Annotated in this window: 45 protein-coding genes and 1 pseudogene (1 of these 46 running past the window's edge); 12 read left to right on the top strand and 34 right to left on the bottom strand. The window is 74.3% G+C overall.

What is annotated here, in order from left to right; translation table 11 throughout:
* Positions 1-103: 103 nt before the first annotated feature.
* The 8 genes from AB0A94_RS21885 to AB0A94_RS21850 form a co-directional block, all read right to left on the bottom strand.
* Positions 104-1,000 (bottom strand): glycosyltransferase, encoded by an 897-nt coding sequence (locus tag AB0A94_RS21885; RefSeq protein ID WP_361746658.1) that lies wholly within the window; start codon positions 998-1,000, stop codon positions 104-106.
* Positions 997-1,872: a glycosyltransferase gene (locus AB0A94_RS21880; protein WP_361746656.1), complete on the bottom strand. Its 876-nt coding sequence runs from the start codon at positions 1,870-1,872 to the stop codon at positions 997-999. Before AB0A94_RS21880 ends, AB0A94_RS21885 begins: the two co-directional genes overlap by 4 nt.
* 196 nt (positions 1,873-2,068) lie before the next feature.
* Positions 2,069-3,022 (bottom strand): glycosyltransferase family 9 protein, encoded by a 954-nt coding sequence (locus AB0A94_RS21875; RefSeq protein WP_361746672.1) that lies wholly within the window; start codon positions 3,020-3,022, stop codon positions 2,069-2,071.
* Between the two features lie 130 nt (positions 3,023-3,152).
* Positions 3,153-3,344, bottom strand: a complete 192-nt coding sequence (locus AB0A94_RS21870; RefSeq protein ID WP_361746674.1) for a hypothetical protein — start codon at positions 3,342-3,344, stop codon at positions 3,153-3,155.
* Positions 3,341-4,291: a glycosyltransferase gene (locus AB0A94_RS21865; RefSeq protein ID WP_361746654.1), complete on the bottom strand. Its 951-nt coding sequence runs from the start codon at positions 4,289-4,291 to the stop codon at positions 3,341-3,343. The genes AB0A94_RS21870 and AB0A94_RS21865 overlap by 4 nt, the downstream gene beginning before the upstream one ends.
* The gene (locus AB0A94_RS21860) at positions 4,288-5,292 is read right to left on the bottom strand and encodes a glycosyltransferase family 9 protein (RefSeq protein ID WP_361746652.1); all 1,005 of its coding nucleotides are present in this window, start codon (positions 5,290-5,292) and stop codon (positions 4,288-4,290) included. The genes AB0A94_RS21865 and AB0A94_RS21860 overlap by 4 nt, the downstream gene beginning before the upstream one ends.
* Positions 5,289-5,873, bottom strand: coding sequence for an HAD family hydrolase (locus tag AB0A94_RS21855; protein ID WP_361746650.1), 585 nt, complete (start codon positions 5,871-5,873; stop codon positions 5,289-5,291). Before AB0A94_RS21855 ends, AB0A94_RS21860 begins: the two co-directional genes overlap by 4 nt.
* Positions 5,870-6,877 carry a glycosyltransferase gene (locus AB0A94_RS21850; RefSeq protein ID WP_361746648.1) on the bottom strand — a complete coding sequence of 336 codons (1,008 nt, stop codon included), beginning with the start codon at positions 6,875-6,877 and terminating at the stop codon, positions 5,870-5,872. Before AB0A94_RS21850 ends, AB0A94_RS21855 begins: the two co-directional genes overlap by 4 nt.
* 282 nt (positions 6,878-7,159) lie before the next feature.
* On the opposite strand from AB0A94_RS21850, the gene AB0A94_RS21845 reads away from it, so the two are divergent.
* Positions 7,160-7,936 (top strand): polysaccharide deacetylase family protein, encoded by a 777-nt coding sequence (locus AB0A94_RS21845; RefSeq protein WP_361746646.1) that lies wholly within the window; start codon positions 7,160-7,162, stop codon positions 7,934-7,936.
* Between the two features lie 138 nt (positions 7,937-8,074).
* On the opposite strand, the pseudogene AB0A94_RS21840 reads toward AB0A94_RS21845, so the two are convergent.
* A pseudogene (locus AB0A94_RS21840) lies at positions 8,075-8,281 on the bottom strand (virginiamycin B lyase); the annotation flags it as partial.
* A gap of 371 nt (positions 8,282-8,652) precedes the next feature.
* Here AB0A94_RS21840 and AB0A94_RS21835 point away from each other — a divergent pair.
* The 3 genes from AB0A94_RS21835 (at position 8,653) to AB0A94_RS21825 (ending at position 11,336) form a co-directional block, all read left to right on the top strand.
* Positions 8,653-9,858 carry an FAD-dependent oxidoreductase gene (locus AB0A94_RS21835; protein WP_361746644.1) on the top strand — a complete coding sequence of 402 codons (1,206 nt, stop codon included), beginning with the start codon at positions 8,653-8,655 and terminating at the stop codon, positions 9,856-9,858.
* Entirely contained in the window at positions 9,855-10,775 is a 921-nt protein-coding gene (locus AB0A94_RS21830; protein ID WP_361746642.1) for an RNA polymerase sigma-70 factor, read from the top strand. Before AB0A94_RS21835 ends, AB0A94_RS21830 begins: the two co-directional genes overlap by 4 nt.
* Positions 10,776-10,895: 120 nt before the next feature.
* Positions 10,896-11,336 carry an SRPBCC family protein gene (locus tag AB0A94_RS21825; protein ID WP_361746640.1) on the top strand — a complete coding sequence of 147 codons (441 nt, stop codon included), beginning with the start codon at positions 10,896-10,898 and terminating at the stop codon, positions 11,334-11,336.
* A 14-nt stretch (positions 11,337-11,350) separates the two neighbouring features.
* Here the strand turns inward: AB0A94_RS21825 and AB0A94_RS21820 are convergent, their stop codons facing one another.
* The 5 genes from AB0A94_RS21820 to AB0A94_RS21800 form a co-directional block, all read right to left on the bottom strand.
* On the bottom strand, positions 11,351-12,502 hold the full coding sequence (locus AB0A94_RS21820; protein WP_361746638.1) for an XdhC/CoxI family protein: 1,152 nt from the start codon (positions 12,500-12,502) through the stop codon (positions 11,351-11,353).
* Positions 12,503-12,552: 50 nt separating this feature from the next.
* Positions 12,553-14,010, bottom strand: a complete 1,458-nt coding sequence (locus AB0A94_RS21815; RefSeq protein WP_361746636.1) for an NCS2 family permease — start codon at positions 14,008-14,010, stop codon at positions 12,553-12,555.
* A gap of 277 nt (positions 14,011-14,287) precedes the next feature.
* On the bottom strand, positions 14,288-16,672 hold the full coding sequence (locus AB0A94_RS21810) for a molybdopterin cofactor-binding domain-containing protein (RefSeq protein ID WP_361746634.1): 2,385 nt from the start codon (positions 16,670-16,672) through the stop codon (positions 14,288-14,290).
* A gap of 2 nt (positions 16,673-16,674) precedes the next feature.
* Complete coding sequence (locus AB0A94_RS21805; RefSeq protein WP_361746632.1) at positions 16,675-17,247, bottom strand: (2Fe-2S)-binding protein; 573 nt, start codon at positions 17,245-17,247, stop codon at positions 16,675-16,677.
* The gene (locus AB0A94_RS21800) at positions 17,247-18,137 is read right to left on the bottom strand and encodes a xanthine dehydrogenase family protein subunit M (RefSeq protein ID WP_361746630.1); all 891 of its coding nucleotides are present in this window, start codon (positions 18,135-18,137) and stop codon (positions 17,247-17,249) included. The genes AB0A94_RS21805 and AB0A94_RS21800 overlap by 1 nt, the downstream gene beginning before the upstream one ends.
* A 344-nt stretch (positions 18,138-18,481) precedes the next feature.
* On the opposite strand from AB0A94_RS21800, the gene AB0A94_RS21795 reads away from it, so the two are divergent.
* Both AB0A94_RS21795 and AB0A94_RS21790 read left to right on the top strand, forming a co-directional pair.
* Complete coding sequence (locus AB0A94_RS21795) at positions 18,482-20,155, top strand: PucR family transcriptional regulator ligand-binding domain-containing protein (RefSeq protein WP_361746628.1); 1,674 nt, start codon at positions 18,482-18,484, stop codon at positions 20,153-20,155.
* Between the two features lie 158 nt (positions 20,156-20,313).
* Positions 20,314-21,090 carry a hypothetical protein gene (locus tag AB0A94_RS21790; protein WP_361746626.1) on the top strand — a complete coding sequence of 259 codons (777 nt, stop codon included), beginning with the start codon at positions 20,314-20,316 and terminating at the stop codon, positions 21,088-21,090.
* A 191-nt stretch (positions 21,091-21,281) separates the two neighbouring features.
* Here AB0A94_RS21790 and AB0A94_RS21785 read toward each other — a convergent pair whose 3' ends face one another.
* Entirely contained in the window at positions 21,282-22,109 is an 828-nt protein-coding gene (locus AB0A94_RS21785; protein ID WP_361746623.1) for a GntR family transcriptional regulator, read from the bottom strand.
* A gap of 167 nt (positions 22,110-22,276) precedes the next feature.
* Between AB0A94_RS21785 and AB0A94_RS21780 the strand changes: the two genes are divergently transcribed.
* Both AB0A94_RS21780 and AB0A94_RS21775 read left to right on the top strand, forming a co-directional pair.
* Positions 22,277-23,137: a (2Fe-2S)-binding protein gene (locus AB0A94_RS21780; RefSeq protein ID WP_361746621.1), complete on the top strand. Its 861-nt coding sequence runs from the start codon at positions 22,277-22,279 to the stop codon at positions 23,135-23,137.
* Positions 23,138-23,443: 306 nt separating this feature from the next.
* The gene (locus AB0A94_RS21775; RefSeq protein ID WP_361746619.1) at positions 23,444-24,487 is read left to right on the top strand and encodes a DUF2637 domain-containing protein; all 1,044 of its coding nucleotides are present in this window, start codon (positions 23,444-23,446) and stop codon (positions 24,485-24,487) included.
* 38 nt (positions 24,488-24,525) lie between these two features.
* Here AB0A94_RS21775 and AB0A94_RS21770 read toward each other — a convergent pair whose 3' ends face one another.
* Positions 24,526-24,927: an ATP-binding protein gene (locus AB0A94_RS21770; RefSeq protein ID WP_217128520.1), complete on the bottom strand. Its 402-nt coding sequence runs from the start codon at positions 24,925-24,927 to the stop codon at positions 24,526-24,528.
* A 215-nt stretch (positions 24,928-25,142) separates the two neighbouring features.
* The gene (locus AB0A94_RS21765; protein ID WP_361746617.1) at positions 25,143-25,763 is read right to left on the bottom strand and encodes a hypothetical protein; all 621 of its coding nucleotides are present in this window, start codon (positions 25,761-25,763) and stop codon (positions 25,143-25,145) included.
* A gap of 249 nt (positions 25,764-26,012) precedes the next feature.
* On the opposite strand from AB0A94_RS21765, the gene AB0A94_RS21760 reads away from it, so the two are divergent.
* Positions 26,013-27,629, top strand: a complete 1,617-nt coding sequence (locus AB0A94_RS21760; RefSeq protein ID WP_361746670.1) for a helix-turn-helix domain-containing protein — start codon at positions 26,013-26,015, stop codon at positions 27,627-27,629.
* 6 nt (positions 27,630-27,635) lie between these two features.
* Here AB0A94_RS21760 and AB0A94_RS21755 read toward each other — a convergent pair whose 3' ends face one another.
* Both AB0A94_RS21755 and AB0A94_RS21750 read right to left on the bottom strand, forming a co-directional pair.
* Positions 27,636-29,378: a pyruvate dehydrogenase gene (locus tag AB0A94_RS21755; RefSeq protein ID WP_361746614.1), complete on the bottom strand. Its 1,743-nt coding sequence runs from the start codon at positions 29,376-29,378 to the stop codon at positions 27,636-27,638.
* 67 nt (positions 29,379-29,445) lie between these two features.
* A complete protein-coding gene (locus AB0A94_RS21750; protein ID WP_361746612.1) occupies positions 29,446-30,903 on the bottom strand; it encodes a protein phosphatase 2C domain-containing protein in 1,458 nt (485 codons plus the stop codon).
* Between the two features lie 172 nt (positions 30,904-31,075).
* Here AB0A94_RS21750 and AB0A94_RS21745 point away from each other — a divergent pair, with 172 nt between their 5' ends.
* The gene (locus AB0A94_RS21745; protein WP_361746609.1) at positions 31,076-31,558 is read left to right on the top strand and encodes a DUF456 domain-containing protein; all 483 of its coding nucleotides are present in this window, start codon (positions 31,076-31,078) and stop codon (positions 31,556-31,558) included.
* A gap of 10 nt (positions 31,559-31,568) precedes the next feature.
* On the opposite strand, the gene AB0A94_RS21740 is transcribed toward AB0A94_RS21745, so the two are convergent.
* The 5 genes from AB0A94_RS21740 to AB0A94_RS21720 all read right to left on the bottom strand — a co-directional run bounded on the left by AB0A94_RS21740 (position 31,569) and on the right by AB0A94_RS21720 (position 37,886).
* On the bottom strand, positions 31,569-32,066 hold the full coding sequence (locus tag AB0A94_RS21740; protein ID WP_361746607.1) for a methylated-DNA--[protein]-cysteine S-methyltransferase: 498 nt from the start codon (positions 32,064-32,066) through the stop codon (positions 31,569-31,571).
* Positions 32,067-32,068: 2 nt separating this feature from the next.
* Positions 32,069-33,499, bottom strand: coding sequence for an AlkA N-terminal domain-containing protein (locus AB0A94_RS21735; protein ID WP_361746605.1), 1,431 nt, complete (start codon positions 33,497-33,499; stop codon positions 32,069-32,071).
* A gap of 9 nt (positions 33,500-33,508) precedes the next feature.
* Positions 33,509-34,606: a ribosome small subunit-dependent GTPase A gene (rsgA, locus tag AB0A94_RS21730; protein ID WP_361746603.1), complete on the bottom strand. Its 1,098-nt coding sequence runs from the start codon at positions 34,604-34,606 to the stop codon at positions 33,509-33,511.
* A gap of 267 nt (positions 34,607-34,873) precedes the next feature.
* Positions 34,874-36,334: a cellulose binding domain-containing protein gene (locus AB0A94_RS21725; RefSeq protein WP_361746601.1), complete on the bottom strand. Its 1,461-nt coding sequence runs from the start codon at positions 36,332-36,334 to the stop codon at positions 34,874-34,876.
* A gap of 229 nt (positions 36,335-36,563) precedes the next feature.
* On the bottom strand, positions 36,564-37,886 hold the full coding sequence (locus AB0A94_RS21720; RefSeq protein WP_361746599.1) for a radical SAM protein: 1,323 nt from the start codon (positions 37,884-37,886) through the stop codon (positions 36,564-36,566).
* Between the two features lie 155 nt (positions 37,887-38,041).
* Here AB0A94_RS21720 and AB0A94_RS21715 point away from each other — a divergent pair, with 155 nt between their 5' ends.
* Entirely contained in the window at positions 38,042-39,298 is a 1,257-nt protein-coding gene (locus tag AB0A94_RS21715; RefSeq protein ID WP_361746596.1) for a D-arabinono-1,4-lactone oxidase, read from the top strand.
* 158 nt (positions 39,299-39,456) lie between these two features.
* Here the strand turns inward: AB0A94_RS21715 and AB0A94_RS21710 are convergent, their stop codons facing one another.
* Positions 39,457-39,966 carry a hypothetical protein gene (locus tag AB0A94_RS21710; protein ID WP_361746594.1) on the bottom strand — a complete coding sequence of 170 codons (510 nt, stop codon included), beginning with the start codon at positions 39,964-39,966 and terminating at the stop codon, positions 39,457-39,459.
* Positions 39,963-41,687: a PHP domain-containing protein gene (locus AB0A94_RS21705; protein ID WP_361746591.1), complete on the bottom strand. Its 1,725-nt coding sequence runs from the start codon at positions 41,685-41,687 to the stop codon at positions 39,963-39,965. The genes AB0A94_RS21710 and AB0A94_RS21705 overlap by 4 nt, the downstream gene beginning before the upstream one ends.
* A gap of 170 nt (positions 41,688-41,857) precedes the next feature.
* On the opposite strand from AB0A94_RS21705, the gene AB0A94_RS21700 reads away from it, so the two are divergent.
* Complete coding sequence (locus AB0A94_RS21700) at positions 41,858-42,436, top strand: TetR-like C-terminal domain-containing protein (RefSeq protein WP_361746668.1); 579 nt, start codon at positions 41,858-41,860, stop codon at positions 42,434-42,436.
* A 22-nt stretch (positions 42,437-42,458) separates the two neighbouring features.
* Here AB0A94_RS21700 and AB0A94_RS21695 read toward each other — a convergent pair whose 3' ends face one another.
* The 8 genes from AB0A94_RS21695 to AB0A94_RS21660 all read right to left on the bottom strand — a co-directional run.
* Positions 42,459-43,247, bottom strand: a complete 789-nt coding sequence (locus AB0A94_RS21695) for an isocitrate lyase/phosphoenolpyruvate mutase family protein (RefSeq protein WP_361746589.1) — start codon at positions 43,245-43,247, stop codon at positions 42,459-42,461.
* A complete protein-coding gene (locus tag AB0A94_RS21690; RefSeq protein ID WP_361746587.1) occupies positions 43,244-43,705 on the bottom strand; it encodes a hypothetical protein in 462 nt (153 codons plus the stop codon). Before AB0A94_RS21690 ends, AB0A94_RS21695 begins: the two co-directional genes overlap by 4 nt.
* Before the next feature lie 108 nt (positions 43,706-43,813).
* Positions 43,814-44,884: a rhamnogalacturonan acetylesterase gene (locus AB0A94_RS21685; RefSeq protein ID WP_361746586.1), complete on the bottom strand. Its 1,071-nt coding sequence runs from the start codon at positions 44,882-44,884 to the stop codon at positions 43,814-43,816.
* Positions 44,881-46,293, bottom strand: coding sequence for an RICIN domain-containing protein (locus tag AB0A94_RS21680; protein WP_361746584.1), 1,413 nt, complete (start codon positions 46,291-46,293; stop codon positions 44,881-44,883). Before AB0A94_RS21680 ends, AB0A94_RS21685 begins: the two co-directional genes overlap by 4 nt.
* Before the next feature lies 1 nt (position 46,294).
* On the bottom strand, positions 46,295-47,383 hold the full coding sequence (locus tag AB0A94_RS21675) for a glycoside hydrolase family 43 protein (RefSeq protein WP_361746582.1): 1,089 nt from the start codon (positions 47,381-47,383) through the stop codon (positions 46,295-46,297).
* A 131-nt stretch (positions 47,384-47,514) separates the two neighbouring features.
* Positions 47,515-48,063, bottom strand: coding sequence for an AAA family ATPase (locus AB0A94_RS21670; protein WP_361746580.1), 549 nt, complete (start codon positions 48,061-48,063; stop codon positions 47,515-47,517).
* Positions 48,064-48,183: 120 nt separating this feature from the next.
* Positions 48,184-49,017 (bottom strand): class II glutamine amidotransferase, encoded by an 834-nt coding sequence (locus AB0A94_RS21665; protein WP_361746666.1) that lies wholly within the window; start codon positions 49,015-49,017, stop codon positions 48,184-48,186.
* An 89-nt stretch (positions 49,018-49,106) separates the two neighbouring features.
* A protein-coding gene (locus AB0A94_RS21660; RefSeq protein WP_361746578.1) for a diacylglycerol kinase family protein crosses the window boundary here: on the bottom strand, positions 49,107-49,332 show its end. It continues 1,079 nt past the right edge of the window; only the last 226 of its 1,305 coding nucleotides appear in the window; the start codon falls outside the window, past its right edge; it ends in the stop codon at positions 49,107-49,109.

Here is a 49,332-nt window from a genome sequence, read left to right as displayed (position 1 = left end):
GGTCGACGACCGGGCCGAGCCCGCGATGCGCAACACCGATGTGCTGGAGGCCCTGGGCAACCTCTCCCCCGCCGAGGTCGAGGCGGACCCCCTGCGCGCGGGCTCAGCCGATGTAGCGGCGGGCCCTGGAGGCGCGCTGGGCGGGTTCCAGGAGGCGCAGGCGGGACTCGACCTCGTGGGGGAGGACCCGGCGTTCGCGCAGGACCCAGGGCAGGGCCGCGGCGGCCTCGGCGAAGGCGCGCAGGGAGGCGGTGTCGCGGGGGACGGTGCGGGCCAGGTACAGGGTGCGGCGCAGGGCGGGACGGGCCGGGCGGCGCAGCCAGGTGAACCACAGGGTGTTGCGGATGCCGTGCACCCGGCGCAGGGTGGCGTCCCGCGCGGCCGACGCCTGGTGGTGGACCGTCAGGTGATCGGCGTAGGTGAGCCACCAGCCGTCGGCCGCCAGGTCGGCGGCCAGCAGCTCCTCCTCGCCGCCGAGCCAGAGGCGCGGGTGGAAGCCGCCGGCGGTGCGGAACGCGTCAGCGCGCAGGACGGTCGCGGCGGCCAGGAAGGAGCCGAGGGCGGGACCGGGCAGCCAGGGCGGGCCGGGGAGGGGCGATTCGCGCAGTTCGCGGACGATCGGGTCGTCGGTGCCGTCCGGTTCGACGATGATCCGCGCCGTGACCGAGCCGAGCGCGGGGTGCCGGTCGAGCAGGTCGGCGGCGCCGGCGAGGGAGCCGGGCGACCACCAGGAGTCGTCGTCGCAGAAGGCGACGTACGGCGTGCGGACGTCCCGTACGGCGAGGTTGCGGCCGACGGCGCCGAGGTTGCGGCCGGGGCGCAGCAGGCGGACGTCCGGGTGGTGGCGGGCGACGGCTTCCGCGGTGCCGTCGGTGGAGCCGTTGTCGGTGACGATCACGGGGGGTCGCTCGGGGAGGGCGGCGAGTTCGCCGAGGGTGCGCAGCAGTTCGGGGCGCCGGTTGTGGGTGATGACGACGACGGTCGTGCGGGGGTCGGTCATGCGGGCGTCCTCTCCGGCTCCAGCAGGCGGGCGGCCCGTTCCACGTGCGGGGGCAGCGGCCTGCGCTCGCGCAGGGCCGCCGGGAGGCGGGTGAGGGTCTCCCGCAGGGCGCGCCGGGCCTGGTCGTCGCCGCGCGCCTCGGCCGCGAGGGCTCCGGTGCGGGCGAGGGCGTACGGGACGGGGCGGCGCAGCCAGGCGGTCAGGACCGCGTTGCGGCGCTGGAGCGCCGGGCGGCCGGGGCGGGCCGCGGGGGCCGGGTGGTGGTGGGCGACGACGTCGGGGCAGTGGGTGACGCCCCAGCCGCGCGCGGCCAGGTCGTAGGCGAGCAGGGTCTCCTCGCCGCCGAAGAACAGCAGCCGGTGGAAGCCGCCCGCGTCGAGATGGGCGTACCGGCGGACGACGGCACCGCAGGCGAGGAAGCCGAGCACCTGGGTGCCGGGCAGATCGGTGGCCGGGCCGAGGGGGGAGCCGGCGAGGACGTCGTTGAGCGGGTCGGGGTCCGCGGCCGGGCCGACGAGGGTGCGGGCGGCGAGCAGGCCGAGCCGGGGATGGGCGTCGAACAGCTCGGCCGCCCGGTCGAGGGCACCGGGCGCCCACCAGGAGTCGTCGTCGCTGAACGCCACGTACGGGGTGTCGAGGGCGCGGGCCCCGTGGTTGCGGGCGAGCGCGCCGTGGTTGACGGGCAGCGCCAGCACCCGCACCCCGGGGAAGTCCCGGGTGATCATGGCGCGGGTGCCGTCGGTGGAGGCGTTGTCGGCGACGAGGATCTCGGGCCGCTCGGGCAGGGAGCGCAGCTGCCGGAGGGTGACGGCGAGCCGCTCGCGGCGGTCGCGGGTGGCGATGACGACGCCGAGACGCGGGCGATGGGTCATGACGTGTACTCCCTTGCGCTGGCCGGCCGCGCACCGGGGGCGGTCCCCGGCCGCACCCGCCCCCGGTCCGCGGGCGGGGCGGCCCTCGCGCGGCCCCCTCCCGGAAGACGACCGCCGGCCGGCCGCCCCGCGGCCGCCGGGACGGGTCCCGGCAGCGCGCGGCCGGGCCGTCGGCGGTGGCCCGTGGGCGGGACGGTCATGGGGTGATCGCCCTTCCCTGGAGGCGGCCGCCGGGGAGCCGGCCGAGGGCGTGCAGGACCTCGTCGGGGGTGATCCGCAGGAGGGCCGGGTCGGGGTGGCGGCCGTGGGGGTCGCCCTCCGGACCGTGCCACAGGGGGATGTGGCGGGGGTGCGCGGGCGGACCCCACCGGGTGGGCGGGACCGGGCCGAAGAGGGTGACCGTCGCGGTGGCGTGGGCGACCGCCAGGTGGGCGATGCCGGTGTCGCCGCTGACGACGGCGCGGGCGCCGGCGACGAGCGCGGAGAGCCGGCCGAAGGGCAGGCCGCCGGCGAGGACGTCGGTGTCGGGCAGCCGGGCCTCCTTGGCGAGCCGCGCCACCAGGTCGTCCTCGTCCGCTCCCCCGGTGACCACCACCCGCAGCCCGCGCTCGCGCAGGACCCCCGCGACGGTCGCGTACCGCTCCACGGGCCAGCGGCGCGCGGGCGCTCCCGCGCCGGGGTGCAGGACGACGGCGCCGGGGGCGGGGGACGCGACGGCCGGCCGGGGCAGCAGCAGGTCGGTGGGGTCGGCGTCGAGGCCGTACCAGCGGAGCAGCCGGCACCAGCGGTCCCGTTCGTGTTCGTCCGCGTACCAGGGCGGGCCCTCGATCTCCGGTGTCCCGGGGTGCGCGAACGCGAGCAGTCGCAGGGGGCGCAGGTCCTGCAGCAGGCGGTGGCTGGGCGGCCCGTTGCCGTGCAGGTCCACGGCGACGTCCGGGGGCGGTCCGGTCCAGTCGAGGGCGCGGGGTACGGCCCGTCCGGGCGCGGAGGCGGGCAGCACCCGGTCGACCGCTCCCGTGGCCCCGGCGACCGGCGCGAGCCAGGCGGGCGCCGCCAGCACGAGTTCGTGCCCGGGGAACCCGCGCCGCAGCGCCCGCAGCGCGGGAACCCCGGCGAGCAGGTCACCGAGCCCGAGGGCGCGCAGCACCAGGAGCCGTGGCCGTGGACCGGCGGCCTCCCGTCGTGCGGACGGGGCCGGCGCCGCGTCGGCACCTCCGGGTGCCGGCCCGGATCCGCGCCCCGGCACCGGCCCGTGCTCCGCGGCCGTGGTCACCCGTCCTTCACCCGGCCCGGCCGTGACCGGGCCGCGCCCCGGCGGCCGGGCGGTGGCGCCGCGTCCCACGGACGGCACGGGGGCCGCGCCGGGCCGGCTCCTCGCCGGGCCGCGCCACGTACACGTTCCGGCCGGCGGCGTCGGCGCCGCCGGGCACGGCGAGCGGGCCCGCGTGCCCGGACACCACGGCGGTCCTCATCGGGTCACCTCCTTGAGCAGCCGCTCCCAGTCGTCCAGGAAGCGGGACAGCCCGTAACGGGCGAGCGCCGCCGCGCGGGCGCGCTCACCGGCGCGGCGGGCGTGCCGCGGGTCGGCGACGAAGTCCCGTACGGCGTCGGTCAGTACGTCGATCCGGTTGGACACCGCACCGGCGTCGGGCGGTACCGCCTCGGTGACCTCGGTGGTGGCGAGGGCGACGACGGGCATGCCCAGGTGCATCGCCTCCAGCAGGGACAGGCCGAGGGAGGTCCAGCGCACGGGGTGGACGTAGACCCGGCGGCGGGCCAGCGCCGCGTGCAGGTCCGCCTGGGTCAGCTCGTACGAGCGGCAGCGGTCGGCGGGCAGGCCGAGGTGGCCGGCGAGCCCGTCGGTCCTCATGCCGAAGACGTCGAGGGGCGCGGCGTCGGCGAAGGCCGGCAGCAGGTCGGTGCCGGTGGTGCGGCCGCGCCGCACCGGCTCGTTGACGACGACGGCGGCGTGCGGGAGTTCACCGGTCCACCGCGGTCCGGGGTCGACGATGCCGTGCTCGATGACGGTGGTCCCCGTGCTCCCGGCGTCCCACATCAGGCGGTTGAAGTGGGTGACGTGGACGAGGGTGACGCCGGGGATGTCCGCGGCGGGGTGGCGGGTGTCGGGCACGTCGCCGTGCGGGGCGTTGTGCTCGAGGTAGACCAGCGGCGGGCGGCGGCCCAGCCACCGGTCGACCAGGGCGAGTTCGTGCGGCCGTTGCAGGATCACGACGTCGACGTGCTCCTCGCGCAGGCGTTCCGGGGGCACCTCGACGACCGAGTCGGGCCAGTCGAAGGTGCGGGCGCGGCCCAGCCCGTCGGGGCCGCGGTCCGGAGTGACGGGGACGAGGCAGGTGTGCGGGCCCTGCACGAAGGCCGTGGTCCACGACCCGTGCACGTGCCACAGCAGGATCCTCATGTCACCTCCACGAGCTTGTCGACGGCGGCGACGACGTCGAGCGCGGTCACGGTGTCCAGGCAGGGATGCCCGGGTACGGGGCAGCGCCGGGCGCGGGTCCCGGCGCACGGCGCGTCCTGGTCGCCGAGCAGCACGTACGGCACCCCGTACGGCCGCCAGCGCTCGGCGGGGACGACCGGCGCGAACAGGGACACCACCGGGGTGCCGACGGCGGCGGCGAGATGGGCGGGACCGGTGTTGCCGGTGACCGCGCAGGCGGCCCCGGCGAGCACGCCGGCGAGTTCGGCGGCTCCGGTGCGGCCGCCGAGGTCGACGGCCCGGTCGCCCGCGACGTACGCGGTCAGGTCCCGCTCCCCCGCACCGCCGGTGACGACCACCCGGCGTCCGGCGGCGGTGAGTTCGCGCACCGCCTGCGCGCAGCGGTCGGGGCTCCAGGCGCGGGCGGGCACGCTGGCGCCCGGGTGGACGACGACGTACTCCCCGTCCCCGAAGCCGGTCAGCGCGCCGGTCGCGGGCGGCGGGAGCACCCGCAGCCGGCCGTCGTCGGCCCGGGGGAAACCGGCGGCCTCGGCGAGGTCGAGCGCGGCCTCCGCCTCGTGGGCGTGGGGGGCGCGGTGGTGGCGCACGTCGAGGAGGGAGCCGGGGTGGTCCTCGCTGTCGGCGGCGATGAAGCGGACGCCGGCCAGGCGCAGGATGAGGGCGGTGGGCAGCGGGGACTGGTGGAAGGAGGTGAGGATCAGCGCGCTGTCGGCGCCGGCGGCGCGGACCGCGTCGACGACGGCGTCGATCTCCGCCCGGCTGACCTCGGGCGGCTGGAACCCGGTCCACGGCGAGTCCCAGACGAGCACCTCGTCCACCCCGGGCAGCAGCCGCGCGGCGGGGGCCCCGTGCGGCCCGCACAGCAGGGTCACGGTGCCGGCCCGGGCGGCGACGGCCCGCACGGCGGGCCCGGCGAGCAGCACGTCGCCGAAGCTGTCGAGCCGGGTGACGAGGGCTTTCACACGGACCTCCCCCGCGGCGGGCGCCCGGCCCCGCGGGCGTCCGCGGCCGGCCGGTCCCAGGGTGGGTCGGTGAGGAGCAGGCGCACCGCAGCCGGCAGGTCCGGGGCCAGGTGGGGAGCGGCGGAGGTCTCCTCGGGGCGGGTCTGCGGCGTGGGGACGAGGATGGCGTGGGCGCCGGCGCGTCGCGCGGCCTCCACGTCGGCGCCGATGTCACCGACGACGACGCAGTCGGCCGGGTCCGTGCGGATGCGGCCGGCGGCCCGGAGGATCATGCCCGGCCGGGGTTTGCGGCAGGGGCAGCCGTCGTCGGGGCCGTGCGGGCACACGGCCCAGACGTCGAAGGGGCCGAGGAGTTCGTCGACGCGCCGGTTGACGCGGCGGGCGTCGGCCTCGGTGAGCAGTCCGCGCGCGATGCCGGACTGGTTGGTGACGACGCCGGTGCGGATGCCGCGGGCGCGGAGCGCGTCGAGCGCCTCGCGGGCGCCGTCGACGGGCCGTACCAGGTCGGGGTCGGCGTTGTAGGGGACGTCGTGGACCAGCGTGCCGTCGCGGTCGAACAGCACCGCTCTCACCGGGCTCATCGGACCACCTCCTGCCAGGCCGGGGCGTTGCGGTGGCGCCAGGCCCCGGCCAGCCGGTGCCAGGTGGCGGCGGGCGGGATGACGACGCTGGTGGCCAGCATGGTCGTCACCTCGTCGCGGGTGCGCGGCCCGGGCACGATGCGGGCGCGGGCGAACTCGGCGGTCCCGGCGGCCCAGCCGAGCGCGCAGGCGGTGGCCGCCCGGCGGTGCCCGGCGGCGGCGAGGGCGCAGGCGGCGGCACCGGCGGCGGTGATCGCGGCGTGCCGGCGGATCCGGCCGCGCGGCGCGACCGCCTTGTCCCACCAGTCGGGGCCGTGCAGGTGCCGCATCAGGGCGTCGTCGGCGTTGCCGCGCTGCTGCGTCACCGACGCCCAGCGGGAGGCGGGGCGCACCGGGTGCAGCGTGGTGCGGCGGCCCTTGCGGATGCGCCAGCCGGCGTCGAGCAGGCGCAGCGCGAGGTCGGCGTCCTCGCGGAAGGCGCGGGGGAAGCGTTCGTCGAAGCCGCCGACCTGCCGGAGGGCCTCGGTGCGGTAGGCCATGTCGGCGGTGATCCAGCGGGCCCGGGCGAGTCCGGCGGTGCCGCGTTCCCAGTCGGTGGGGCGGCGCCCGTCGGGCAGCGGCACGGTGATGACGCCCTGGACGCCGGCGGTGTCGGGGGTCGCCTCCGTCAGGTCGTGCACGAGCTGTGCGCACCAGTGCGGCCCCACCTGGACGTCGTCGTCGAGGAAGGCGACCCAGGGCGCGGTGACGGCCCGCAGTCCGGTGTTGCGTGCGGCGGCGGGCCCCCGGCCGCCGCCGGTGGCGACGGTGGTGGTGCGTGTCCGCAGGTCACCGAGGACGGTCAGCGCGTGGGCCAGCGCGTCGGGCGCGGGATCGGGGTCGGGCCGGTCGTCGACGAGGACGATCTCGTCGGGGCGCGGCCCGCGCGCCGCGGCCAGCGCGGCGAGGCAGTCGGCGAGGGTGTCCCGCAGCAGGGTGGGGATCACGACGGCGTACGACGTCATCCGGACGCCCTCTTCCGGGCCCTGGTACCGAGGATGCGCATCGGGGCTGTGCTCCGTCCCTCTGAGGCGTGGGGCTGCTACCGGGACGCGGGTGCCGCATTCGCGGTCGTATCAAACACTTGGACACAGCTTGCCCCATGTGCGCGGACCGGGCACTTTCCGCATCGGTCCAGGGAGCGACCGCCCGGCACGTGACGCCCCTCACACGGCGAGAACCACCCGAACGCGGGCACGCAAAACGGACTATACATACCGTGTATAGACGATAGGTACAGTCCGCCCATGCCTTCTCCGACCAAGAAGACGAAGAAAACGGGGACCTCGTTCCGGGCGGCGACGGTCATGGCCGCGGCCACGGTCCTGACGCTGGCCCTGAGCGGCTGCACGCGACTGGAGACGACCGCCCCCAGCACCGTCCGCGCCACCGACGTCCAGGCCCGCTTCGGCACCGTCGACTGCCGCAGGGCCAAGTGCATCGCGCTCACGTTCGACGCGGGTCCGAGCGAGCACTCCGCGCGGCTGCTGGACATCCTGAAGAAGGAGCAGGTCCCGGCGACCTTCTTCCTGCTGGGCAGGCGGCACATCGAGCGGTACCCGGAACTGGTCCGGCGGATGGCCGACGAGGGGCACGAGGTGGCCAACCACACCTGGACCCACCGCCGCCTGACGGAGCTGGAGCCGGACGAGATACGCGAGGAGCTCGAACGCACCGACGAGGAGATAGAACGCCTCACCGGCCGCCGTCCCACCCTCATGCGCCCGCCGCAGGGCCGCACCGACGACACCGTGCACGGCATCAGCCGCGAGCTGGGCCTGTCGGAGGTGCTGTGGAGCGTGACCGCGAAGGACTACACGACCACCGACTCCGACCTCATCACCCGCCGCGTCCTCGCCAAGGCCTCGCGCGACGGCATCATCCTGCTCCACGACCTCTACGACGGCACGGTCCCGGCCGTCCCCGGCATCATCGCCGAACTGAAGAAGCGGGGCTACGTGTTCGTGACGGTCCCCCAGCTGCTGGCGCCGGGGAAGGCGGAGCCGGGGGAGGTCTACCGGTAGCACCGGCGCCACCGGGGACCGGGCCGGGCGGGCGACCCGTACCCGGACGTGCCGACGGGCGGAGCGCGTGCCCCGGGCTTCCCCCGTGGCCGCCTTCGGCAGCCGCGGCAGCGGTGCGCCGGACTTCGCGTCCCGGGGCTACGGTTCCACCCTCGCGGCCCCTCCCGTCCCGAGGGCCACCCACGGAGCGCCGTCGGACCCCAGGGTGATTCCGTGCGGCTCGGACGACGGTGACGGCAGGCCGTACTCGGCGATCTCGCCGCTGCCGGTGACGCGGCCGACGCGGTTGGCCCCCCGTTCGGTGAACCAGCACTCCCCGGTGGAGGCGGCGACGGCGTGGGGGCGGCGTGACGATCGGACCGGGGACCGGACCCGGGAGCGGGAGCACGTCGCGCGTGCCACGCGCCCGGGTGGTGCTTCCGTCCGCCCCGCCGTCGTCGTCCACCGCGGCGGTCGAGCGCCACCTCACCGGTGCGGGCGTCGCGAAGTTCCCCGCCGCTCGACCGGAAATCCCTGCCGGCCTCTGCCCCGAGGGCCCCGAGGGGGCCGGCGGTCGTCGCGCCCGCCGGGTCGTGACGGCTTCGCGGACCCCTTCGCCGCCTTCCGGCGGACCCCCGATTCGACCTGTGTCGCGCATCACATCCGCCCCGTGTCACGTCCGGGCCGCCCGCTCCCATCTGGTGGGCGTCGACAAGCGAACCGAGGAGGACGGAACCATGAGCGCACGACAGGAGACCGGCACGGCGACCGCGCACCGCGTGGTGATCCTGGGGGCCGGGTACGCGGGCATGGCCGCAGCCGTGCAGCTCGCGGCCCGGGTGAAGCGGCGCGAAGGGGTGCGGGTGACCGTGGTGAACGCGCACGAGCGGTTCACCGAGCGCATGCGGCTGCACATGACGGCGACCGGGCAGCGGCTCGCCGGGCTGAGCGTCCCGGAGCTGCTGGAGGGCACGGGCGCACGGTTCGTGCGCGGCTGGGTGACGGCGGTGGACGCGGACGCGAGGACCGTGCGGATCGACGACGACCGGGTGCTGCCCTACGACACGCTGGTGTACGGGCTGGGCGGCGTCGCCGACACCTCGGCGGTGCCGGGGGCCGAGGACCACGCGTACACCCTGAGCAGCGTCCAGGACGCCGAGCTGCTGGCCGACCGGCTGGCACGGCTCGGCAGCGGCACGGTGGTGGTCGCGGGCAGCGGGCTGACCGGCGTCGAGTCGGCCGCGGAGATCGCCGAGCGGCACCCGGAGCTGAACGTCGTGCTGCTGGGCGGGCAGGAGCCCGGCGCGGCCATGAACCCGAAGGCCAAGGCGTATCTGCACGCCGCGCTCGACCGGTTGGGCGTCCAGGTGCGCTCCGGCGTCGAGGTGGTGAAGGTGCTGCCCGACGCGGTGGAACTGGCGGGCGGGGAGAGCGTCGCCGCCGACGCGGTCCTGTGGACGGGCGGCACGCGGGTGTCGCCGCTGGCGGCCGCCGCCGGGCTGACCGTGGACGAGCGCGGACGCGTCGTCACCGACGCCGCGCTGCGGTCGGTGTCCCACCCCGAGGTGTACGCGATCGGCGACGCGGCCGCGATCCGCCAGGGGTACGGCGTCATGCACGGCACCTGCCAGGGCGGCATGCCGACCGGGGTGCACGCCGCGCTGTCGATCGACCGGGTGCTCAGGGGCAGGCGGCCCAAGCCGTTCCGCTTCGGCTACTACCACACGCCGGTGAGCCTGGGACGCGGCGACGCCGTGGTGCAGTTCACTCGGCCCGACGACAGCCCGCGCCGGTTCTGCCTGACCGGCCGCACGGCCGTCCGGTACAAGGAGACGGTGACCGCCTCGCCCTGGCCGACGTACGGCCGCATGAAGAAGATGCCCGCCTCGGGCGCGTTCTGGCCCCGCGGGGGCCGCTTCACCCGGACCCGGGGGACCAAGTGACCGACCTGCCCGCCCACCCCGACCAGCAGGTCTTCCACGAGCACCGGCGGCTGTTGTTCTCCGTGGCCTACCGCCTCCTCGGCAGCGCCGCCGACGCCGAGGACGCGGTCCAGGACGCCTGGATCAAGTGGTCCGCCGCGGACCGCTCACAGGTGGCCGATCCCAAGGCGTACCTGACGCGGATCGTCTCGAACCTGGCGCTGGAACGGCTGCGTTCCGCCCGGCACAAGCGGGAGACCTACGTGGGGCCGTGGCTGCCGGAGCCCGTCCTCACCGGAGGGGACGCCTCCGAGGCCGTCACGGACGCCGAGTCGGTGTCGATGGCCATGCTGGTGGTGCTGGAGACGCTCAGCCCGCTGGAGCGCGCGGTGTTCGTGCTGAAGGAGGTCTTCGACTTCAGCCACGCCGAGATCGCCGAGGCGGTGGAGCGTTCCGAAGCCGCGGTGCGGCAGGCCGCGCACCGGGCCCGCGAACACGTGCGGGCCCGGCGGCCGCGCTTCGCCGCCGACCGGTCGCGGCAGCGCGAGGCCACCGAGCGGTTCTTCGCCGCCGCGACCGGCGGGGACGTCAACGCCCTGATGGAACTGCTCTCCCCGGACGTCACCCTGTGGACCGACGGCGGCGGCAAGGTCCGCCAGGCCCTGCGCCCGGTGGTGGGCGCGGCCACGGTGGCCTCCTGGTTCGCGGCCATCGGCACCGTCACCTACCAGGGCGTCGAGCCCGCCGACATGAAGGCCGAGCTCGTCGGGATCAACGGGGGGCCGGGCATCGTGTTCAGCGGGCCGGAACGCGTGATCGCCACCGTCACCTTCGACTTCGACGCCGACGGTCGCATCACCGCCCTCCACAACGTGGCCAACCCGGACAAACTCCGGGCCGTCGCCGACGGCACCTCCTACGACCTCGGAACACGGTGAGCGTCGTCACCGCGTGCTGCCGCCGGGCGCGCGCGGGCCGGTGCCACCGGGGACTGGGCCGGGCGGGTGACCCTTACCCGGACGTGCCGACGGGCCGGGGGGATTTCCTAGGATTCCCCCGTGGCCACCTTCCAGCTCCAGCGCACGGCGCCCCTCCCCCTCGACGAGGCCTGGCGCCGACTCACGACGTGGTCCCGCCACGGCGAGGCGGTCCCGCTGACCCGGATGACGGTGACCACTCCCCCGCCCGTCGGCGAGGGCACGAGGGTCGTCGCCCGCACGGGCCTCGGCCCGCTCTCCTTCGACGACCCGATGGACGTGACGGTGTGGCAGCCCCCGGAGGACGGCTCACCGGGGTACTGCCGTCTGGAGAAACGCGGCCGCGTCGTCACCGGCTGGGCGGAGATCGAGGTACGGCCGGGGCCGGGCGGCCGGGCGCGGGTGATCTGGCGGGAGGACGTCCGGGTCCGCTTCCTGCCCTCCTTCTGCGACGCGGTACTGGCGGGGGCGGGCCGCCGGCTGTTCGGGCGGGCGGTGAACCGGCTGCTGCGGCAGGCGTGACGGCTCCGGGGCGCTCAGGCCACCGACCCGGACCGGACCACCGGCCCGGACGCGCTGTCGTGGTGGATCGGGGTGTGGGCCCCGGTGAGGGGCACGCCGCTGCCGCCGCGCCGGCTCGCGACGATCTCCGCCGCGATGGACAGCGCCGTCTCCTCCGGTGTGCGGGCGCCCAGGTCCAGGCCGATCGGTGACCGCAGGCGGGCCAGCTCCGGTTCGGTCACGCCGACCTCGCGCAGCCGGGCGTCGCGGTCCAGGTGGGTGCGGCGGGAGCCCATGGCGCCGACGTACGCCACCGGCAGCCGCAGCGCCAGCCGCAGCAGCGGTACGTCGAACTTCGCGTCGTGGGTCAGGACGCACAGCACCGTGCGCGCGTCGACCGGCGTGCGCTCCAGGTACTCGTGCGGCCACTCGACGACGATCTCGTCGGCCTCGGGGAAGCGGGCCTGCGTGGCGAAGACGGGCCGCGCGTCGCACACCGTGACGTGGTGGCCGAGGAACTTGCCCACCCGGACCAGTGCCGACGCGAAGTCGATCGCACCGAAGACGATCATCCGGGGCGGGGGGACCGAGGACTCGACCAGCAGCGTGAGCGGTGCTCCGCAACGCGAGCCCTCCTCCCCGATCTCCAGGGTGCCGGTGCGGCCGGCGTCCAGGAAGGCGCCCGCCTCGGCGGCGACCGTGCGGTCCAGCTCCGGACGGTCGCCGAAGCCGCCCTCGTACGAACCATCCGGGCGGACCGTCAGCGCGCGGCCCGTCAGCTCCGCCGGTCCGCTCACGATCCGCGCCACCGCCACCGCCTCCCCCCGCGCGGCGGCGGCGAGCGCGGACGCGAGCGCCGGGCGGGCGGGATCCGCCGCCCGTACCGGTGTGACCAGGATGTCGATGGTCCCGCCGCAGGTCAGCCCTACGGCGAAGGCGTCCTCGTCGCTGTAGCCGAAGCGCTCCAGGACGGTGTCGCCGTCCCTCAGCGCCTGCTCGCACAGCGCGTACACCGCGCCCTCCACGCAACCGCCGGAGACCGAGCCGATCGCCGTGCCGTCGGCGTCCACCGCGAGCGCGGCTCCGGGCCGGCGGGGCGCGCTGCCGCCGACCGCCACCACGGTGGCCACCGCGAAGTCACGGCCCTGCCCGGCCCACCGGTCCAGCTCCTCGGCGATGTCCAGCATGTCTCGGTCTCCTCGACTGCGGTTGCGTGACAGGTGCCCGTGAACGGCGGCTAGCGCACGCCCAGCCAGCTCTCGATCGGGGTGAGGGCGAAATAAACGACGAAGACCAGCGTCAGGCCCCACATGAAGGCGCCGATCTCCCGCGCCTTGCCCTGGGCGGTCCTGACGGCGGTGTAGGAGATGACCCCTGCGGCCACACCCGCGGTGATCGAGTACGTGAACGGCATGATCACCACGGTCAGGAACACCGGGATCGCGGTGGCGCGGTCGGCCCAGTCGACATGGCGCGCGTTCGTCATCATCATCGCGCCGATCACCACCAGCGCGGCGGCGGCGACCTCGCCCGGCACGATCGCCGTCAGCGGGGTGAAGAACAGGCAGGCGGCGAAGAAGAGCCCGGTGACGACGGAGGACAGGCCGGTGCGGGCCCCCTCGCCGACGCCGGTCGCCGACTCGACAAACACCGTCTGGCCGGACGCCCCGGACACACCGCCGATCGCACCGCCGGCGCCGTCGATGAACAGCGCCCTGGACAGGCCCGGCATCCGGCCCTTGTCGTCGGCGAGCCTCGCCTCGGTGCCGACGCCGATGATCGTCGCCATCGCGTCGAAGAAGCCGGCGAGGACGAGCGTGAACACGATCACGCCGACCGTCATCGCGCCGGCCTCGCCCCAGCCGCCGAACTCGACGGCCCCGAAGGCCGAGAAGTCGGGCATCGAGACCGCACCGCCGTGCAGTTCGGGGGCGCCGCTCGCCCACTGCTCCGGGTCGACGACCCCGAACGCGTTGAGCGTGACGGCGAGTACGGTGCCGCCGACGATGCCGATCAGGATGGCGCCGGGGACGCCGCGCGCCTGGAGCATGAAGACGGCGAGGAGGGTGACGGCGAACAACAGGACCGGCCAGCCCGCCAGTTCGCCCGCCGGGCCGAGGGTGACCGGGGTCGCCTCGCCCCGGTGCACGAAGCCGGCCTTGTAGAAGCCGATCAGGGCGACGAACAGGCCGATGCCCATGGTGATCGCGTGCTTCAGCGCGAGCGGGATCGCGTTCATGATCATCTCGCGCAGGCCGGTGACCACGAGCAGCATGATGACCACGCCGTACATCACGCACATGCCCATGGCCTGCGGCCAGGTCATCACGGGCGCGACCTGCGAGGCGAGCACTCCGGAGACGGAGAGGCCGGCGGCGAGGGCGAGCGGCACCCTGCCGACGAGGCCCATCAGGAGCGTGGTGAGGGCGGCGGCGAAGGTGGTCGCCGTGATCAGGGCGGTGCGGCCGAGGGTGTTCCCGGCGGCGTCCTGGCCGGACAGGATCAGGGGGTTGAGGAGGAGGATGTACGCCATCGCCATGAAGGTGGTGACGCCGCCGCGCACTTCACGGGCGACGGTGGATCCTCTGCGGGTGATGTGGAAGTACCGGTCGAGCCAGGACCGGCCGGCGGGGACGCGGGTTCCCGCGCCCGCGTCCCCGGCGGTGGTCGCCGGCTTGAGTGGCTGCTGGGTCATGTGGGCCTGCTCCCAAGGTTCATAGGGGCACCCGGTCGCTGCCGCTCGGGGCAGGGCCGGGATTTGGGGAGGTGCACGACCCGGGGGACGGCCCGAGACGAACGAGGTGTACGGCGCCGGGGGTGACCGTGGGGTGGTGGTGACCGTGGGGTGGGGTCGCCTGCCCGGCGTCGGGGTGCCGCTGCGCCCACCCGTGCCGCCCCGGCGGCACGACTGCCCGCAGCGGCGGCGGGGTTGTTGCGCTGTGCCGCGCGATTGCCCGCAGCGGCGCAGGGGGTTACACGGTCCCGGTGAGGTGTTCCGGGCGGACCGGGGTTCTGTTCAGTTCCAGGCCCGTGGCGTCGCGGATCGCCGCCAGGACCGCCGGGGTCGAGGACAGGGTGGGGGCCTCGCCGACGCCTCGCAGGCCGTACGGGGCGTGGTCGTCGGCGAGTTCGAGTACGTCGACGGGGATGGTCGGGGTGTCGAGGATGGTGGGGATGAGGTAGTCCGTGAAGGAGGGGTTGCGGACCTTCGCGGTCTTCGGGTCGACGACGATCTCCTCCATGACCGCGACGCCCAGGCCCTGGGTGGTGCCGCCCTGGATCTGGCCGATCACGGACAGCGGGTTGAGCGCCTTGCCGACGTCCTGCGCACAGGCCAGCTCGACGACCTTCACCAGGCCGAGTTCGGTGTCGACCTCGACGACGGCGCGGTGCGCGGCGAAGGAGTACTGGACGTGGCCGTCGCCCTGCCCGGTGCGCAGGTCGAAGGGCTCGGTCGGCCGGTGCCGCCACTCCTCCTCGACCTCGACGGCCTCGTCGCCGAGGACGTCCACCAGGTCGGCGAGGACCTCGCCGCCGTCGGTGACGACCTTGCCGCCCTCCAGGAGGAGTTCGGCAGTCGCCCAGGCCGGGTGGTACGACCCGAACCTGCGCCGGCCGAGTTCCAGCACCTTCTCCCGGACCAGCTCGCAGGCGTTCTTGACCGCGCCGCCGGTGACGTACGTCTGCCGGGAGGCGGAGGTCGAACCCGCCGAGCCCACCCGCGTGTTCGCCGGGTGGATGGTCACCCGGGCGACGCCCAGCTCGGTGCGGGCGATCTGTGCGTGGACGGTGACGCCGCCCTGGCCGACCTCCGCCATCGCGGTGTGCACGGTGGCGACCGGCTCACCGCCGGCCACCTCCATGCGGACGCGGGCGGTGGAGTAGTCGTCGAAGCCCTCGGAGAAGCCGACGTTCTTGATGCCGACGGCGTAGCCGACCCCGCGGACGACGCCCTCGCCGTGGGTGGTGTTGGACAGGCCGCCCGGCAGCTGGCGCACGTCGGCGCCCTCGCTGGACTCCCACTGGCGCTCCGGGGGCATGGGCATCGCCTTGACCCGGCGCAGGAGTTCGGCGACCGGCGCCGGGGAGTCGACACGTTGCCCGGTGGGCATGAGGGCGCCCTGCTCCATGGCGTTGCGCTGCCTCAGCTCCACCGGGTCCATGCCGAGCCGGGCCGCCAGCTTGTCCATCTGCGCCTCGTACGCGAAGCACGCCTGGACCGCGCCGAAGCCGCGCATGGCGCCGCAGGGCGGGTTGTTGGTGTAGAGGGCGACGGCCTCGATGTCGACGTCGTCGACGACGTACGGGCCGATGCCGAGCGAGGAGGCGTTGCCGACCACGGCCGGGGAGGCGGAGGCGTACGCGCCGCCGTCGAGGACGATGCGGCACGCGACGTGGGTCAGCCTGCCGTCCGCGGTGGCGCCGTGCTCGTAGTGCAGCTTGGCCGGGTGGCGGTGGACGTGGCCGAAGAAGGACTCGAAGCGGTTGTAGACGATCTTGACGGGTTTGCCGGTGCGCAGGGCCAGCAGGCAGGCGTGGATCTGCATGGACAGGTCCTCGCGTCCGCCGAAGGCGCCGCCGACGCCGGCCAGCGTCATCCGCACCTTGTCCTCGGGCAGGCCGAGCACGGGCGCGATCTGGCGCAGGTCGGAGTGGAGCCACTGGGTGGCGATGTAGAGGTGGACGCCGCCGTCCTCCTCGGGGACCGCGAGGCCGGACTCGGGGCCGAGGAAGGCCTGGTCCTGCATGCCGAAGGTGTACTCGCCCTCGACGATCACGTCCGCGCGGCGCCGGGCCGCGGCCACGTCGCCGCGCACGATGGGCTGGCGGTGGACGATGTTGGGGTGCGGGACGTGACCGCTGTGGTGGTCGTCGCGGTTCTCGTGGACGAGGACCGCGTCGGGGGCGAGGGCGGAGGCCTCGTCGGTGATGACGGGGAGGTCGCGGTACTCGACCTTGATCTTCGCGGCGGCGCGGCGGGCGGTCTCCGGGTGGTCGGCGGCGACGGTCGCGACCGGTTCGCCGTGGTGGCGGACCTTGCCGTGGGCGAGGACGGGGGTGTCCTGGATCTCCAGGCCGTAGTTCCTCACGTCGGTCGGCAGGTCGTCGTACGTCAGCACGGCGTACACGCCGGGGGTGGCGAGGGCCTCACTGGTGTCGATCGACACGATCTCGGCGTGGGCAACGGTGGAGCGCAGGATGTGGCCCCACAACATGTCCTCGTGCCACATGTCGGAGGAGTACGCGAACTCGCCGGTGACCTTGAGGGTGCCGTCCGGGCGGAGGGTGGACTCGCCGATGCCGCCCCTGGTGCCCGAGCCCTGCGTGATCGTGGTGGGAATCCCGTTCGTCGGCATGCTCAGACCCCCTCGGACCGGCGGGCGGCGGCCAGGCGGACCGCGTCCATGATCTTCTCGTAGCCGGTGCAGCGGCACAGGTTGCCCGACAGGGCCTCGCGGATGTCCGCGTCGGTCGGATCGGGGTTGCGCTCCAGCATCTCGTCGGCGGCGACCAGCAGACCCGGGGTGCAGAAGCCGCACTGGACGGCGCCGGCGTCGATGAACGCCTGCTGGACCGGGGAGAGTTCGGTGCCCTCGCCGGTCTGCGAGTCGGTGCCCCGGGCCTGCCACCCCTGGGCCTCGTCCAGTGAGGTGCCGCGGGCGCCGGTGCCGCGGGCGCGCTGCCTGGCGAAGTCCGCCAGGCCCTCCACGGTGACGACCTCGCGGCCCTGGACCTGACCGGCGGCGACGAGACAGGAGCACACGGGCACGCCGTCGAGCCGTACGGTGCACGATCCGCACTCGCCCTGCTCGCAGGCGTTCTTGGAACCCGGCAGGCCCAGCCGCTCGCGCAGCACGTACAGCAGGGACTCGCCCTCCCAGACGTCGTCGGCCTCCTGGGGGCGTCCGTTGACGGTGAAGTCGATGCGCATTACGCGGCTCCCTCCGTGGTGCGGCGGGTGCCGCGGTACGACTCCCAGGTCCAGGTCAGGGTGCGGCGGGCCATGACACCGACCGCGTGCCGGCGGTAGCCCGCGGTGCCGCGCACGTCGTCGATCGGGTTGCAGGAGGCGGCGCACAGGTCGGCGAACCGCTTCGCGACGGACGGGGTGATGACCTTCCCGTTGTCCCAGAAGCCGCCCTCCTCCAGCGCCGCGTTCAGGAACTCCTCGGCGGCCCGCGCCCGGACGGGCGTCGGGGCGGCCGAGCCGATGCCCGTGCGCACCGTCCGCGTCCCGGGGTGCAGGGCGAGCCCGAAGGCGCACACGGCGATGACCATGGCGTTGCGGGTGCCGACCTTGGAGTACTGCTGCGGTCCTTCGGCCTTCTTGATGTGGACGGCGCGGATCAGCTCGTCGGGCGCCAGCGCGTTGCGCTTCACTCCCGTGTAGAACGCGTCGATGGGGATGCGCCGCGAGCCGCGCACCGACTCGGCCTCGACCTCGGCTCCGGCGGCGAGCAGCGCCGGGTGGGCGTCGCCGGCCGGTGAGGCGGTGCCGAGGTTGCCGCCGACGCCGCCGCGGTTGCGGATCTGCGGGGAGGCGACCGTGTGGGAGGCGAGGGCGAGGCCCGGCAGCTCGGCGCGCAGGTGCTCCATGATCCGCGCGTACGGGACGGAGGCACCGAGCCGTACGCTGTCCTCGCCGACCTCCCACTCGTACAGGTCGCCGACGCGGTTCAGGTCCATGAGGTACTCGGGCCGGCGGTGGTCGAAGTTGATCTCGACCATCACGTCGGTGCCGCCCGCGATCGGCACAGCGGCGGGGTGCTCGGCCTTCGCGGCGAGCGCCTCCTCCCAGCTGGCGGGGCGAAGGAAGTCCATGACCGGCTCTCTTCTTCGTCTCGTGGGGCGTACGGATCGAGCCAATCCGTGTGCGGCGGGCCCGGCTCGTCCCTGTGCGGTTCACTCGGAGTGCGGCCAGTACACCGCCGTGCCGTCCACGGGGGTCAGTCACGGAAACCATGAAGGAGTTGGCTGGCCAGCGAGGGCATCTTGTAGATTCGTATGAACGGAGGTCCTCTGTAGCCTCCCCACCTTCCTCCGGAAACAGGGGCCACGGTCCAGGACACGGCCGACACCGCTGATCAGCCACCCGACGGGCCCTCTCCGGAAGATCCCTCCACGGTCCATCGCAGGTATCGAGACAAGAAACGACGGAGACGAGAATGCGGCTGCGCGCACTGCTGGACACCGACGCGCTGGGCCTGAGGCTGCTCGGTGGCGAGGACGAGCTGGAGCGCGGGGTGCGCGGGGTGATGACCACCGACCTGAGAGACCCCAGCCGCTACCTCTCCGGCGGGGAACTGGTGCTCACGGGCCTGGCCTGGCGCCGGGACGCGGCGGACTCCGAGCCGTTCGTACGGATCCTGGCGCAGGCCGGGGTGGCCGCCGTCGCGGCCGGTACGGCGGAGCTGGGCGACGTGCCGGACGACCTGGTCGTGGCCTGCGCGCGGCACCGGCTGCCGTTGTTCGCGGTGCACGAGTCGGTGGCCTTCGCGACCATCACCGAGCACGTCGTGCGGCAGGTCTCCGGCGAGCGCGCCGGTGACCTGGCGGCCGTGGTGGACCGGCACCGGCGGATGATGACCTCCGGTCCGGCGGGCGGCGGCCCGGAGGTCGTGCTCGACCTGCTGGGCTCGGACCTGGACCTGCGGGCGTGGGTGCTCTCGCCCACGGGCCGGCTGATCGCGGGGTCGAGGGCGGCGGGTCCGTCACTGCCCGCCGGCGTGTGCGCGCGGCTGGCCGCGGAGCAGCTGGCGGCCTCCCGCACCGGCCGGCGCGGCCCGCACCGGGTCACGCAGGGCCAGACGACGTACAGCCTCTTCCCGGTGCGCGGCAGCGGGCGTTCCGCGCCCGCGCCGCACGACGTGCGCGAGACGGTGCTGTCGGACTGGGTGCTGGCGGTCGAGGCGGACGCCGGGGACTGGGCCGAGGAGCGGCTGGACCTGCTGCACGGCGTCACCCAGCTGATCGCCGTCGAACGGGACCGCAGGGACGCGGCGCGCACGGTGCGGCGCAGGCTCGCGCAGGAGGTGCTGGAGCTGGTGCAGACGGGCGCCGCACCCGCCGAGATCGCGGCACGGCTGCGGGTGGCCGCGCCGGTGCTGCTGCCCGGGCTCGGGGCCGCGCCGCACTGGCAGGTCGTGGTGGCCCGCGTCGACTGGGACGGCGGGGAGGTCGACGGCGGGCCGGTGGCCCGGGCGCTGCTGGAGGAGATCCTGGTCGACCCTGGGTCCACGGGACCCGAGCACTCCGACCGCATCGCGGTGGCCCACACCGGCGACGAGGCGGTCGCCCTCGTACCGCTGCCCGCGGTGACCGGCGAGCACGACGGTCCCGGCACCGGCATCCTCGCCGACGCGCTCCTCGCGTCCGTGCGCGACCCGCTCACGGCCGGGCTCGACGGCGACGGCCGGCTCACCCTCGGCGTCTCCGCCGCCGTGCACTCGGCGGAGGGGCTGCGCGGGGCGCTGGAGGAGGCACGGCACGCCCGGCGCGTGGCCGCGGCCCGTCAGGGCCGGGTCTGCGCGGCCGGCCACCAGGAGCTCGCCTCGCACGTCCTGCTGCTCCCCTTCGTCCCCGACGACGTACGGCGCGCCTTCACGGCCCGGCTGCTCGACCCGCTGCGGGACTACGACCGCCGGCACCGCGCCGAGCTGATCCCCACCCTGGAGGCGTTCCTCGACTGCGACGGCTCCTGGACCCGCTGCGCGTCCCGTCTCCACCTGCACGTCAACACGCTGCGCTACCGCGTCGGCCGCATCGAGCAGCTGACGGGCCGTGACCTGTCCCGGCTGGAGGACAAGCTGGACTTCTTCCTCGCGCTGCGGATGAACTGAACCCGTCCGGACGCGGGCGCGCGATTCGGGCGCGCGATGCGCGTCCGCGATCCAGGACTTTGTGAAATCCTTCACCCACCCTCTTGGCCGGGCCGGGTGGTTCGTGCTGAGATGCGGCCACCACTCAACAGCTCGATGGCGTGCTCGGGGAGGGCAACGTGGCGCATACCGCCATGTCCGGTGACGGAACGACCGCCGATGACGATCCCCTCCAGACGGCGGTGTGGCGGCTGCGCTCCCGCGCCTGCTGGGCCGACGCCGCCGCCCTGCTCGAACCGGCCGGCCCGGACGCGGCGCTGCAGCGGGCGTCGCTGCTGGTGGAGCGGTGCCTGTACACCGAGGCGGGGTGGGAGGAGGCCGAGGACGCGCTGCGCACGGCCGAGGCGTCGGCGCACAGCGACGACGAGCGGGGGGCCGCCGCTTGTGAACGCGGGTACCTGGCCTACGCCGCCACGCTGTTCCAGGTCCGCGACCGTGCCGACGAGGCGCGGGCCGCGCTCGGCCGGGCGGCGGCGCTGATCGCCCCGGGCGCGGCGGGGCGGGCCCTGCTGGACTTCCGGCGCGGACTGATCGCCGAGAACCTCACCCGGTCGCCGCAGGCGGCGCGGGCCGCGTACCGGCGCGCCCACGCGGGCGCCACCGCGCACGCCGACCCGCTGCTGCTCTCGGCCACCTGGCGCCACCTGGCCGGACTCGCCCTGCGCGACGGCGAGTTGGCGGAGGCCCGGCACGGCTTCGCCGAATCCCTGCGCATCCGCGAGGAGTTGGGCTACCTCGTTGGCACGGCCCCGGCCCTGGTCTCCCTGGCCGACACGGAGACCGAACCGGAGGCCTCCCGCCTCCGCGAGGAGGCCCGCCGCCTCCTCCGCCTCCTGGGCGGCGTTCCTACGTGGCTCGCCCGCCAGCTGGCGCCGCCGGGGGCCGCGATGGCGTAGGGATGCCGCCCCGCCGCCCCTTCCCGTCCCGGGGCTCCGCCCCGGACCCCGCTCCTCGAACGCCGGAGGGGCTGGAGGCCAGCCCGTCCGGCGTTCGAGGACGAGGCCCGTTCAGGGCCGAAGCGGGGTCCGGGGGCGCAGCACCCGGGGACGGGACGGGAAGGGGCGGCGGGGCGAAAAACCCGGCACCCTCACACCGTCCCGTTGAAGTGCTCCCCCACCAGCGACCGCACCACATCCACATCGCCCGCGATCAACGCGTCCAGCAGCGCCGTGTGCTCATGGGCGTCGGCCACCAGCTCCGCCCGCCCGCGCCCGCCGGGGGCACCCCCCACCAGCGGCCACTGCGCCCGCCGGTGAAGGTCCTCGGCGATACGGACCAGCTGCTCGTTGCCCGCGAGCGCGAGCACCGCCCGGTGGAAGACCCGATCGGCCTCCGCGTACGTGGCCCGGCACCCGGCCGACGCCGCCCGGACCGTGGCCTCCGCGAGCGGCCGCAGCTCGGCCCACCGCTCGGCGGGCACCGTCCGCGCCAGCCGCATCATCACCGGAACCTCGATCAGCGCCCGGATCTCGGCGAGCTCGGCCAGTTCCCGCGCGCCCCGCTCGACGACCCGGAACCCCCGGTTGGGCACGACCTCCACCGCGCCCTCCAGCGTGAGCTGCTGCATGGCCTCCCGCACGGGCGTGGCGGAGACACCGAACCGCTCCGCCAGCACGGGCGCGGAGTACACCTCGCCGGGCCGCAGGTCACCCGTCACCAGCGCGGTGCGCAGGGCGTCGAGGACCTGTCCGCGCACGGAGGACCGCTGGACGGCGGGCCGGGGGAGAGCGGGCTCGCCGTGCGTGTGCTCACCGCGCACGCCACCGCCGTCGGCACAGCCCGGCCGGTCGCGCCGGTCGCGCTCCCGGTCGGCGTCCGGCCCCGCCGGCTGCGCGGGCACCCGGAACCGGCCCGTGGCGGCCGGGCCGGTCACCGCGTCCCCCGTCGCTGCGGAGCCCTGCGTGCCCTGCTTCACAAGGTCCTCCTGCGGACGTTTCGGTACTTGAGGTCATTACGGCGGGTTGTCACCTGTCCGTCAAGCACGATAAACGCACGGAGGCGCCGGTTCACATCGTCACGATGTTCGGTAAGGTGAGCCTTACCTTTATTGCCCTGCTCCTCGAGACGTGAAGGGGTGGCCCCATGCCGGTGCCCGGTTCGGCCGTCGCGGACGCGTACGCCCGCCTGGCGGAGGCGCTGCCCGCCCTGGGCGTCACCGAACTCGGCACCGGCGAGGCGGCGCCCCGGGGCGGCGGCTGGGTCGCGGCGGCGGGGCTCGCCGAGGGCGGGACCGAGCTGGAGCGGTTCCTCGCCTGGGACGACACCCAGGTGCTGCGGGACTACGGGCAGCGGGGCCGTCCGGACGTGATCGCCGGCTTCGGTCTGCACCGCTACGCCTGGCCCGCCTGCCTGCTGATCACCGTGCCGTGGTTCCTGCACCGTCGCGTGCCGCGCTACCCCGTGACGCACGTCTCGTACGACCGCACCGCGGCCGGCCTCGCCCTGGGCCGCATGGCCGTACGGCCCGACGGCTTCGCCTGCCTGCCCGGCGACCCCGCCGCCGCGCTGCCCGGCGCCCGGGTGGTACCCGACGAGGAGGCGCTGCGGGCGGAGGTGCGCGAGGCGGTCGCCCAGCACCTCGGACCCGTGCTGACCGGTTTCGGCCCCCGGATGCGGCGCCGCGGCCGGGCCCTGTGGGGCATGGCGACCGACGAGATCGTCGAGAGCCTGCGGTACGTCTCCCAGCTGCTCGGCGAGGAGGAGCGGGGGCTGCGGGAGCTGGAGCTGCTGCTGCCGGGCGCGACCGAGCCGTACGTCGGCGCGGCGGCCTTCCGCCGGCCGGCCGGGCCCGACGGGGAGCCGGCGCCCGTCACCCGGGACCGGGTCAGCTGCTGCATGTTCTACACACTGCGCCCCGCGGACATCTGCGCCACCTGCCCGCGCGCCTGTGCCGGCGGGCGGACGGCCGAGCGGGTCACCGCGTCGGTCGCGCGGGCCTGCTGACACCACGTCGGACAGCGGCACCCCCGTCCGGCGCGTAAGATCATCCGTTGAGCACGCCGCAGAGGTCACAGGAGCTTCACGATTCCCCTACCCCTCGCGGGAACTTTCCGCGGAACCACCCGTACGGGTAATCTTATTCGAACTCAACTCCCGCCCCTCATGCGGCAGTTCGAGCAGAACGCCGCCCTGGGCATCCCCCTCGCACTTCCTTGGCGGCCTCTTGCCCCGAAACCCCCTGAGGGCCGCTGGGATTGGGCCACTATGGCGGGCGTTACACGCCCTATCCCAATGCAAGGGACCCCTTAGATGAGACTGACCGACATATCGCTGAACTGGCTGCTTCCGGGCGTCGTGCTGCTCCTGGGCATGCTGACGGCGGTGGCGGTGCTGGCGCGCGGGAAGCGCTCCTCGGTCAAGAGCACGAGCGCGGACGACTCGTGGGAGCGCAGCGAGGAGCGCCGCAGGCGCAAGGAGGCCCTGTACGGCACCGTCTCCTACGTTCTCCTGTTCTGCTGTGCGGCGGTGGCCGCCGCGCTCTCCTTCCACGGCCTGGTCGGCTTCGGCGAGCAGAACCTCGGCCTGTCCGGCGGCTGGCAGTACCTCGTCCCCTTCGGTCTGGACGGCGCGGCGATGTTCTGCTCGGTGCTCGCCGTGCGCGAGGCCAGCCACGGTGACGCGGCCCTCGGCTCGCGGATACTCGTGTGGACGTTCGCCTTCGCCGCGGCCTGGTTCAACTGGGTGCACGCTCCCCGGGGCATCGGACACGACGGCGCCCCGCACTTCTTCGCGGGCATGTCCCTGTCGGCGGCGGTCCTGTTCGACCGCGCGCTGAAGCAGACCCGCCGGGCCGCCCTGCGCGAACAGGGCCTGGTGCCGCGCCCGTTGCCGCAGATCCGTATCGTCCGCTGGCTGCGCGCCCCCCGGGAGACCTACGGGGCCTGGTCGCTGATGCTGCTGGAGGGCGTGCGCAGCCTCGACGAGGCGGTCGAGGAAGTGCGCGAGGACAAGGCCCGCAAGAACGAGGCGAAGCAGCGCCGGCGGGACCAGCAGCGCGTGGAGCGGGCCCGGCTGAAGGCGATCAGCCGCGGCCACCGCGGTTTCGTGGGCCGTGGCGGTGGACGCGAGCTGGAGGCCCCCACGGTGGAGCGCGACTCCGACCTGGTCTCCGCGGAGCCTGCCATATCGGCGTCGGAGTCCCTGCCCGTCCGCGCGCGTCCCTCCCTGCAGCCGGTACGCACCGGCGCTGACCCGAAGACCGTCGACCTCACCGCCGAGGACGACACCCAGGCCCTGCCGCGCCTGGACTCCCTGGAGCGCAAGCTCAAGGACCTGGAGCAGCAGTTCGGCTGACGGCCCCGTCGCGGCCTGAAGGGTGCGGTCCGCACCCTTCAGGCCGCGTCCGCGCCGAGTTCGAACCAGACGGACTTGCCCACCCGGTGCTTCCTGACGCCCCATCCGTCGGCGAGGGACTCGACCAGCACCAAACCCCTTCCGTGCGTGCCGTCGTCGGTGCTCGGTGCCCGCGGCCGGGGTTCCCGGTCCACGAAGTCCCGTACCTCGACCCGCAGTCCACGGGGCCCCACCGTGGCCGTCAGGACCGCCTCGTGGTCGGTGTGGACGAGCGCGTTGGTGACGAGTTCGCTGGTGAGCAGTTCCGCGACCGCGGAGCGCTCCGGTGTCCCCCAGTGCCTGAGCAGTTCCCGCAGTGCCCTGCGGGACTCGGGCACCGCCCGCAGATCCGCCCGGCCCAGTGTGCGCCTCAGCCGATCCGCCGAAGCCTGACTCTTCATGACCCCCGCCCGCGTGCCGATGTCGATTCCCCCTGTGCTCGAACACCTTCACGGGAATCCTTGCCCGGTCACCCACACGCCAGTCATGCCGGGCGGTCACGAACGGTAGTTGGCCGAAGTGCGATGGCCACGCACCTGCGCGGGGCCGTCCTCCCGACCCCCGTGGCGAGAGGACGACCCCGGCTTCCCATGGTGGTCGTGGCGGCCGTGCGGCCTCAGTACAGCTTGTCGACGGCCTTCGTCGTCGTCTTCCTGAACGCGCCCACCGGGGCGTCACCGAAGTCGCCCAGCTGCCCCCAGCCGACGACGGTCACGGTCTTCCCGTCGCGTCCGACGGACAGCAGATGGACGTCCGTGGCGCCCCAGGAGGTCTCGGTGTGCAGCCCGTGCACCCGCGCGCCCTCCTCGACCGGCAGCGAGCCGTAGTACCGGCCCTCGGCCTCGACGTCCGGGGAGGACCGCTCGATCCGGTCGGCGCAGGTACGGATCTCCTCGTCCAGCAGGGCGGCCAGCGCCTTGCCCTTGGCGGCGGAACCCGTGACGACGGTGACCTGTGCGGCACCGGTGTCCAGGTCGGTGTGGAAGACGCGGTGCCGGTAGTCGTACGCGGGCACGCCCTCGCCCAGGCAGTAGGCGAGTTCCGACGGGAAGCCGTCGGTGACCGGGCCCGCCGTCCAGGCGGACGACGGGTGCGGGGGGAGCTCGGAGGCCGCGAGGAACGCGGGCGGGGCCGCCTTCCGCGGCGCGGCGCCGGCCGGCGCGGTGAGTGCCGTACCGACGGCGAGGGCGGCGACGGTGAGCGCCGTGAGGGCGGTGGCGCGGGTGCGCATGGGCATGGGTGTCCCCCGTGAGGTGTGCGTGATGGAATGACGGGGCGGTGCGCCGTGACGGCCCGGACGGTCCGTCCGGCGGCCGTCGGGCGGTTCGCGGTACCAAGAGCATCAGCCGTCTCAGGAGGCGGGCGCAAGCGTCGTCGCCGGTTTCGCCGGCATGGAACCGTCCCAGCCCGTCCGACGTGCAGGTACAGGGGGTGCCTGGGATGCCGTCCCAGGGCCCGGCCGGGGTCATACGAGTGCGGGGTGACGGTGTCGGCACAGGACGACGTGGCGGAGTTCGCGGCGCTGCTGCGGGAGCTGAAGGAACGTACGGACCGCAGTTACGGCTCGCTGGCCCGCCGCCTCGGCATGAACACCTCGACGCTGCACCGCTACTGCGCGGGTGAGGCGGTCCCCGTCGACTTCGCGCCCGTGGAGCGCTTCGCCGCCCTGTGCGGCGCGTCGCGGGCGGAACGCGTGGACCTCCACCACCGCTGGCTCCGCGCGGTGGAGGCACGCCGGCGTCCGCGCACGGCGACCGGCTCGGCCGAGGCGGACGCGGCGCCGGGCTCCGAATCCGAATCCGGCTCCGAATCCGAATCCGGCTCCGACTCCGGCTCCGGCTCCGACTCCGGCTCCGGCTCCGGCTCCGGCTCCGGCGAGCAGCGCACCGCGCCGCGGGAACGGACGGACGACGACGCCCCCGCCACCCCGGAAGCAGAGCGCGCCGCCCCCGGGGAGCCGGCTGCCGGGGAGGGCGCGCCCGACGAGGTCACCGGTGGGCCGCCGGCCGACGGGCTCGGTGGCCGACCCGCCGGACACGGTGCCGCCGACGGCCCGCACACGGCTGCCGCCCCGGTACGGCAGACCGCCGAACCCCCCGGGCCCGCGGGTCCCCCCTCGGGTGACGGGGACGTGGTGAGCGGGCCGTCGGACGAGGGGGCGGGACGTCCGCGGCCCTGGTACCGGCGGCACCGGCGGGCCGCCGTCGCCCTGGCCGCCGTATGCGCGTTGCTCGCGACCGTGGGGAGTCTGTCCGCGCTGCCGGACGGGCAGCGGCCGTCCGCCTCCGCCGGGCGGGGGCCCACCGCCACTCCCCCGGGCGCGTCCGCGACGACCGGTCCCGCCGCGCCGCGCGGTCGCACGCCCTCACCCACCCCGTCCGCCCCGGGCTCCACGACACCGGAGGAACGCCCCTCCTCCCCCGGGCCGCGACGGAGCACCTCCGCCCCCACCACGGCTCCGGAGGGGTCCGCGCCCGTCGGGGCGCCGCCGCTCACCTGGTCCGCCGACTCCCAGGCCTGGGCGTACGGATGCGGGCACGATTACGTCGTGGCCAAGCCGCCGGAGCAGGTCCCGCCGCCGCCGGTCCCGCAGGACGCCGGGACCTGGGCGGCGACGCAGTCGGCCGTGCACGGGGGCGAGACGCTGGTGGAGCTGTCGGTGCAGGGCACCTCCGACACGGCCGTCGTCCTCACCGCGCTGCGCGTCCGCGTGGCCGGGCGCGCCGATCCCGCGCCGGGGAACGCGTACGCCATGGACCAGGGCTGCGGCGGCGCGCTCACCCCGCGCTACTTCGACGTGGACCTGGACAAGGACCGGCCGCTCGCCCGCGCGGTCGCCGGGAACGACGCCGGTACGCCGATCCCGGCCGTGCGGATGCCCTACCGGGTCTCCGCGACCGACCCGGAGGTGCTGCTGGTCACCGCCCGGACCGCGCACTGCGACTGCCGCTGGTACCTGGAGCTGGACTGGTCCTCGCAGGGCCGTACCGGCACGGTCCGCGTCGACGACCGGGGCCGCCCGTTCCGCACCAGCGGCATCGCGGGCCTGCCCCACTACGAGTACGACACCTCGGCACGCGGCTGGAAGCCCCGGGAGCGGTGAACCCCCTTACGGCCGGGGCACGTTGCGCAGGTTGGAGCGGGCCATCTGGAGCATCCGGCCGACGCCTCCGTCCAGCACGATCTTGGAGGCGGACAGGGCGAAACCGGTCACCATCTCCTTGCTGATCCTCGGCGGGATGGACAGCGCGTTGGGGTCGGTGACGACGTCGACGAGGGCCGGGCCCTTGTGCTTGAACGCGGACTTCAGCGCCCCGGCCAGCTCCTTCGGCTTCTCCACCCGCACCCCGTGGGCGCCGCAGGCGCGGGCGACGGCGGCGAAGTCGGGGTTCTTCATGGCGGTGCCGTGCGAGGGCAGGCCGGCGACCAGCATCTCCAACTCCACCATGCTCAGGGAGGAGTTGTTGAACAGGACCACCTTCACCGGCAGGTCGTACTGCACCAGGGTGAGGAAGTCCCCCATCAGCATGGTGAACCCGCCGTCGCCGGACATCGACACCACCTGCCGGCCCCGGTCGGTGAACTGCGCCCCGATCGCCATCGGCAGCGCGTTCGCCATCGAGCCGTGGGAGAAGGAACCGATCACCCGGCGACGGCCGTTGGGCGAGATGTAGCGGGCCGCCCAGACGTTGCACATGCCGGTGTCGACGGTGAACACCGCGTCGTCGTCGGCCAGCTCGTCCAGTACGGACGCCACGTACTCGGGGTGGATCGGCACGTGCTTGTCCACCTTCCGCGTGTACGCCTTCACCACCCCCTCCAGCGCGTCCGCGTGCTTCCTCAGCATCCGGTCGAGGAACTTCCGGTCGTCCTTGGTGCGAACCCGCGGCGTCAGACAGCGCAGGGTCTCCTTCACGTCGCCCCACACGGCGAGGTCGAGCTTGGAGCGCCGGCCGAGGTTCTCGGGCCGCACGTCGACCTGGACGATCTTCACGTCGTCGGGGAGGAAGGCGTTGTACGGGAAGTCGGTGCCGAGCAGGATCAGCAGGTCGCACTCGTGGGTGGCCTCGTAGGCGGCGCCGTAGCCGAGCAGTCCGCTCATGCCGACGTCGTACGGGTTGTCGTACTGGATCCACTCCTTGCCGCGCAGGGCGTGCCCGACCGGGGACTTGATCTTGCCCGCGAACTCCATGACCTCGGCGTGCGCGCCCTTGGTGCCGGCGCCGCAGAACAGCGTGACCTTCTCCGCCTCGTCGATCATGTCGACGAGGCGGTCGATCTCGGCGTCGCCGGGGCGGACCGTGGGCCGGGAGGTGACGAGGGCGGTCTCGAGGGGCTTCTCGGGGGCGGCGTGGTCGGCGATGTCGCCCGGGAGGGTGACGACGCTGACGCCGGAGCGGCCGACGGCGTGCTGGACGGCGGTCTGCAGCAGTCGGGGCATCTGCCGCGGGCTGGAGATCATCTCGCTGTAGTGGCTGCACTCGCGGAACAGCTGCTCGGGATGGGTCTCCTGGAAGTAGCCGAGGCCGATCTCGCCGGACGGGATGTGGGAGGCGAGGGCGAGGACCGGGGCCATGGAGCGGTGGGCGTCGTACAGGCCGTTGATGAGGTGGAGGTTGCCGGGTCCGCAGGAGCCGGCGCAGGCGGCCAGCCTGCCGGTGATCTGGGCCTCGGCGCCGGCGGCGAAGGCGGCGGTCTCCTCGTGGCGGACGTGGATCCAGTCGATGGCGGCGTTGCGGCGCACGGCGTCGACGACGGGGTTGAGGCTGTCGCCGACGACTCCGTAGAGGCGTTTGACCCCCGCGCGGGTGAGGATGTCGACGAACTGTTCCGCGACGTTCTGTTTGGCCATGGTTTCCCGTCTGCCCCTCCGGCGCCGAAGATGCCTGACGGGTTCCATGAATTCACACCGGGAGCGCTCACGCCTCCCAGACGGCGACGGCCGTACGGTCGTCCGCGTATCCCTTGACGCGTACCTGGGTGTCGGCGAGGAACGCGGCGAGGCCGGGTGGTTCGGGGCGGGACCACCGGTCGGCGAGGTGCGCGCGGAGCTCCCGTTCGCCGCGCAGGGGGTCGGCGAGGCCGGTGCCGCACATCAGCAGGGTGTCACCCGGGCGGGCGATGGAGGTGCGGAAGCGGAAGGGTTCGCGGGGCGGTTCGGGGGCGGGCTCGTACGGGCTCGGGGGCGTGGGGATGCCCAGGTCCATGGTGAGGAGGTCGCCGTCGGGGGTCTCGGAGGGCGGCGAGCCGAAGCCGACGACGGGTTCGCCCCTGGTCTCGGTGGGCTCGGGTTCGATGTCCTGCCATGCGCCGTCCCGCAGCCGGAACAGTCCGCCGGGGCCGACGCCGAAGAAGACCCGGGTGCGGCATGCGGGGTCGGCGGACAGGAGGAGGCAGCGCAGGGTGGCCGCGTGGGCGTCGGGTTCGAGGCCCCGATCGGCCGCGTCGGCGCGGAGCCTGCCGAGGCTGCGGTCGGTGAGGCGGTGCAGGCCGGACTTGAGGTCGCCGCGCCGGGCGGCCCTGATGTCGTCGACGAGGCGGGCGTGGCTGCGGCCCACCGCCTCGCCGATCCATCGGCAGGCCTCGGCGGCGGCCCGGTGGGCCCCGGGCGCGGTCCGGGCGCCGGTCGCCAGCGCCACGAGGACGAGGGCCCGCTCCCCCGTTCCGAACCGGGCGGTCAGCAGCGCGTCGCGGCGCGGTTCGCCCCGGTAGCGCGCGGAGTCCCCGCGCACGGAGGCGGCGCGCAGGGTGCAGGCGCCGTAGCGGGCCCCGTCCAGCACGGTGTCCGGGACCAGGTCGTCCAGTGCGTCGGGGTCGGCCGGCGGGAGGGCGGTGGGCTCGGCGTCGTAGGTGGGCGGCCGGGATCCCACGTGGGCGCGGGACGGGAGCGGGCCCGGGAGTGGTCCGAGGCGGGAGGGGCGGGGGGCGGATGCGTCCGCGGGCTCCGGGGCCGTGGGCGGTGGCGGGGGCTCGGTGGCGGGGGTCCAGGGGCCGAAGGCCGTGCCGGAGGTGGAGGCGGCCGGGGGCTGTGACGGTTGCGGCCGGGACGGGCGGGGGGTCCTCGGGGGGAAGGTCACCGGGTCCGCGGCCGCGGCGGCCGGGGGTTCCCAGGGGGCGCGGGGCGGGGGGTCGGCGGGTCGTGGCGGGAGGTCCGCCGGTGCGGCGGGGGCGGCCGGACGGGGGCCCGGGACCGTCGGGGCGGGGGGTGGGCCGGCCGGGGCGGGCCCACCCGCGTCGAGCGTGCCGGACGCCGAGGCGAAGCGGTCGTCCAGGGAATCGGGCGCCGGTGCGGGGCCCGTGTCGTCGGTGGCGTCGTCGTACAGCTGCCGCCACCAGTCGTCCTCGGGACCGGTGGGCCTTCCCCCCTGCTGACTCATGGTCCCGATTGTCCCCCGCACGGGCCGGATGAGAACGGGGCATCGGGAAAATCCCCGTCCCGCGGCGTGCCCCGGACGGCCGGTCGGGTGAACGGCGGGACGGCTGTGCGACGAGGGCGTCGCGGCCCGTTTCCGCCCTGCGCCGCTCTCCGTGCTCCTGCACCCTGGAGGAATGGGAGCGTGGGACCTCCTGCTCGCCGGACTGGTGCTCCTGCTCGGACTGTGGGGAGTGCTGCTGCCGGGGGTGCCCGGGTCGTGGCTGGTGTGGGCCGGGGTCCTGTGGTGGGCGCTGAAGGATCCGCGGCCCGTCGCGTGGTGGGTGCTGGTGGGGGCGACCGTGGTGCTGTTCCTGTCCCAGGTGGTGCGCTGGGCGCTGCCGCCCCGCCGGCTGCGGGCGGGCGGCGACGACGGCCGGATGCTGGCGTACGCGGGCTGCGGCTCGTTCGCCGGTTTCGTCCTGCTGCCCGTGATCGGCGCGGTCCCGGGCTTCCTCACCGGGGTCTACCTCTTCGAGCGGCTCCGCCTCGGCCGCCGCCGCGAGGCGGTCGCGGCGGCGCGCACGGCGCTGCGCTCGGGCGGCTGGAGCGTGCTGACGGAACTGTTCACCTGCCAGCTGATCACGGCGGCCTGGCTGGGCGCGGTGTTCTGGGGCTGACCCCCTCGGCTCACGGCAGCGGGACGCCCTCGTGGGTGAGCAGCCGCACCTTGCGCTCCAGCCCGCCGGCGTATCCGGTCAGCGAGCCGTCGGCGCCGATCACCCGGTGGCAGGGGCGGACGATGAGCAGCGGGTTCGCGCCGATCGCGCCGCCGACGGCCCGCACGGCGGCGCGGGGCGCGCCGATCCGGGCCGCGATCTCGCCGTAGGACACGGTCGCCCCGTAGGGGACGTCGTCGAGCGCGGCCCACACCCTCTCCCGGAACGGGGTGCCGACGGCGCTCACGGCCAGCCGGAACTCCTTGAGGTCGCCGGCGAAGTACGCGGTGAGCTGCCGCTCGGCCTCGCGGAACGGTCCGGGGTCGCGCCGCCAGTCGTCCGCCGGCGTGCGTCCGCCCTTCTGTCCGGGCACGGACAGCGAGGTCAGCTCGCCGGTCGGGGCGGCGGTGAGCAGCAGCGGCCCGACAGGGCTGTCCACCCGCGTCCAGTACGTGGTCGTGGTCGTCATGGTCACTCCAACTCCCCTGCGGCGCGCAGGTGGTTCAGGGCGTACGAGCGCCAGGGGCGCCAGCTGTCGGGAACGCCGGGTCCGGGCGGGGCCACGTCCGGGTCGCCGAGCGCGCGGGTGCGGATCCCGGCGATCGTACGGTCGTCGAGGCCGGGGACGGCGGCCAGGGCGGCCTCGGCCTCGTCCCGGTCGGCGCCGGGTCCGAGGCGTACGGTGCCGTCGGCGAGGGCGGCGGTGAGCGCGCCCAGGGTGCCGCCGGGCTCGGCCCCGGCGAGGACGGCGGCTTCGGGGAACAGGTGGGTGAGGGTGCCGCACGGGGCGTCGAGCCGCTTGCCGTACCGCTGGACCAGCCGTGCGGCCTCGTCCCGGCCCACCAGCGCGCGCACCGCCAGCTCCTCCGGGTCGGCCGCTCCCGGTGAGCGCAGTCCGGGCCGGGCGGCGACCAGCGGGGCGAGCCGGGCGTCGGCGCCGAGCCGTTCGTCGACGGCGTACGGGTCGGCGTCCAGGTCGAACAGCCGCCGCAGGCGTTGTACGGCGGTGGTCAGGTCGCGGAGGTCGGTGAGGTGGACGCGGGCGTCGAGCCAGCCGCCGGGGTGGGCGCCCCGCCCGGTGTGCGGGCGTTCGTCGACGGCGGCGATGCCGGTGCCGTGGGGCAGGCGCAGGGTGCGCCGGTAGGTGCGGGTGCCCGGGGTGCCGCTCACGTCCTCGACGCCGGGGACGGCCTCGCGCTCCAGCAGGTCGAAGACGGGTCCCGCCGGGTAGGGGCCGCGGTGGGCGAGCCGCAGGGGGATTCCGGCGGACGGGGTGGCGGTGCGCGCCCGGTGGGGCGCGGAGGCGCGCAGCTCGCTGGGGGTGGTGGCGTACACGGCCCGTACGGTGTCGTTGAACTGCCGCACGCTGGCGAATCCGGCGGCGAAGGCGATCTCGGTGACCGGCAGGCCGGTGGTCTGCAGGAGCACGCGGGCGGCGTGCGCCCGCTGGGCGCGGGCGAGCGCGACGGGCCCGGCGCCGAGCTCGCCGGTGAGCTGGCGCTGCACCTGGCGGGCGCTGTAGCCGAGCCGTGCGGCGAGTCCGGCGACGCCCTCGCGGTCGACGACGCCGTCGGCGATCAGCCGCATGGCCCGGCCGACGACGTCGGCCCGCACGTTCCACTCGGCGGAGCCGGGCACGGCGTCCGGGCGGCAGCGCCGGCAGGCGCGGAACCCGGAGCCCTGCGCGGCGGCGGCGGTCGCGAAGAACCGCACGTTGGACCGCTTCGGGGTGACGGCGGGGCAGCTGGGACGGCAGTAGATCCCGGTCGTCTCGACGGCGAAGAAGAACACCCCGTCGAACCGGGCGTCCCGGCTGCGCACCGCCTCGTACCTGCTGTCCTCGTCCTTCACACCGTCCAGTCTCCGCCGGCCGGGAGGTCCCGGCTGGCGGAAATCGGACATGGAGGTGCGCTACCGCAGGCGGCCCCGCTTGGCCTCCATCGCCGCCTTGCCGATGGCGCCCTTGCGCTTCCAGTCCTTGCGGATCTCCGCGCGGAGCCTGGCGTCGGTCTTGGCGACGATGTACTGGTTCTCCCGGAGCAGCTTGCGGTAGCTCTCCAGGCGGCGCTGCGGCAGGTCACCGGTCTCGATGGCGTCGAGGACGGCACAGCCCGGTTCGCTCTCGTGGGCGCAGTCCTGGAACCGGCAGCGCTCGGCGAGCTCCTCGATCTCGGCGAACACCTGGCCGACGCCGGCTCCGGCGTCCCACAGGCCGACGCCCCTGAGGCCCGGTGTGTCGATGAGGACTCCCCCGCCGGGCAGCGCCAGCAGGTTGCGGGTGGTCGTGGTGTGGCGGCCCTTGCCGTCGACGTCCCGGATGGCCCGGACGTCCATGACGTCCTCGCCGAGGAGCGCGTTGGCCAGGGTGGACTTGCCGGCGCCGGACTGCCCGAGCAGCACCGACGTACCGCCGGCGGTGATCGCGGCGAGGACGTCGAGTCCGTCCCCGTCCCGCGCGCTGACGGTGAGCACCGGCACGCCGGGCGCGCTGGTCTCCACGTCCTGGACGAGGTGCGCGCGGGTCACCGCGTCCGGCACGAGGTCGGCCTTGGTGAGGACGACCACCGGCTGCGCCCCGGACTCCCAGGCGAGCGCGAGGAAGCGTTCGATCCGGGCCAGGTCGAGTTCGGCGGCGAGGGAGACGGCGACGACGGCGTGGTCGACGTTGGCGGCGAGGATCTGCCCCTCGGACCGCTTGGAGGAGGTGGAGCGCACGAAGGCGGTACGGCGCGGCAGGTACGCGCGGACGTAGCGCGGGTTCCCGCCGGGTTCGACGGCGACCCAGTCGCCCGTGCACACGACCCGCAGGGGGTCGTGCGGGGTGACGAAGGCGGTGTCGGCGCGCAGGGTGCCGCCGGCGGTGACGACGTCGCACTGGCCGCGGTCGACCCGGATCACACGGCCGGGCAGTAGCCCTTCCGCGTCGTGGGGGGCGAACGCGTCCGCCCAGGCGTCGTCCCAGCCGTAGGGGGCGAGCGCGGAGGAAACGGAGGTGGAACTGGAACTCAAGGGGGTGACCCTTCAGGTGGGTGGCCCCGGCGGCCGCGCGTACGCATTCGTACGCGGACGGGAAAAGGGTGAGGTCAGCCGGTGGCCACGGAGGTGGACGTGATGGATTCCTGAATGCGGGCAGCGCCCGGCGCAATGACAGCCATCGGTCGACACCTCCTCACTCCGCGAACGGTCCGGTACGGCGGCGCACGGCCACCGTGTGATCCGGGGCAACATTAGCCCGCGGCCGCCCCGGCCGGTCAAGTCGTTTTTCCTCGCGCCGCTTCACACGGTCGCGCAGGTACGGCCGTTGAGCGTGAAGCCGGACGGCGGGCGGTTCGTGCCGTCGCGGGAAGCGAGGAAGCCGAAGGCGAGTTTCCCGCCGGCGGCGATCGACTTGTTGTAGTCGGCGGCGGTGGCGGTGACGTGGGAGCCGTCCTGGTCGAGCGAGGCGTCCCACGCCTGGGTGACCCGCTGGCCGTCGGGGAAGGCGAAGCCGACGCGCCAGGAGTCGAGGGGGTCGCGTGTGGTGACGGTGACGGTGGCCTGGAAGCCGTCGGGCCACTGGTTGACCAGGTCGTAGTCGGCCCGGCAGGCGGCCGGTTCGCCGTCGGCGGTGGCGGAGGAGGTGCCCTGGGGTTCGGGATCGGGGTTCTCCCGGTCCGGGGTGCGCTCGGGGGTGTGCCCGGCGGACGGCTTGGCGGACGGGGACGGGGTGTCCGGGGAGGCCGTGGGCGCGGAGGGCAGGGAGGGTCCGGGGTCGGCCACCGGTTGCCGGTCGGTGCCGGGGCGTGCGGCGCCCTCGTCGGCCGTGCCGCCGAACGGCATCAGGGAGACCGCGAGCGCGAGGAGGGAGACCAGGAGGGCGGCGACCAGCAGACCGTGCCGGGCGACGCGCGTCCTGCCCGTACCGCCCGCCGGGTCGCCGCCGTCCGCGTCGGGTCGGTCCGGGCGGCCGGCCCCGAGCCGTACCTCGGCGGCGCGGCGGCGGCGTTCCAGGTAGGCGAGGCCGCCCCAGCCGATCACCCCGCCGGCCAGCGCGCCGGGCAGTCCCCCGCCGTGCAGCCGCAGGCAGGCGGCGGCCTCGGCGCACCGGTGGCAGGTGGCGAGGTGCCGGGAGAGGTCGTCGGGGGTGTCCGCGGCGGGCGAGCGGGTGACGGCGTCGAGGAGCCGGGCGTAGCTGCGGCACTCGGCGTCCAGGGGCGAGTCGAGGTGGTTGCGGTGGCAGCGGTCCCGGAACAGGCGGCCGACCTGGGCGAGTTCGTCGGCCGCGGTGGCGGGGTCGAGGCCGAGCCGGCGGGCCACCAGGGGCAGCGGCAGGGACTCCGCCTCGGCCAGCCAGAGCAGTTCGGCGTCCGCCGGCTGCAGATCGCGCAGTCCGCGCAGGGCGACCGGGCGTTCCAGTGGCGGGCCGGTGTGGCGGGCGGCCCGGTCGGAGTGGAGCCACAGCCGCAGGTCGGGGTCGAGCTTGTGTCCCTGCCCCGCCTCTTCCCAGGCGGCCGCCGTGCTGCGGACCGCCGTCAGCAGCAGGGGTATCCGGGGCAGCCGGGAGGGACGGCGGCCGCGGACGCTGCCCGACTCGGCCTCGCGCAGCTCCCGTATGCCCTGTGCGAAGGCCTCGCGGGCCAGTTCCGCCGCGGCGGCGGACCCGGCCGTGCACAGGTCGGCGTAGGAGAGCGCCGCGTCCCAGCACTCGGTGAACAGCGCCGCCTCGACGGCGTCCTGGGGGCTCGGCAGGTCGGGCATGGGACTCCCGCATCACGAACGAGGTCAACTCGCCATAGGGGCAGTGGAGTTGGGGAAACCTCGCGGCAGTGGCAGAGCTTTTCACGTTCCCGACACAACTGACAAGCGCTTCCCTCACTTTGCGTGGCGGCGTGGCCACCCCTCGCGGGGACCCTACGCACGGAAGGCCGGAACGTCTCGGTGCCGGCCTTCCGAATCCTTGTGAAAGGGCGCTGGGAGCCCCGGTGCCTCAGACCGCCCCGGCGGACTCCTGCGCCGGGAGGCTGTCCATGAAGGAGCTGACGGAGAACACCGCGTTGCCGGGTCCGGGCGGGCCGTAGCCGGGGGGCGAGGAGAGGCCGAAGTCCTCCATGGTCTGCCGGTACGCCTGGAGCAGCCGGATGTGGTACTCCAGCGGGGCGCCCTGCGGGTTGGCCTTGCCGAGCGGGGTGGTGGGCTCCGGGCACCAGGTGGTGAAGCGGGGCGTGATGCCGTGCGACATGAAGAAGCGCAGGCCCTCGGTGGTGGAGGCGATGGCCTCGTCGACCGTCTTGAAGCCGAAGGGCTCGGCCATCTCCACACCGGCCACGAAGTTCGGGATCACGTTGCGCGCGCCGAAGACCTCAGCGGAGTCGAGGATGCGCCGGTGCCACTCGTCGCGGCCGACGTAGCGCTCCTTGCCGGGGCAGTACATCTTGAACAGGTACTCGTCCCACACCTCGTAGTTGGGGTGGTAGATCTGCACGCCGTAGTCCTTGAACCGCTGCACGTCGTCCCTGGGCAGCGCCTGGGCGACGACCTTGCCGATCCAGCGGCCGGGGAAGCGCTCCTCGATGGCCTTGGCGTAGTGGCCGTAGAAGTCGGCCTCGTCACGTCCGGAGACGGTCTTGGTGATCGCGCCGCCGGTGAGGGTGTAGGCGGTGGACGCCTTCGCCGTGTCGTACCGGTCGATGATCTCGAGGGCCTCGAGGACCTCCTCGACGTCCTTCACCCCGGTGTAGGGCCGGCCCGCCGCCTTGTGCTGGCGCCAGTTGTGATTGATGTCGCAGTACTGGCACTCCTCCTTGGCGCCGAAGTACTGGCAGACCCGGAAGACGGTCAGGTAGATCAGGTAGCCCCACTGGATGGTGGGGGCGACCTCCATGACCGACTTCCCGTTGGACAGGGTGTGCCGGTAGTACTCGGGCATGGGCGGCACGCCGACGTCCGAGATGCGCTTCCCGTCGAGGTAGAGGCCGAGCACGCCGTGCTCGTCGGCGGCGACGCGGTAGGGGGAGGCCGGGTTCACGCGGACGGACACGACCGTGCGGCGCAGGTCGTACGGTCCGCCGGTGAGGATGATCTCCTCCGGCGGGCGGCGCAGCGCGGCCTCGCCCAGCTCGGGCAGGGTGCCGTGGTCGAAGGAGAAGATGAAGTACGACTTCGGTTTGACCTCGCCGCCCTCGTTGTCACTGAGCGCGGACGGGTCGAAGGCCACACCGCCGCGCAGCAGGTCCTCCTTGAAGACGGCTTCGCGCGGCACGTGCGGGAACCGCTCCATCAGATCCTCGACCAGCGCGGTACGGCTGCCCATCCCGTTGTTCTCCTCCCGGTTCGGACGTACGACTCCTCACGGTATGCCCCCGCTCGGACGTCCGGGGTGCCGGGTCCCCCCACAGGGCGTGGTCCACGCGCGAGGTAGGTTCCGGCGGGGACCTTTTCGGCCCCGAGGGTCAGGAGGGACGAGGGATGACCGAGAGCGTGACCAACTGGGCGGGCAACATCACGTACGCCGCCAAGGAGCTGCACCGCCCGCACAGCGCGAACGCGCTGCAGAACCTGGTCGCCGGGAGCTCGCGGGTGCGGGTCCTGGGCAGCGGGCACTCCTTCAACGAGATCGTCGAGCCCGGCGAGGACGGTGTCCTGCTCTCCCTCGACGCGCTGCCCCCCGAGATCGACGTGGACACGACCGCCCGGACGGTACGGGTCGGGGGCGGCGTGCGCTACGCCGAGCTGGCCCGCGAGGTGCACCGGCACGGGCTGGCGCTGGCGAACATGGCGTCGCTGCCGCACATCTCGGTGGCCGGGTCGGTCGCCACCGGCACCCATGGCTCCGGCGTCGGCAACGGGCCGCTGGCCTCGTCCGTGCGCGCGGTGGAGATGGTGGTGGCGGACGGTTCCAGGGGGCGGTTCACGCAAGGGGTGACGAACCTCTTCGGCGGTGTGGTCACCTCGCTGGGCGCGCTCGGTGTCGTCACCGCGCTCACCCTGGGCCTGGAGCCGGCCTTCGAGGTCGAGCAGCGCGTGTTCACCGAGATGCCCCTGGAGGGGCTGGACCAGGCCACGTTCGAGGCGGTGATGTCGGCGGCGTACAGCGTGAGCCTGTTCACCGACTGGCGGGCGCCGGGCTTCCGCCAGGTGTGGGTGAAGCGGCGCACCGACCAGCCGCTGCCGGACTTCCCCTGGGCGGCTCCGGCGACGGAGAAGATGCACCCGGTGCCGGGCATGCCGGCGGTGAACTGCACCGAGCAGTTCGGGGTGCCGGGGCCCTGGCACGAGCGGCTGCCGCACTTCCGGGCGGAGTTCACCCCGAGCAGCGGCGCGGAACTCCAGTCGGAGTACCTGATGCCGCGGGAGTCGGCCCTCGCCGCGCTGCACGCGCTGGACGGGATCCGGGAGACGGTCGCCCCGGTGCTGCAGACGTGCGAGGTGCGCACCGTCGCCGCCGACGACCAGTGGCTCGGCCCCTCCTACGGCCGGGACACGGTGGCCGTCCACTTCACCTGGATCGAGGACACGCGGGCGGTGCTGCCGGTGGTGCGGCGGGTGGAGGAGGCGCTGGCGCCGTTCGACGCGCGGCCCCACTGGGGGAAGGTGTTCACCACCCCGGCGGCGGAGCTGCGCGCCCGCTACCCGCGGATGAACGACTTCCGGAACACCGTCGACGATCTGGACCCGCGGCGCAAGTTCACCAACGCCTTCGTGCGGGACGTCCTGGGCGGCTGATCCCGGGCCGCGCCGAGCCACTGGCCCCGGGCCGCGTCCGGACCTTCGTCAAGCCCCCTTCCGAAGCCCTTGCCGAAGGTCCGGTTCCCCGGTACCACCTGTGGCCCGGGCCCGCCGGGTCCTCCTCCGTCTTCCCGGAGCCGCGCGACTGACGGGGCTCAGTGGTCCGCGCAGCAGGGCGTGGGGTCCGGGACCTCGAACGGCACGAGGGTGCCGCCCAGGGCCGGAGTGGCGGCGAGGACGAGTTCGTCCCGCTGCCACAGCGGCCGCACGTGGTCACGGGTCACCATGCGCGTGTCCGGGTCGGGCGGCCCGGGCGTGCCCAGGACCGTCACGCGGGCGATCGCGGAGCGTTCGACGAGCTCCCCGACCGTCATCGTGCCGGTGAGGGCGGAGACACCCGGGTAGAGCACCGCGCGCCCCACCTCGTCGGGCAGGCCCGGGGAGACGGCGCCGTACCCCGCGAGCCGCTCCCGGAGGGTGTCCGGGAGCGGCCGCGAGGGCAGGGACAGGGACACGACGACGCGCGGACGGTCGTCGCGCACCAGGTGGGTGCAGCCGAACGTGTCCTCGGGGAGGTCGAGTCCGGCTGCCATCCGGTGCAGCAGGCGGTCGGCGTCGAGCAGGTCCTCGATGCCCGCGTCCACGGTGAGGGCGTACGGCGTCACGACGGCAGGACCCACACCGGGTTGGAGTAGAACCACAGGTCGCGCCACGGGTCGGCGTCGCCCACGACGTCGAGGGCGGGGCCCGCCGGGTCGACCTCGGCGCCCATGGCGCCGACGGCGGACCGGTTGCCGTCGGTGCCGCGCAGCCGGACGTACACCGGGCGGTCGACGCGGCCGAGGTCGAAGGTGACGCGGACGGTGCCGGCCGACTTGTCGATGTCGTACGACCGGGCGACCTTCGCCGTGGGCGCGGTGAACGTGTCCTTGTCGGCGACCGGGCCGGTCACGTCGCCCTGGATGACGTCGACGCGGGCGAGCCTGGGGGTGAACCCGGCCCAGTTGTTGCCGCCGGCGAGGGCGATGTCGGCGGTCAGCGTGACCTTGGTGCCCTTGCGCACGTGCAGGGCGCCGCCGAGGGTGGCCCAGCGGCTGCCGCCGGAGACGCGGACGTCGAGGCCGCTGATGAGCTGGCCGTGGTCGACCCAGATGCGGCCGGCGCGGATGCCGTCCATGACGGCGGCGTAGGAGAAGCCGTCGGCGCCGACGTGGGTGCGGCTGTACTGGCCGGGCCAGTAGTCGTTCTCGGTGAGGTCGATCTGTCCGGCGTAGACCGGGTCGTCATAGCGGCCGTTGGCGTTGAAGTCGCCGCCGCCGCGGGCGCCGGTGTCGCCGTACACCTGGTGGGAGTCGGAGTTGGCGGTGATCCACCAGGGGCGGCCCTCGGCCAGGAGGCTGTCCCACAGGCCGCCGACGGTGGCGGTCATCCAGTCGAAGCCGCCCCAGGTGCGGTAGCTCTCCAGCGGGTAGCCGGCGAAGGAGTTGGCACTCGGGCCGCCGTCGTAGATGCCGCGGGCCCCGCCCGGGCCGAGCGGCGCCGGCAGACCGCCCGCCTGGTGGCCGGGGGCGCCCTCGAAGCCGACGGCGATCTGCCGGTCGCCGGTGCCGGTCGCGTCGCGCCAGGCGCGGATCTCGTGCGGGGAGTCGATGCCCTTGCGCGCCGGGTGGTTGGCGAGCATCAGGGCGTCCTTGACCTTGCGCCGTCTGACCTGCTCGGCGAGGAAGTTCAGCCCGGCGATGGCGAGCGCCTCGTTGGCCGGGGTGGAGGAGGATGCGCCCTTGACGCTGCCGTCGTAGTCGGTCTCGAACTGCTTGAGGACGGAGACCTCGTTGCGGCCCGGGTGGACGAAGACGGTGCCGTGCTCGGCGGCCGGGATGTTCCACTCCAGGCCCTGGAAGACGAGGGTGTCCTCGTACGCGTCGCGGGCCTCGAGGATGTCCGGGTTGACCTTGTCCACGCCGATCCTGGCGTGGGTGCTGCCGCCGTGGTCGGTGATGACCAGCCAGTCCATGCCGTGCCGGGCGCCCTGGCGGACCTGGTCGGTGACGCGGTACTTGCCGTCGCTGCTGTACTGGGTGTGGATGTGGTGGTCGCCCGCCAGCCACAGGAAGCCCTTGCTCCTGCTCTTGCCGCGGCCGCCGTCACCCGCCGCGTGGGCGGGCGTGGCCGCGCCGGCGCCGGCGGGGAGCACGGTGCCGGCCGCGAGGCCCGCGCCGAGCAGCCCGGCCCGGCGCAGCAGCGTACGGCGGGACTTCTGCTCGGGGTTCAGCGCCTCGTCGGGCACCGAGGTGTCGAAGGCGGCGGGCAGCGGGGCCGTCGTCTCGTGCTGGTGGTCGTGTCCGTGATGGTGGTGATGGTGCCCGTGTGCGTGCCCGTGACCCATGAAGTGCCTCCTCGATACCGCGGCGCGACGACGCCGCGTGTGGAGGATCGAGGAGGCGCATGAACGTTGAACAACTTGCGGATGAGCGCTGGATGCCCCGGACACGGCGGCTCGCTCACATCTGCTCGATAGGCTGGGCGCTTCCTGTCGGGTCTGCTTCGGAGGCCTCCATTCCACGCGCCGGACTCACCGCCGACCGTCTCGTCGCGGCCGCCGCCGACCTCGCCGACGAGGCGGGCTACGAGAACGTCACCCTGTCCGCGCTGGCCCGGCGTTTCGGTGTGAAGGACGCGAGCCTCTACGCCCACGTGCGCGGACTGCGGGACCTGCGCACCCGGCTGGCCCTGCTGGCCGGCGGGGAGATGATCGACCGGATCGCGGCGGCGGTCGCCGGACGGACCGGCAAGGAGGCGCTGGCCGCCTTCGCGAACGCCTACCGGGAGTACGCCCTGGCCCACCCGGGCCGTTACGCCGCCACCCAGCTCCCCCCGCACCAGTTCCCGGTCACCGGCTCCCCCGTCCTGCGCCGCACCGCCGAGATCACCTACGGCCTGCTCCGGGCGTACGGCCTGCGGGAACCCGACCTCACCGACGCCGTGCGCCTGCTGCGCAGCACCTTCCACGGCTACTGCGCCCTGGAGTCCGCCGGCGCCTTCGGCGACCCCAGGGACGTCCGGGCGTCCTGGGACAGGGTGGTCGACGCCCTGCACATCGCTCTGGTGAACTGGCCTCGCGACGCGGCGGACTGACCGGCGGGGGCGCGTGCCGACGTCACCCGGGGGAAGCCGTGCCGTCGCTCTCGCCGCGGTCCCTCCGGCTCAGCGACTGGATCTCCTCGTACGACGGTGCCGTGCCCGCCGGTTCCCGGCCCGCCCTGATGCCGGCCGCCGTCTCCACCGCCGCCCCCAGGGCCCGCCGGTACAGCAGCGAGCCGAGGCTGATCCGGCGGACGCCGAGGTCGGCGAGGTGGGGGACGGAGGGGCCGGTGGGCGAGTAGAGGATGTTGAGGGGGACGCCGTCCAGACCGCGCACCAGGGCGGCGATCTCCCGGGGGCCGGTGAGGCCGGGGACGAACACGCCGTGCGCGCCCGCCCGGACGTAGGCGTCGAGGCGGCGGGTGGTGTCCTCCCCGTCGCCGAGCCAGTACGTGTCGGTGCGGGCGTTCACGAAGAGGCCGGGGGCCGCCGCCCGGACGGCGGCGATCTTCGCCGCGTGCCGGTCGGCGGGGCCGAGTCCGTCCTCCAGGTTGATGCCGGCGGTGCCCAGCACGTAGAGCTCCCGGGCCAGTTCGGCGACCTCGTCCGGGTCGTCGCCGAAGCCGCCCTCCGCGTCGACGGAGAGCAGGAACGGCCCCGAGCCGAGGGTGAGCGCGAGCCGCAGCGTCTCCTCCCGGGTGGCCGCGGCCCCGTCGGGCAGCCCGGCCGCCGCGGCGACGGCCAGGCTGGTGGTGCCGACGGCCCGGAAGCCGTGGGCGGCGAGGGCGTGGGCGGAGGCGTGGTCCCAGGCGTTGGGCAGCAGCAGGGGCTCGTCCGCGTGGTGGAGGTCGGCGAAGGCGGTCATGACAGGTCTCCCACGGCGTCGGCGTAGTAGGCGGACTCGGTGAGGTGGCGGGCGAGTTCGCGGAAGCTCCAGCCCTCGCCGGGCGAGTCGTCGAGCTGTTCGTCGGTGAGCGCGTCGAGGCGGTTGGCCCAAACGCGGGCGAGCCGGGTGAGGCGGCTGCGGGCCTCGTCGAGGTCCTGCGGGGTGAAGGGGGCGAGGTCGGCCTCGGTGGTGATCAGGGAGGCGTGCCAGTGGTCGGGCTGCGGCTCCTCACCGGCGAGCCGGGCCTCCAGCTCCGCGAGGTGGTCGATCAGGTGGTCGGCGACGCGGCGGATCGCCTTGTGCGGGGTGTGGACGCGGCCGTCGGCGTGTACGGGTTCGCCGTTCCAGCGGGTCCAGCCGGCGGCCAGGGCGAGGACGTGGTCGACCATGCCGGTGACGGCCGCGGAGGGGGTGGCGGTCTGCGGGTTCTCGTTCATGCGGCAACGCTAGGAGCGGGACGCTTCGGCGCCGGCCGAACTGTCCGTGTCCCGCGGGGAGGCACGGGCCTGGGGCGCCCCGGTTCCGGTCGGAGCGCCCCAGGGGTCTCATCCCACCCTGACCTTGCCCTTGGGCACCAGACGCAGGTGCAGCAGTTCCTCCCGGACCAGGTCCGCGTACACGGTGGCGCCGTGCACGGAGGTGTGCGTGTTGTCCCGTTTCTCGTTGGAGAGGTACAGCGCCTTGGAGCCCTCCACGCCGAGGGACTCCACCAGCGCCTTGGTCCGCGCCGTGAGGTCGATCAGCGGGACGTCCCGGTCGGCGGCGACGGAGCGGACGACGGCCGGGTGGTCGACGCCGAGCCCGTTGACCAGCAGGGCTGTGTTGTTGTTCAGGGTGCCGTCGGCGTTGAACCAGCGCCGCACGACCGGGGTCACGAGCACCGGCTCGCCGCCCCGCTCCCGCACGCCCGCCACCAGGGTCTCGAGGCCTGCCCGGTAGGTCGCCTCGTCGGTGGTCTTGTCGTTGTGGGCGAGCTGGATCAGGACGAGGTCGCCGCGCCGGATCAGTGGCCGGACGGTGTCCCACAGGAGCGGGTTCCCGAGATAGCTGACCGTACTCTCCCCGGAGTCCGCGTAGTTGGCCACGGACAGTCCCTTGCGCAGGTACTGGGGCAGTTGCTGGCCCCAGCCGGAGTACGGGTCGCCGGGCTGGTCGCAGACCGTGGAGTCGCCGACCAGGAGGACCTGCCGGGCGTGCCGGGCCGGGGTGACCCGGATGCCGGCGAGTGCGGGCGCGGTTCCGCCGACGGTGAGGTCGAGGCCGGGGGTGCCCTCGGCGCCGAGGGGCTCGCCCTCGGGTGTGCGGACGTTCACGGTGAAGCTCCGCACGACACGTTCCCCGGCCGCCGCGGCGGTCTCCGGGAGCAGGGCGCGCCGGGTCTCGCCGCCGATGGCGGTGCTGGACGCCAGGTCGCCGCCGAGGGTGACCCGTACGTCGTAGGTGCCGGGCGGCAGGTCGAAGTGGCAGGCGGTGGCCGTGCAGTTCTCGATGCCGGGGGCGGGCGGACGCTCCCTGTGCTGCTGGGCCTGTGCCTGGGCCGGTACGGCCGACAGGCCGATGCCCAGCGCCACGGCCGCCGTCACGGCGGTCCGGCCGAGCGCGCGGCCCCGTCTCATGTCCCGCGTGTCCACTGCTGGTTGGTCCCTCCGTTGCAGGTGTACGTGATGATCGCGGCGGAGTTGGCGGTGGACGCGCCGTTCACGTCCAGGCACTCGCCGGTGGCGCGGGACATGACGGTGACGTAGGAGCCGGTGGTGGTGACGGACCACTGCTGGCCGGTGGCGGAGGCGTCGCAGTCCTCCTGCGTGACCGTGCTCGCGTTCTCCTGCACGCACAGGCTACTGCCGCGGACCACCAGCTGGTGGTGGCCGCCGCCGACGGACTTGAACCAGTACTTCTGGTTGCCGCCGCCGTTGCAGTCGTACTGCTTGATCTGGGCGCCCTGCCAGAGCGACTGGCCGGTCACGTCCGCGCACCTGCCGCTGTGCCGCGCGATCAGCGTGTTATAGGTGGCGGCGGTGCCGTTGACCGTCCCGGCGGCCGTGTCGACGGTGACCTCGGGCGACCAGGACATCGACATCGACGTGGACGACGGGAAGGTCAGCGGCAGCCACACGTACCGGGAGTCGTTGACGGTCCCGCCGAAGGAGTTGCCCCAGCGGTCGCCCAGGTACAGGTACGAGGTGCCGGAGGTGCCCTGCACCGGCAGGACGTACGCGGTCTGGGAACCGAAGGCGGTCGAATCGCCGACGTTGCGCATCGCGGACCAGGGGCCGGAGAGGCTGGTGGCGGTGGCGTACTGCTGCTGGTTGGGGTTCCAGCCGGTGGCGCCCGAGGTCAGCATGAAGTAGACGCCGTTCCGCTTGAACAGGGCCGGGGCCTCGCGGTGGCCGCCGGGCCAGGGGTTGGCGACCAGGCTCGCGATGCCGGTGTGGTCGGCGGTGAGCCGGTAGATGTGCAGGTCGTAGTTCTCGCGGGCGGCGGAGACCATGTAGCCGGTGCCGTCGGTGTCCGTGAAGACGGTGATGTCGCGGGACATGTGCTGTCCCAGCGGCCGGAAGCTGCCCCGCCAGGTGTAGTCGCCGTCCACGGTGCCGGAGACGGCGACGGCGGCGCGGGCCTCGCTGTAGTCGCTGCCGTTCTCCTTGTGCATCCACATCACGAACTGGCCGGTGGACGCGTTGTACATGACCTTGGGCCGCTCGATGTTGGCGGTGGTGAGTTCGGGATGGCTCGCCTCGGTCAGGACCTGGTTGCGGAACTCCCAGTTCTTCAGGTCGGTGGAGCGGTAGGCGTCCACGGAACGGAAGGTGTTGTCGGCGTTGCGGTGCTCGCCGAACCAGTAGTAGTACGCGCCGACCTTGAGGACGCCGCCGCCGTGGGCGTGCACGGGACTTCCCGAACGGTCGGTGAACTGCGTGCCGTTGGCGATCGTCTGCGGAGCGGCCTGGGCAGGCCCGGCGGTGGCCAGGGCACCGGCGAGCGCGAGGCAGAGGGCGAGCAGTACGGCGTACGCGCGTCTCATGTCACGCCCCCTCCCCCGTCGCGGTGTCGGCCACGGGGACGCCGAAGTCGGGGGTGCCGTCCGCCTTCCAGCCGAGTTTCTGGACGCGGGTGTGGCGGTTGGGGTCGTCCAGCGGGTCGCCGGTGATCTCCTTGTACTGGCGGGCGTGGTAGACGAGGACGTCGGTACGGCCGTCCTCGGCGACGGTGAAGCAGTTGTGGCCGGGCCCGTACTGCCGGGTCGTGTCGTTGCTGGTGAAGACGGGGACGGGTGACTTGGCCCAGCTCGCCGGGTCCATGAGGTCGCTGTCCTCGTCGGCGGTCAGCAGCCCCACGCAGTAGTGGTGGTCGGTGGCGCTGGCCGAGTAGGTCATGAACAGCCGGCCGTTGCGGTGCAGGACGTACGGCCCCTCGTTGACGGCGAAGCCGATGCGCTCCCAGTCGTACTCGGGGGTGGTCAGCCGCACCTGGGGGCCGGTCAGGGTCCAGGGGTTCGCCATCTCGGAGAGCCAGACGGCGGTGTTGTTGTCCATGCCGGGTTCGTGCTGGGCCCAGGCGAGGTAGCGGGTGCCGCGGTGGGCGAAGGTGGTGGCGTCCAGGGAGAAGGTCTCCCACGCGGTCTTGATCTGCCCCTTCTCGACCCAGGTGCCCTTGAAGGGGTCGGGGTGGGCGTTCTCCAGGACCCAGATGCGGATCGCCCACACGTCCTCGGCGGGCGCGGCGGCGAAGTAGACGTACCACTTGCCGGCGACGCGGTGCATCTCCGGCGCCCAGATGTGGGCGCCCATGTCGCCGGTGGGGTGCGCCCGCCAGATCACGGACTCGGGGGCGCCGCCGAGCCCGTTGAGGGTACGGGAGCGGCGCAGGACGATCCGGTCGTACTCGGGTGCGGTGGCGGTGAAGTAGTAGAAGCCGTCGGTGTGCCGGGTGATGTGCGGGTCGGCGCGGTGGGGAACGAGCGGGTTCACGTACGGGGCTGCCTTCGGGTGGGCGGCGGCGTGGGCGGCCACGGGGGTGGTGGCGGCCAGGGCGCCCGCGGCGAGGGCACCCTTCAGCAGGAGTCTGCGGGCGGGGGGCGGGGGCGGGTCGGGCAGGTCGGCGGTGCGGCTCATGCGGACTGCCTCTCGTGGGGAAGATGACATGCATTCGCTGTTCGATGTGCCGAACATCATCTGAGATGACGAACGTCGAAAAGGTAAGGGCGTGTCACGGAGAGGTCAACGGGTCCGACGGGACGGACCGGTCACGGCCGTGCCGGCCCGACGGCCCAGCCGGTGGCGGCCACCACCTCCCGCGCGATGTCCGCGACGGACCGTCCGTCCGTCACCACCCGCACCGTCCCCGCCGGGGCCCGCCGGTCCAGGAGCCGCGCCTTGCGGGCGCTGCCCGCCAGCTCCCGCTCCAGCTCCGAACCGAGTTCCCGGCCCGTCAGCCGCTCACGGGCGGTGGCGTCCGACGCGGTGAGCAGGACGCGCACGATCCCCACCCCCGCCCCCATGGCACGCTCGAACATGCCCGTCGCCTCGGGCAGCACACTCACGGTGTTCGTGTAGACGAGGCGCCGGTAACCCAGCCGGGCGAAGTTGGCCCAGACGGCGGTCAGATTGCTCTCGGTGATCCCCGAGCGGTCGGGGTCCCCCTCCGGCGCCGGATGCACCTGCCCCATGTAGTCACCCTCGACGATCGCGTGGGAGACGGCCGCGGCCCGCAGCCGCGCCGAGACCTCCCACGCCACGGTCGTCTTGCCGGCACCGGCTCGTCCTCCGATGAGCAGCGCTTCCGCCTGGTCCATGCGGGCAGCGTGCCAGCCGGCGGCCACGCCCCGCGATCCGATATCAGGCCGCTCGGGGCGAGGACGGCCCGTCGGACCCGGCGGCCCCGGCAACCCGTCACAGCCGTTCCGTCAGGGGCCTCAGGCCGCCAGCGGCGTGAAGGTGTCCATCCGGTCCCCCTCCGGCTGGACGACGCCGTACGTGCCCTCCGGGACCGCGTTCCAGGCGCCGGGCAGGTTGCCCAGGGGTTCGGAGACGATGAGGCGAGCGTCGTCGGACATGTCGCGCAGGAAGGCCAGGTCCGGGTGGAGGGAGCGCAGGGTGTCCACGCGGGTGCTGTAGAACAGCGAGCGCGACTCCTTCTGGCTGGAGTAGCGGAACGCCCACAGGCGCACGCCGTCGGTCACCGAGACCGTCATCTGCAGCGGGAACTCCACGCCGTGCTCGTGGCCGACGCGTTCCACCAGGCCGGCCATCCGGGCGACGGCGCCGGGCGGGTCCTCCGCCAGGCCGAAGGTCAGCGCCAGGTAGAACATCATCTCCGAGTCCGTGGAGCCCTCGACGTACGGGAACAGATCCGGGGCGACGGCCAGCGCGAGGTCGCGCCTGACCAGGTGGAACTCGGCGATCGCCCCGTTGTGCATCCACATCCAGCGGCCGTGCCGGAACGGATGGCAGTTGGTCTGCTGCACCGCCGTGCCGGTCGAGGCCCGGATGTGGGCGAAGAAGAGCGGCGAGACGACGTGCTCGGCGATCTCCCGCAGGTTGCGGTCGCTCCACGCCGGGCCGATGTCCCGGACGACGGCGGGGCTGTCCTTGTGCGACACGTACCAGCCCACGCCGAAGCCGTCGCCGTTGGTCGTCTCGACGCCCATCTTGGAGTGCAGGCTCTGGTCGATCAGTGAGTGGACCGGCTTGTAGAGGATGCTGTCGAGCAGGATGGGGGTGCCCGAATAGGCGAGCCAACGGCACATGTCCACCGCCTTCCCGGTCACGACCGCGACCGTGGCACCACGGTCACGGCCTCGACCGTCGTCTTACGGCCACGACCTCGACCGCCGTCCTACGGACCGTCCTCCCGCCGCCCCCGCGCGAGCCTCGTCACCCGCAGCCAGTCGGGTGCCCCGCTCCCCCGCCGGGTACTCACCGCACCCCGCGGAACGCGCACGCGCAGCGCTCCGGGAGCGGTCCGGCACACCACGGGGGCCGGCAGCAGCACGTGCTCCCCGTCGACACCGGCCGGGACGGTCGGGGTGTCCGCCTCCACGACGAGCTCCCCGGCGGTGAGC

Origin of the sequence: Streptomyces sp. NPDC044984 (assembly GCF_040646935.1) — a bacterium.
Lineage (GTDB): Bacteria > Actinomycetota > Actinomycetes > Streptomycetales > Streptomycetaceae > Streptomyces.
Note: the sequence above shows the minus strand (reverse complement) of the source record. Positions and strands in the feature narration are given on the sequence as shown.

Bases quoted from the DNA above. Each gene is read 5' to 3' on its own strand.
- AB0A94_RS21885 (WP_361746658.1), bottom strand. From the start codon at position 1,000: ATGACCGACCCCCGCACGACCGTCGTCGTCATCACCCACAACCGGCGC.
- AB0A94_RS21880 (WP_361746656.1), bottom strand. From the start codon at position 1,872: ATGACCCATCGCCCGCGTCTCGGCGTCGTCATCGCCACCCGCGACCGC.
- AB0A94_RS21870 (WP_361746674.1), bottom strand. From the start codon at position 3,344: ATGAGGACCGCCGTGGTGTCCGGGCACGCGGGCCCGCTCGCCGTGCCC.
- AB0A94_RS21865 (WP_361746654.1), bottom strand. From the start codon at position 4,291: ATGAGGATCCTGCTGTGGCACGTGCACGGGTCGTGGACCACGGCCTTC.
- AB0A94_RS21855 (WP_361746650.1), bottom strand. From the start codon at position 5,873: ATGAGCCCGGTGAGAGCGGTGCTGTTCGACCGCGACGGCACGCTGGTC.
- AB0A94_RS21850 (WP_361746648.1), bottom strand. From the start codon at position 6,877: ATGACGTCGTACGCCGTCGTGATCCCCACCCTGCTGCGGGACACCCTC.
- AB0A94_RS21845 (WP_361746646.1), top strand. From the start codon at position 7,160: ATGCCTTCTCCGACCAAGAAGACGAAGAAAACGGGGACCTCGTTCCGG.
- AB0A94_RS21835 (WP_361746644.1), top strand. From the start codon at position 8,653: ATGAGCGCACGACAGGAGACCGGCACGGCGACCGCGCACCGCGTGGTG.
- AB0A94_RS21820 (WP_361746638.1), bottom strand. From the start codon at position 12,502: ATGCTGGACATCGCCGAGGAGCTGGACCGGTGGGCCGGGCAGGGCCGT.
- AB0A94_RS21815 (WP_361746636.1), bottom strand. From the start codon at position 14,010: ATGACCCAGCAGCCACTCAAGCCGGCGACCACCGCCGGGGACGCGGGC.
- AB0A94_RS21810 (WP_361746634.1), bottom strand. From the start codon at position 16,672: ATGCCGACGAACGGGATTCCCACCACGATCACGCAGGGCTCGGGCACC.
- AB0A94_RS21805 (WP_361746632.1), bottom strand. From the start codon at position 17,247: ATGCGCATCGACTTCACCGTCAACGGACGCCCCCAGGAGGCCGACGAC.
- AB0A94_RS21800 (WP_361746630.1), bottom strand. From the start codon at position 18,137: ATGGACTTCCTTCGCCCCGCCAGCTGGGAGGAGGCGCTCGCCGCGAAG.
- AB0A94_RS21795 (WP_361746628.1), top strand. From the start codon at position 18,482: ATGCGGCTGCGCGCACTGCTGGACACCGACGCGCTGGGCCTGAGGCTG.
- AB0A94_RS21780 (WP_361746621.1), top strand. From the start codon at position 22,277: ATGCCGGTGCCCGGTTCGGCCGTCGCGGACGCGTACGCCCGCCTGGCG.
- AB0A94_RS21775 (WP_361746619.1), top strand. From the start codon at position 23,444: ATGAGACTGACCGACATATCGCTGAACTGGCTGCTTCCGGGCGTCGTG.
- AB0A94_RS21770 (WP_217128520.1), bottom strand. From the start codon at position 24,927: ATGAAGAGTCAGGCTTCGGCGGATCGGCTGAGGCGCACACTGGGCCGG.
- AB0A94_RS21765 (WP_361746617.1), bottom strand. From the start codon at position 25,763: ATGCCCATGCGCACCCGCGCCACCGCCCTCACGGCGCTCACCGTCGCC.
- AB0A94_RS21755 (WP_361746614.1), bottom strand. From the start codon at position 29,378: ATGGCCAAACAGAACGTCGCGGAACAGTTCGTCGACATCCTCACCCGC.
- AB0A94_RS21750 (WP_361746612.1), bottom strand. From the start codon at position 30,903: ATGAGTCAGCAGGGGGGAAGGCCCACCGGTCCCGAGGACGACTGGTGG.
- AB0A94_RS21745 (WP_361746609.1), top strand. From the start codon at position 31,076: ATGGGAGCGTGGGACCTCCTGCTCGCCGGACTGGTGCTCCTGCTCGGA.
- AB0A94_RS21740 (WP_361746607.1), bottom strand. From the start codon at position 32,066: ATGACGACCACGACCACGTACTGGACGCGGGTGGACAGCCCTGTCGGG.
- AB0A94_RS21735 (WP_361746605.1), bottom strand. From the start codon at position 33,499: ATGTCCGATTTCCGCCAGCCGGGACCTCCCGGCCGGCGGAGACTGGAC.
- AB0A94_RS21725 (WP_361746601.1), bottom strand. From the start codon at position 36,334: ATGCCCGACCTGCCGAGCCCCCAGGACGCCGTCGAGGCGGCGCTGTTC.
- AB0A94_RS21720 (WP_361746599.1), bottom strand. From the start codon at position 37,886: ATGGGCAGCCGTACCGCGCTGGTCGAGGATCTGATGGAGCGGTTCCCG.
- AB0A94_RS21715 (WP_361746596.1), top strand. From the start codon at position 38,042: ATGACCGAGAGCGTGACCAACTGGGCGGGCAACATCACGTACGCCGCC.
- AB0A94_RS21705 (WP_361746591.1), bottom strand. From the start codon at position 41,687: ATGGGTCACGGGCACGCACACGGGCACCATCACCACCATCACGGACAC.
- AB0A94_RS21695 (WP_361746589.1), bottom strand. From the start codon at position 43,247: ATGACCGCCTTCGCCGACCTCCACCACGCGGACGAGCCCCTGCTGCTG.
- AB0A94_RS21690 (WP_361746587.1), bottom strand. From the start codon at position 43,705: ATGAACGAGAACCCGCAGACCGCCACCCCCTCCGCGGCCGTCACCGGC.
- AB0A94_RS21685 (WP_361746586.1), bottom strand. From the start codon at position 44,884: ATGAGACGGGGCCGCGCGCTCGGCCGGACCGCCGTGACGGCGGCCGTG.
- AB0A94_RS21680 (WP_361746584.1), bottom strand. From the start codon at position 46,293: ATGAGACGCGCGTACGCCGTACTGCTCGCCCTCTGCCTCGCGCTCGCC.
- AB0A94_RS21675 (WP_361746582.1), bottom strand. From the start codon at position 47,383: ATGAGCCGCACCGCCGACCTGCCCGACCCGCCCCCGCCCCCCGCCCGC.
- AB0A94_RS21670 (WP_361746580.1), bottom strand. From the start codon at position 48,063: ATGGACCAGGCGGAAGCGCTGCTCATCGGAGGACGAGCCGGTGCCGGC.
- AB0A94_RS21665 (WP_361746666.1), bottom strand. From the start codon at position 49,017: ATGTGCCGTTGGCTCGCCTATTCGGGCACCCCCATCCTGCTCGACAGC.